The following is a 57,671-nucleotide window of genomic DNA, read 5'->3' on the forward strand; positions in this document are numbered from 1 at the left end:
AACCGGTTTATGAAGTGGGAAGAGCAGTTGGAGGTCGTGAGTGAGGAGACCGTAACGCTCGAAAGTGACAAGAAAGATGTGAAGTTGTCGGAAGACTTTTTCGATTATACCAAAGAGGTTCGGTTTGTGGACAACATCCTAACGATAGCTCGAAAAGTGGATTTTCATTTTCCAATATCCATCGAACAGGATGTATTGGAGAAGACCCTCAAACAAATAGAAAAACTAGATAATCAACCAATATTTTTAAGAAAATGAACTACTCTACCAAGCGTCATGGATGGGCCATTTTGGCATTGGCCATCGCAATCCTATTTACCTCTACGGGTTTTAGCCAAGAGATCAAGTTGGGAAAATACAGTCAAGAAGAGCTTGATATGATTTCCTGTAGTTTTGAACCTGAAGCTCCGGCCATAGTGCTGGGAGAGCAAGGTGTTAGCTATTTTTCGCGATCCCATTTGGTCACGGAGATCAAAAGAAGGATCAAGGTGTTTGATAGCGAAAAAGCCAAGGACCAGGCAGATATTACCATTCGCTACTATGTCGGCGAAGATGGTGACATGGAAAATATCAGTGGCCTGAAGGCTCAGGTAATGAATTATGTAAACGGTAAAGAGGAAACCACCAAGCTGTCAAAAAGTGATTTTTATGATTCCGATGCCGGTAACAACTACAAAGAAATCCGTTTTACTTTTCCAGAAGTAAAGGAGGGCTCTATTTTAGAATATGAGTACAAAGTGTACTCAAAATCCATCACCTTTATTGACGGTTGGAGTTTCCAAAATAATATTCCCACCGCCTTTTCCCGTTATAGAATCGACATTCCTGAACACCTTGACTACAGGTTTTTGGGACAGGGGGAAAACTTTGTTTTGGCCAATCAAAGCAAAGAAAGTAGGTATGGCGAAAATGAGTGGGTACTTACCAATCTCAGGTCTATAAAACCAGAGCCCTACATGAACAATTTTGTAGATTACCTGGATAAGATTGAGTTTCAACTGGCAGGTTATAAGGATTTTAGCAATAACGGACACTACGAATCCTATTTGGGATCATGGCAAAAGTTGGCAGACGAGCTTTTCAGTATTGACAATTTCAAGTCCTATTTTAGAAATAATGTAGCCAAAGACCTTCAAGAGATCGAGGTGGAAGGGGATAGTGATCTGGCCAAGGCTACCCATATTTACGAATATATAAAAGAGCATTATGGGCTGAATGATGAGAGGGGATTCGTGCCTAGCCAGTCTGCGAAGCGGCTTATGGATGGCAAAGTGGGTGGTCAGACGGATTTGAACTTGCTTTTTATGGCCATGTTACGGGCTCATGGAATCCAGGCGGATCCTTTGCTGATCAGTACCAAGGGCAATGGACGTTCGTATTTGGTGCAGTTTCCTTTTGTGACCCAGTTTAACAGACTGATCGTTCAGGTAATCATTGATGGTGAGCCTGTTTACGCTGATACTTCCGAGGAGCACATGCCCTTCGGTTATTTGCCGATGAACAGCCACGTGAAGGGTGGCTTTTTGGTGATGGAAAAAGACAGTGGCTTGATCAATGTGTCCCTGAACCATAAATCGGGACTGCAGCAGATGGTAGATGTCTCCTTTAAGGGAGATACGTTACACTATGACCATGCGGTGCGCTATTTGGATTATGATGCGGTGGATTTTCTGGAAGAAAATGAGGGCCTCGCTGTAGAGGATGTCGAAGCGTGGTTTGAGCTAGAGGAGAATAGTCAAGTGGATGATTTCAGCTTGGAAAAGAGCATGAATGAAACATTGAGGGTGGAGAGCAAATTTGATCTGTACAAGACCTTTGATTATTCCACAGAGATGCTGCTGGTCAATCCCATTGTGATTGCCCGGCACAGAGAAAATCCCTTTAAGGTGGATGAGCGGAATTTTCCAGTGGATTTTAATTACCTCATATCAGATAATTATATTGCTACTATCCATGTGCCGGAGGGTTACGTACTGGATGATTATCCAGAAAAATTGACCATATCCATGCCTGGCGGTTTGGCAAAATTCATGTACTTACCACAAGAGGATAAGGCCAACAAGCTGCTCCTTATCAATATGAAGTTTGATATCAACAGTGAAATCGTCCATGCCTCAGAATACCAAGAACTCAAGACATTTATGGAATTTTTGGTCAATAAACTCCAAGAACCAGTGGTGTTGAAGAAGGCGGCGCTTATATCAGAAGCAGAATAGTCATCGGCCGTCTCGCTCAGCGCGAGACGGCTATATTAGTTTGCAAGGCTTACTTTGATTGCTTTTCTTTTGATGCGTTGGTTTTGTGAAGCAGAAATGGCCTGTGGATACTTTTCCCTTTTTATGGCTACATATGAGAAGAAGTCTTTTACTTCTATAAGGCCTAAGTCTTCTTTATCCATAAAATCAAATTGGAGGAAGAATCCCACCAGGTCGATTTTATTGACTTTGTCCTTCTTGCCTTTGTTGATGTGCAAGGTGGCAAACTGCGGTTTTGGCGCTTGATTTTCCGGAGTGGGGATAAATTCTTCCGGGTCTTCTTGAAGATAGTTTGGGAGGTGGTCTTTTTCGGTCATCAATAAAATACAAGTGCCTGTCGCTTTCATCCTGGCTGTTCTCCCATTTCTGTGGAGGAAGGTTGTCTCTTGGGGAGGCAGCTGATAATGTACCACATAGTCCAGATCCGGAATATCTATCCCCCGAGCGGCGATATCGGTGGCGATCAGTACTTGGGCACTTCCGTTCCTGAATTTGGTCAGTTGGGATTCACGCTCGTCTTGTTCGAGTCCACCACGAAAGAGGGAAAAGATCACTTCGTGCTGGTCCAAAAATTCTCCGATACGGTCACAAGCGTCCCGGTGATTGGCAAAGACGATGACATTTTGTCCTTTTCCAAGGCTTTTGATAAGGGCGAGCAGTCCGTCCAGTTTTCCCTCTTTTGGCGTGACTATTTTTTGGACCTTGAGGGATGTGGAGGTGGTTTGCTGGGTTTTAAGGGTAAAGTGGTCGTCAAAATCCAAATAATATGGGAGTTCAATAGAGCTGGTAGCGGACACCAATACCTTGTGGGTAACTTGATACAACTGCCCAGTGATGTATTTCATTTGTCCGGTAAATCCCATTTCGAGGGATTTGTCAAACTCATCAAAAATAAGATGACGGATAGTGTCGGGAGAAAACGTTCCCCTTTCCAAGTGATCCTTGATCCTCCCGGGAGTGCCCACTAAAATGCTTGGTGGCACCGAAAAGTTTTTCCGCTCGATGCTGAACAAATGCCCGCCATAGCAGGCGTTTGTTTTGATGGGGAGCTTCATTTGCTTTAGGACACTTTCTATCTGGATGACGAGCTCCCTGGTGGGAGCTAGGATCATGGCTTGAATCCCGTCCTTTTCTTCGAGTTTTTCCAGCAAGCTGAGCAGGTAAGCCAAGGTTTTTCCACTGCCTGTAGGGGCGATGAGCATAAGGTTAGCGTGCTCCTTTGAAGCTTGTAGGGTGGCCTGCTGCATCTCGTTGAGTGATGAAATACCCAGGTTTTGGAGTATGTTTTGTGGATTTAGGTTGGAAAGTGTCATGCCTCAAAGGTAATTCAAGTATCTTTATAAATCAGAAATTATTTCGATTCTATGGAAAAACAACCCAATAACCCCATGCACGGGGTGAAGCTAGAACAAATCGTGACCGTGTTGGTCAAATATTATGGCTGGGACAATCTAGCAGACAGCGTGCCGATCAATTGCTTTATTTCCAATCCCAGCATCAAGAGCAGCCTGAAGTTTCTCCGCCGTACACCATGGGCGCGTGCCAAAGTGGAGGCATTGTATATGGATCTATTGAAAAAAAAGTAGTTGCTTTAGCTTCAATGGGCCAGTAAAAGCACCTCAAGCAAAAATGATGCTTCCAACATTATGTTGTCAGCTGAAGCTATCAAGATGGGGGATTAACGCTCCCATTTTTATTTAGCGTCTTCTTTTTATGACAAGACTATTCGTAGGATATTTTTCTTTTCGCATTGTAATTTGTGATTTTGCCCCTTCCATCACCGTGCTTTTTCTTCTTCGGTAAGACTGGCTTCAGGGTGCATTCCCAATGAGGTATATGACCTGAGTGGTATTTCTCATTTCTTTATGACCTCTATGATTTCCTCCAATTTGTGGTTTTGGCAGGTGATGGGAGCATCGGTGAAATCATCAAAGTTCAGGTGGTGCTTTCGGTCTTTGGTTTGGCCTTCAAGCCATCAGGTCACCAGTTGGAAGTGGACGTGCCAAGGGGGAAACCATGCCTCCTAAAGATTAAAAACTAATTACTGTAAAGATAGCCTAGCAGGTTTTCTCGGAAATTAATTTATCCATTAGCAAATAGGCTTCCGTGTTGATGTGGGCTTTTCTGCCTTGCGCTATCACAAAATCAATGAACGTAGCTTTTTCTGTTTGAGGGGCTTCTTCCTCCACGTCAAGTTGCAGGGAGGACTTGGCACTGTATGGGAAATTGGATAGCATATTAAGAGCTTCTTCTATATCACTTTCCTGCAACATGATGGTTTCGGTATTTGCTACGGCCTGAACTTCCAGCATAAGTTTTCGCAACCGCTTTAAAAGTTCGTCCCTTTTTGCCACTTCACCAAAAGTCACACCATAAGCGGTGGTGATGGCTGCCAAGGGAGATACAAAAAGGAATTTTTTCCAGAGGATTTTTTTTATGTCCGAGGTATAGTTCGTATCAATCCCGGCCTTCTGGAGAATGGTGGTGACCCATGGGAAGTGACCATTACCATCTTTCCCATAAATCACCTTGCCGGGGCCTCCTAAATGATGGATCACACCGGGTTTTTCAATGTTGGAAGCGATATAAATACAGCCTTCTAGAATGATGGGTGGGTTTTTAGGGAATTGGTGAAGGAGGGTTTCGGCAGCATCGATGCCGTTTTGGAGGGGGATGATTACAGTGTCGGGAGAAATGCAATCCTGAAATGCAGAGATCACTGATGGAAGCGAAAAGGCTTTCGTCGCAATGATCAACAGATCAAGGTAGCCTATTTTTTCGGGTTCATCGCTTGCTAAACTTGGTTTGGCCAAGATGTGCTGGTCATTTGTGCGTAGGCAAAGGCCATGAGCGGAGATTTCTTGCTTGGTAGCTCCTCTGCAGATAAAGATAATTTCAGTAGTAGGATCGCTTTGGTAGGCATGGGCCAGTTTGGCGCCAATAAATCCTCCGACTCCTCCGATTCCTAGGATACCGATTTTCATTTTTGGATGGGTTAAATGGGAAAATCATTCATGTTGAATATAAAGGAGGCTGCCACATAAACTTATCCAGTGCCATAAAGCAAAAAGCAACCAAATATCCATAATACTGCCTGAAAAGCACCAAGAGAATAGATTATGGAGCAGCTCCCTTGATAAATCAGTTTAAGTTTTCGTCATCAAAATCATCTTCATCAGGAGCCTCCATGTCAAACATGCTGCTGAAGAGGTCTTTGAACTGCATGCCAGTGTCTAGCAGTTTTTTGCTGAGCTGACTGTATTCTGCGAGACCATGGAGGGCAAACTCCATGTAAAATTCCTTTTCTTTTTCTGGCAGTTGTTTCACGAAGTCGGTAGTGACTTTTTCCAGTCCGGGCACTTCATGCAGGGATTTTTTGTATTCCTTGTCACTTTGGGATGCGAGAATATCGATGTGGTTGCCTTCGCCAAACCAAGAAAGTGGCAGGACATAGGGGTTGCCTTCTTTGTCTTTTTTCTTCTGCTCAGGAGTAGGGAAATGTTCTGCAAATAACGTTCTGATGGCTTTTCCGATGAGGTTATAGGCCACTAGTCCAGCGCCTTCCTGTTCTCCCTCATAGACCAACTCTACCTTTCCTGTAATGGCTGGGATGATACCGATCAGATCGGCTATTCGCGTGACAGTTTCGTTTTCATCATTAAGGTAGATTCTTCGCTCTGCGGCCGAGAGCAGGTTTTCGTATGCCGATATGGTAAGCCTTGCGGATACACCACTTTTTTCGTCCACATACTCACTTGTACGAGCTTCCACAGCCACTTGCTCGATCAGGTTTTTCATCAGTTCTGGTATATGGATTTTATCCATGGGTTTACCATTGAGTTTTGCTTCTTGCGCCGTGATCTTTTTCCCTGTTTCGATGTTTTTGGGATAGTGGGTAATGATTTGGGATTCGATACGGTCTTTCAGTGGCGTTACGATGCTTCCCCGATTGGTATAGTCTTCGGGATTGGCAGTGAAGACAAATTGGATATCCAAGGGCAATCTTAGTTTGAATCCCCGAATCTGGATATCGCCTTCTTGCAGGGTGTTAAACAGGGCCACTTGGATCCTGGCTTGTAGATCTGGTAGCTCGTTGATCACGAAGATAGACCGGTGGGAGCGTGGCACTAGCCCATAGTGGATGACCCGTTCATCGTTATAGGAGAGTTTCATCGTAGCGGCCTTGATCGGATCCACGTCACCGATAAGGTCGGCTACCGAGACATCGGGAGTGGCCAGTTTCTCGGTGTAGCGCTCATTTCTGTGCCACCAGCTGACAGGCGTGTCATCACCTTTTTCTTCAATTAGCTCCCTCGCAAAACTGGTTAGTGGCTGCAAGGGATCATCATTGAGTTCAGCACCATCTATGACGGGGACATATTCGTCCAAAAGTGCCGTCATTTGTCGTGCTATACGTGTTTTGGCCTGTCCACGGAGTCCCAGAAAGTTGATATTGTGCCGCGAAAGTATGGCCCGCTCGATGTCCGGGATGACGGTGTCTTCATAGCCCCAGATGCCCGCAAAGACATTTTCTTTGGCTTTGATCTTTAGGATCAGGTTTTGGCGAAGTTCTTCCTTGATGGATTTGGGCTGATAGCCACTGGCCTTTAGTTCGCCGAGTGTTTTTATCTTTAATAAATCTTTGCTCTTCAATTGCTGGTATGTCATGCTTAAAAACGTTTTGTTCTGTTTCTTCGGTAGTCTTCAAAAATGAGGTGCCCCAAACCTTTTAAATTACTGTAATAGGCGTTTCCGTTATTGGCTTTGGTAAACTCCTGTACAAATTCCTTCAGATAAGGATCGGAGGCGATCATAAAGGTAGTTACCGGGATTTTAATTTTTCGGCATTGTGCGGCAAGTTTCAGGGTTTCGTTCAGGATTTTGCTGTCAATGCCAAAGCTATTTTTGTAATATTTGATTCCCACTTTTAGGCATGTAGGCTTCCCGTCAGTAATCATAAAGATCTGCTTATTGGGGTTTTTTCGTCTCCTCAATAAATCCATGGCCAGCTGAAGTCCCGCTACAGTGTTGGTGTGATAGGGGCCTACTTGAAGATAGGGGAGGTCCTTTATTTCGATCTGCCAGGCATCATTGCCAAATACGATGACATCAAGGGTGTCTTTTGGATAGCGGCTCTTGATCAGTTCGGCGAGTGCCATGGCCACCTTTTTGGCCGGAGTAATACGGTCTTCGCCATAAAGGATCATGGAATGGGAAATATCGATCATCAGGACCGTGCTGGTCTGGGTACGGTATTCATTTTCAGTGACCTCGAGGTCATCTTCAGTAAGCAGAAAATCACCGCCAAACCCATGGTTGATTTGGGCATTGCGGAGGGAGTCGGTCAGGGCGATCTGTTCGAGGTTGTCCCCAAACTCAAACGGCCTGCGGTCACTTCCCTTTTGGTCCCCTTGACCAGTATGAGTCGTTTGGTGCTGGCCTCCTTTGCCTCTCTTAAGTTTACCGAAGATTTCTTCTAGGGCACTTTTACGGATTTGCTGTTCTGATTTGGTGGTGATCTTGATTTCACCTTTTTGATTTTCTTCTGTAAGGTAGCCTTTGTCCTTGAGGTCATCGATAAAGTCACCTATCCCATATTGGGGATTGGTCATGCCATAGCGATTGTCCAAGTTTGTCAACCAGCTCAATGCTTCTCCTACATCTCCGCCAGTCATGGTGACCAACTGAAGAAATACTTCCAATAAATTGTCGAAAGTACTTTTGTTAGGTGCCTTTTGAGGGGTGTATTTAGTAAATCTAAATCCTTTCATATAGCAGTGATAACAAGATAGCGTGGTGAGTAGTTTGGAGAACGCTTGATTTTTATAAAATTCTCAGAAAAACAGCTGTTGCAGATGGTAATAGAATACTCATTGGATGTGATGGTTGTCACGTTTAATTTACAAATAATTGTCCGAGAATGTAAAAGGGGTTTTAAAGAATTTGATCTTTGTTTAATTTGTAACTGTATTAATTTTTACCAAAAATGAACAAAAAGTATAAGATAATAGGTAAGGTTCAAGGGGTGTTTTTTAGAAAAAGTACTCAAGAGAAAGCACAGGAAATAGGGATAAAAGGCTGGGTCAAGAATGAATCCGACGGATCAGTGCTTACCGTTATACAAGGCAGTGAGGGCCAAGTAAAGCTGATGGAAAAGTGGCTAGAAAAGGGACCTCCAAGGGCTGAAGTCAAGGAGATTTTGCTGTTGAATGAAGGGTATGACCTTAGGCTAGAAGGTTTCGAAATAATACATTGATGAATTATAAGGGAAGGCGGAATTAAGCGATTTTAAGCTTCAGTTCTCCTTTCCTTTTCACGATTTTTAGTTTAAAAAACTCATTTACAAAACTTTTGCAGCGATTTTCAGAAAATTCAGCCCTGCTTTCAGTGTCGAAAAGCACGGTCATTCGAAGCATGGTTTTTACATAAGATTCATGCGTGCCCAACTCCCTAAGCCAGTTGGTAAACTGTGCGCTCCAGTCTTCCTTGTACTTTTCAAAGTGACTTCGCCCGTCAAACAAAAATTCAAGTTGGTTTGAACCATATTTAAAGCGATAAATTCCACTTAGCTGTTCATAAATGACCTTGATACGGTCAGTTGGGTAAGTATGGGTTTCTATAATTTGCTGGAAGGTATTATCTACCAGCCCAAGGGGATTGTAAAGTAGGGTGTATGATTTTTTCAGCTCGATCACCATGGTTTCCAGCAGCTCTTCTTCCAGTACAGATTGAGCTTGTCTGAGGATATAATTCTTATCTAATGGAAATAACTTTTGAATCATGATGAGGATTGCGCAATAATCCTGCAATTTACGCTTTTATCACCAAAATGGAAAGCGGGTGTCGAAGAATATTGATAGCGTTTGGTCTTCCGCAGGCCAAAAAAAAAGCCAGCCGAGCTATTTCAAAGGTCGACTGGCTTTTGGGCACTTGGATTGGCTTTACCGTGCAGAGCTACTGCTGATAGTTTGACCAAAGAAAATACTGTTGTAAAACAGTTTGTTCGTCCCAAACCAAAAGGCCCTGAAATTCGGGTTGTCAACAAAGCCAATGATTTTCCCTCTGCCTTTAGCGGAAATGCTGATCATGGCGGTGTTTTTCATTTGTTCTAGGTTAAACGGGTAAACATAGCCGCTTGCCAATGGATCATCGGTATAAATGAGAGGATTGGCATATGGGTTTTCGGAAGGAAGTAAAAACTGATTGCTGTTTCTAAATGTATAGAGCTCTTCATTTTCATATCCGTACCCCAGCGGGTGCGTAAGGTCTAGTTTGACATTGAAAATAGCCCCACCGGTGACTTTCGAGCCATAGTCATTGGATAGGTTAGCGTAGCTTTTCTGGATGGTACTGTCTTCCTCTGTTTTGTCTTTGAAGGAAAATTCACCCAGTTTGTGGTCATTTAGCCAATTTAGGGCGCGTCCTCTTGCGATAATCGTACCACCATCGCTTACCCATCGCTGCAAGGACTCCGTAGCGGTGTTGTTTAGGGAATGGTAACTGCCATTGGGCATTACGATCACATTGTATCGGTTAAGGTCAGCGCGGGAAACCATGTCCAGCGGCAGCAGGGTGATGGGGATTTCCAGTCGTTGATCCAGCAGGTGCCAGATTTCGCCAGCTTCGTAGCTGGATACCCCTCCGTCAACTAGCAATGCGATTTCCGGTTTTTCCAATACATCTATACTCGGAGATCCCATGTTGATACCACCAGTGTAGCCAGTATTGACAGCGTGGATGGTGATGCCGGTAGCTTTGGCCATTGCCTGAAGATCTTCAAAAAAGGCTTGGTCCGAGGCTCCGGAGCGGCCTTTGTCTATCAAGATAGTCCCTCTGCCAAATTGCAGTTCGCCACTCACTTCAAACGGTTCGTGGGTTACACGGAGGTTATAGCCTTTGTCCATTAAATGGTAAGCAGCCTTCGGGGCATAATATTCTCCCCATTCAAAAGCATAGCTATAAGCGCCTGCTGCTCCCGCTACATTGCCTTCGGGCAGCGTAAGGCCTTTTTTGACTTCCTCTACATTGGCGAGGTTTAGGATACGGCTGTTCACCGCCATAAATTGCATGTCAAAAGCCATAGGCAATGTCCAGGCAGAAACATCGTAAAATAGGCTGTCCTGAAATTCAGTTCGGGTTTCAAACATCCCCTTCACCAAGCGGTATTGAGGTTGGTTCAGCGGCACGATGTACGATTTATTTGCTTTAAAATCAACACCGTTTACGGTGATGTCTTCTTTTAAGCTGTAAAGTTTGATTTGGTGCTGGAGAATCATGTCGGCCAAATGGAAGGTCCTTCCATTGTCTTTTGCCACGCCAAAAATGTAGGCCTTGTTCGTGTCAGCGTCTGCATCAGACTTGGCGTCAATGTAAAAATCCCTCATGTAATTGTTTAGCTCTGTACGCATCGCCACGGCCGCTTCAAATGAAGAAAGTGAAGCGGTAAACTGGTTCCGAATGGTGAAGGCAAAGCTCAACGGGCCATTGACACTTTCTTGGAGGTGCCCACGGGAAGACGCCTGTTCAAACAGAATTCCGATTTGCCCTTGGACATCCGGGTAGGTGGAGCCTTTTCCATAATAAAAATCATCATAATTTTCTTGGGTGAAATACAGCGAGCCGATTTCGTCCAAGTATTTGGCATGGTACTGCGCGATTTTTTCTGTCAGCTCAAAGTTTTTCGTTGGCGTTAGCGGGTGGTTTCTGCTGGGAATACCTGGTTGGAAGAAAAAGGTGCTATTTGTGCCCATTTCATGAAAGTCCAATACCATGTTTGGTTTCCATTCCTGGATTTTGGTGATCCTGCTTCTGGACTCGGGATGCTGCACTGGCAGCCAGTCACGGTTTAGGTCAAACCAATAGTGATTGGTACGGCCACGAGGCCAAGCTTCGTTCAGTTCGCGATTGTAAGGGTCGCCGTTCATATGGATGCTACGGTTGCTGTTTACCCAGCTGGCAAAGCGGTTGATGCCATCAGGATTAATGCCGGGTTCCATGATGATGACGATATTTTTGAGGTCCTCCTCGACTTCATTGGCCGCGGCAAAATGATAGGCAGCTAAAAGGGAGGCATTTACGCCACTGGCCTCATTTCCATGGACAGAATAGCCCATATAGACCACGGCGGGCATGTTTTCAGTATCCACATCCCTGGATTCAGCTGGATTCCGGAGCTGGGAGCGTTGGAATTTTAATGCGTTGAGTTTGCTAAGGTTATCCGGGTGGCTGATGGTGAGCATCATGAGCGGCCGTTGTTCGTAGGTGCGGCCAGTGATTTCTAGTTTTACGCGATCGGAAGCTTCGGCCAGTGCTTTCATGTACATATGCACTTGGTCATAGCTCACATGCCACTCCCCGATATTGTAGCCTAGTACTGAGGCGGGAGTAGGAATGTCTTCATTGTATGAATAGCCGGGTTTAAGGAAGTATTCTAGCGGGACTTTCTCTTGGGAAAAGCCCTGAAATGCCGCCAGAAAGAGAATAAGGGATAATATTCTTTTCAACATCTTATTTCGTTTTACAGATTTTATTTATCATTATCCAAAGCTGCACAATATTTCTTAGGAAAATTAAGTAAATTAATTCCGAAGGTAAAATAAACTGATCGGATAGTATTTTTTATCCATCGAAAATCTAAAGACAATATGGGGAAGTTAGGAATCATCGGCACCATCGTTTACATTTTGACCATAATAGATGTGGTACGGAGCAAATTTCACACCGATACGGATAAGGTGATTTGGGTACTGATCGTAGTATTGCTTCCCCTGGTAGGGAGTGTTCTTTGGTTTTTGATAGGTAGGGGCAAGGCGGTTTTGTAGGTAAAGTGAAACCTTATTTTCTCACGGAAAAGGTCCGCCAAAGTGCCGTTATCACTTGTTCAGGTATATGCCACGGAGTTGGAATAGCAGTTTCATTTTTTGAAGAGGTCCTCTAGGGCGTGGGCCAGCGTAGCATATTTGAACTGATATCCACCGCTAATAATTTTGTCACATGAAATTTTATTGCCTCCGAGGATCATCCCGGCCATTTCTCCCAGCATTAGTTTAAGCAAAAAATCTGGAACGGGGATATTGATAAAGGGCTTTCCTTTTGCAGCGGCCGCCTTTTGGGTGAGCACGCGATTGGTGACCGGTTGGGGAGCCACGGCATTATAGCTTCCGCTAATATGGGAGGCTTCTAGGGCATACATGTACATTTGGACCAAGTCTTGAAGATGAATCCAGCTCATGTACTGGTTTCCGTTTCCTAAGGGGGCGGCGACGGGAGGCTGTAGCATTTGGGGCAAAGCACCACCATCTTTGGACAGTACCACGCCGGTACGAAGGGCTGCGGTCCTGATGCCGAGGCTTTCGAACGTAAAAATTGATTTTTCCCATTCATCTACCACCATCGAAAGGAAATCATCACCCTTACGGCTTTGCTCGTTGAGCCATTCTTCGCCATTGTCCAGACCGTAATAGTTCGCTCCGCTGGCCGAGATGAAAGCTTGTGGCTTGTTTTCCAAGAGCCTAACTTGGTCAAAAAGCAGTTTGGAGGATTGGGTCCGGCTTTCCAAAATCAGCTTTTTGCGAGCAGGTGTCCATCTTTTCTCAGCCACACCTGCACCTGCCAAGTGAATAATGGCGTCAGCCCATTTCAGGGATTTTGTGTCCAAGGATTGTTTTTTGATGTCCCAAGCAAAGCTTTTTTGTGGTTGCTTTTCGGGAGTACGGCTTAGCCAGGCTACCGCATAGCCGTTTGCTTCAAGGGTTTTGGTAAGTGCCTGTCCTATCAGGCCAGATCCTCCGGAAATCAATATGTTTTTCATCATGGCTTTTTATACAATAACTCGATCTTTCGGAATAAGTTAAGAAAAAGCCTATATTTGTCCTAGGTGATGGGGTACCACCTTTAACCGCCCTGATTTTTTTCAGTGCTGATGACTCCTGCTTCAACTTGTCTATTTAATTCCTATAAACTGCAATGTCTATGTTGGAGAGGGCGCGTGATTTGATTCATTTTAAGAGATTTGTATCCTCTGAATTTGTTCCCAGCTTACGCTATACTTTGAAATGGCTCTTTTTGGCCATTTTTATTGGGCTTTTGATAGGGACGGCTTCTGCATTCTTTTTATTTGGACTGGAATGGGCTACTCATTTCAGGGAAGCTCACCTGTATATGATAGCCTTACTTCCAGTGGGAGGTTTTATGATCGGTTGGGTGTATTATACCTATGGAGAATCCGTCGTAAGAGGCAATAATCAGCTTTTGGAGGAGTTTTATAACCCGTTGACCCCCATTCCGCTGCGGATGGCTCCTTTGGTGGTTTTTGGGACGATTGCTACACACCTTTTTGGTGGTTCAGCAGGACGAGAGGGTACAGCGGTGCAGATGGGGGGAGCCATTGCTGACCGGTTTACCAAGTGGTTCAAGCTTGGCGCGATTGATCGAAGGGCCATCATTACCCTTGGTGTGGCAGCAGGTTTTGCCTCGGTATTCGGAACACCACTGGCAGGGGCGATTTTTGCGCTTGAATGGTTGATCGTGGGAAGGGTTCGCTATGAAGCCATCCTGCCTGCGTTTCTCGGTGCATATGTTGCAGATTATGCCTGTGCAGATTATTGGCATGCCCATCATACGCCTTATGAAATCCCCTTTATTCCTGATTTGACCTTGGTAAATGTATTGTGGATCATTCCTGCAGGGATTTGCTTCGGCCTGGCGGCTCGGTTGTTTTCGAAGGCGACCCAGTTTTTTGGTGAGGCTTTTAGGAGTACGATCAAATACCCGCCACTGAGGCCGGTTTTAGGAGGAGCAATTGTAGCTGTGATGGTTTTTTTGATCGGAACGACGAAGTACATTGGCTTGGGGGTGCCGACTATTGTGGAGGCATTTGAAGCCCCATTGCCATGGTATGATTTTTTGGCAAAAACAGGCTTTACTTCGTTGACCCTTGGGGCAGGTTTTAAAGGTGGCGAAGTGACCCCGCTATTTTATATTGGAGCCACTTTGGGCAATATGCTCTCTGGAGCAATTCCACTGCCAATGGCGCTTTTGGCGGGGATGGGGTTTGTAGCGGTTTTCTCGGGTGCTACCAATACCCCCTTGTCATGTACGTTGATGGGCATCGAGCTTTTTGGTGCTGAATCAGGAGTGTACGTGGGGCTTGCCTGTGTCGTAGCGTACCTGTTCAGTGGACATTCTGGTATCTACGGTTCCCAAGTGATTGGCTCTCCTAAACACGTCTCACTGGACCGTAACAAAGGGAAGAGGCTAGGTAAATTGTAACCAATGTGAAGTATAGTTCCGTAAGAAGGGCAGATATAAATGCTCACTGACAACGGGATTTTTTGCTGTTCGGGATATGTTATCCCGAACCGGAATGATGGGGATTTGAAATCCCCCTATGCCCTGCCGTTGATTGCACTGAAACCGCATAAGTATATACCTCAGTTCGATTATAAAATCGTCACTGCGAGGCTTAGTGGGAGATTTGAGGGATGGAAGCCGTGGCAGTCTTAGTATTTGGGGATTGCCACACCCTTTTCCAGCCCACATCCTCCTGAAAAGGGTTCGCAATGACGGTTTTAATATTAAACCCGCATTATGCACTAGCCTATCTATTGCGACCTGAAACTACTTCAAAATCAGTCGCTTCGCCGCTGTTTTCGATTTCACCATAGCGATGCTATGATTCAATCTCCAAACAGCCTGATTTTCTTGTAGTTTCAGTTCTCATAACGATTCCTAATGCATAAAGCGGGTTAAAACAAGTCTAACTCAGGTTAATAAGGCTACTTTATTCACCATGCAATTGACGATTACTGATTACTAAATATTCCCTAAAGCGATCCCCTGTCAATAAAACTAAAGATATTGGGTACCACTTCCTGTTTGTGTTTCTTGATCATGTAGGCAGCAGACTCGCCCATTAGTTCAAAATCAGTGCTGATAACGGTGATATCGAATAGTTCTTTTAAAGGAGTGTCATTATAGGATACCACACCAATGTCCTTGCCTATTTCGTAGTGCATGTCCCGTGTTTGTTTCACCAAGCTCACCAAGTCATTTTCATCAATGACGATATAGGCATCTTTTTTCTGAAGCTCCATGTCCGGATAGATCTTGTCCAGAACTTCTGCATCAAAATGATGGGTATTGCAAAAGTTCAAAAAGCCCTGTTTGATTTCTTTAGGGTAAGGATAAATTGGGTTGTTTGGAAAGGCGAGAATGAGTTTGTCATATTTGCTTAACTGGTCTTTGGCTTCTTCCAGTGCCCTGTATATGTCCATTTTGAAATCCTGGTAAATGCAGGCAATATTATCTCCCATTTCCGGCAAATAGTTGTCCATGATCACCAGTCTGCCCTTGGGGATTTTCTTCAAGCAAGAGATGACCTCTTTATCGTAATTGGTGTGGGTGGCTTTTTGATCTTTAAAATGCGGCATGATGACAAAATTGTCATAAGCGCCCATGTTTTCTTCTAAAATATTGATCAACAGCTGCGGGTCACAGTGGTAAACCCTAAGGTCAACTTGGTTGTCTGAGCCCATGCTGTTTACAAAAGTGTTGTAAATCTCCAGCTTATAATTGCTCAGCTTATTTAGGATGAATAGGATCCTGCTGTTGGAGCTGTTTACTGCTTTGTTTACATAAAATCCCTTGGAGACCACGGAGGTGATGATCTTCTTTTCCCTTAATAGGTTATATGCCCTCACGACCGTATCCCTGCTGAGGTAATATTCTTCAGAAATGTCATTGATGGAAGGTAATTTTTCTCCTACTTTAAGATAGCCATTTTCGATGTTCTTGATAATGGAATCTACGATTTGTTGGTACTTGGGGATTCTGGACTTGCTGTCGATCTGTAAAAGAAGTCCTTCTGCTACTAATGTCATAACGCTATCGAGTTGGTTAATACTAAGGGTTTAATTGTTGCATATAGTTGGCCAATATTGGAGTGAAGACCAACAGTACAAACGGGCAATTAATCTTATGCTTAGGGTTAACAACTCTTTTCGCGAAACAATCGGAAAAGTTGACTGGAAAGCCAATCAGTAGAAGTGAATGATGAAGAATATGACATCATAGAACTTCATATGCAATATAACTATTGCTGTCTAAAGTGCACAATTTTTAAAAGATTTTTTACAGAAAAAATAGGCGGTTATTTTTATAAAAACTACGTTTAGGCAAAAATAGGCTGGGTGAAATCCTAGGTATTGGTGCTCGTTATAGAGCAGTTTACTTTGCTCCTGATGGCCATTCGGCAAGTCAGGTCCTCGTTGCCATGTGTTTTAGTATAACTCAGATTATGGCTGCTGATCAGTAGGACCGATCGTCACTCCTTTTTTATAAACAGGTCACGGATCCACCGATCGCTGAGTTCCAGCCAAGTGGCGGCGTTGCCGTGTTGCTCGAAATTGCCACTTCCGTATCCATGACCACCTTTTTGGAAAAGATGAAGTTCTACCGGGGTACCAAATTGATGGAGGGCTTTAGCATACCGGATTGAGTTTTCTGCCGGCACGGCGCCATCGTCCCATGAATGGACCAAAAAAGCAGGTGGTGTCTCGGCATCTACCTGTGTTTCGTTCGAAAAATATTTTTCCCATTCGGTTCCCAGTTTTTTGCCCAGGAGGTTGTGTCTGGAACCTTGGTGCGTGATGGTAGTGTCCATGCTGATGACTGGATAAACCAATATGCTGAAATCAGGTTTGGAACTGGCTTTTTTCCCTTCTTCGGGATGATTGTGGACAGAAACGGACGAGGCCAAGTGTCCACCCGCAGAAAAGCCAAGGACGCCTATTTTGTCGGTATCGTAGCCCCATTTGCCAGCTTTATCTCTCAAGAAACGAATGCCTGTTTCAGCATCCATTAAAGGGACTTCCCATGAAGCATTCACCAATTTTTCCTCTGGTAATCTATACTTTAGGACCGCTGCGGTATATCCACGCTCGCTGTACCAACGTGCGATCTGATGACCTTCATGCTGGATGGCAATGATTTTATATCCACCACCTGGGCAAATGAGGATGGCCTTGCCATTGGCTTCGTTTTTCTGGGGTCGATAAACCGTCAGCTGGGGGATGGCCACTTCAGTAATCCTTCCTCCGTTGCCGATACCGTCCTTCGCAACAAGCTTTTCAGTGTTTGGTGCTTCATTTGGGTATAGCGGATAGGTTTTTTGCTGGGCTATGGTCACCATAGGTGTAGCGAATAGTATTAGGGCAATCAGTGCCTCTTTGCAGAAAGACATGCTATTGGGCTTTATTGAAAATTTAAATTATACAAAATTAAAAAAAAAAGAGGCCTAAGATGAGGCCTCTTTGGATTTTTTGTTCATCCACATGGGCGCGGTGATGAACCAAAGGACTGTGCCGACAAACATCAGTGTCTTACATTGGTCGGAAGAAATAGTTCCTTGGAACACCAAAAAGGCAGGGATAAGGTTGAGGCCCAAGGCAATAAATGATATCAGTTTAATAAGCGTTTTCATGGTTGGTTTGGGTTAGGATACTGGGACTTCGCGTTTGGAAGAAGTACTGCTTAGGTCTGGTGCTGAGGTGTTTTTCTGGATGATTTTGCTGCTTGCGACGTACACGATTACGGCTACAAACCAGCCAGGCAATCCCAAGAAAAAGATTTCGACTCCTCCAAATAGATTGAGACCAAGACAGAAAATCAGTGTGATCAGCCAAGTGATGCCCACAGCAGGGTTGAAATTACGATTGGTCAATTCTGCGAAGTTGGATCTCATGCCCATTTTAGGCAATAGGAAAATGTCAATAAATATGACGGCACCGAGTGGCATCAACACCAGTCCATAGAGTGCGACAAAGTCCAGCAGTTGCATCATCAAGGCGGGGAAACATGCGGCTATCGTGGTAATCAATCCGACAAAGAGTGTGACTTTCCAGGTTTTCCAATTGGGGTTAATGGATTGGATGGCGAGTCCTGCACGGTAGAGGGTAGGATTGGCGGTCGTCCAGCCCGCGATGATCACACAGATCGCGCCTGCTATACCGACTGCTTCGTAGGCAATCGGGCCAGGGGCAAACACCAAGCTGCCGTCTGACTCCAGCAGGAAAAGTGAATACAAAATTCCGGAAGCTAGCCAAGCTACATAGTGTCCAAGGAAGACGCCTGTGGAAGTGGCGAAGCCTGCTGTCCACTTTTTGGCATATCTTAGGATGGACATGTCAGCCATTCCGATGTGCATGGCCATATTGCAAAACCAGGCGAAGAACATGATGTGCCAGAAGGTGAATTTGGTTTTGCCTTCCAAGGGCACTCCTGACCAAATGGTTTCTTGCGCGACTGGCCAGAAATCACTGATAGAATTGATCCCCATTCGCGGCAACACCGCTACTGCAGCTGCAACGAAGATCATGATCATCCAAGGGGCGGCAATATTGGCAAATTTCACCACTTGGTTAAAGCCAAACATGGCGATGACCGTGGTGATGGCACCGACCACAAACACTGTAAGCACAAACCCAAAACTAGTAGGTAATGTGTCGTCCAGCGCCGGCATGGCCAAGTCAAAAGGAATGCCCACTGCTGTGGCTGCGACGGTGATCATGGCGCCTGCCAAAAAACAGAAGGCAACGGCATTGACCAAGTTATAGATCATGGTGAAGCGGCTTCCAGCTATTTTCTCTAATTGGAAGTACAACGTGTGTCGGGTTTTGGTAGCTGCTTTGCCTGTGAAATAAGCCCAACTGAGTACCGCGAGGATATTTCCTACCAGCAACCCGCTTACTAAGTCGATTGCACTGGCCCCGTGGGCGACAAACAGTGGGCCGAGGACAAACTCGGTTCCTGCAGTATGTTCGCCAGCATAGGTGCCTACAAACGATTTCCAGCTTTTAAGCTTGCTCTTAGGAATAGCTTCCCTTTCATATTCGTTGACAGATTCTAATTTCTGTACGAGATTCTTTTTATCGGACATGTTGTTAAATCGTATTTTGGGTAGCTGTGAAATTAAAAAAATATAGGATGAAAGCTATCCTGTACTGTTATGACGGAATGATATGGTGATTTAGATGGAACCCCTGTCAATAAAATTAAAGACATTCTTCACCACCTCTTTTTTGCGTTTTTTGATCATGTACGCGGCTGTTTCCCCCATTACCTTAAAGTCAGTGGACATGACGGTAATGCCCAACAGTTCCTTTAAGGGAGTGTCGTTGTAGGAGATGACCCCTACGTCTTCGCCAAGCAAGTATTCTTCATCCCTGATTTGTCTCATGAGATTGACCAAGTCGTTTTCCTCAATAAGGATATATGCATCATTGGGGCTCAGTTCCATCTCTGGGTAGATGGTGTTGATGATTTCAAATTCCAGTCCGAATTCCACACAAAATTTCTTGAATCCCTGTTTGATTTCTTTGGGGTAGGGGTAGATGACATTGTCCGGATAAACCAAAATCAACGTGTCGTATTTTTGCAAGCGGGCTTGTCCTTCTTTCAGTGCTTTGTAAATGTCCATTTTAAAGTCCTGATAGATGGAGGCCACTTCATCCCCAAGGTCGGGCATGTAGTTGTCCATGACGATCAGCTTATCGGGAGAGATTTTGCGCAGCGCATCGATGACCTCTTGATTGTAGTTGTTGTGGTGTAAATCGCCATCCTTGAAGTGTGGCATGACGACATAGTAATCATAAGCTCCCGCATTTTCATTGAGCAGGTTCAGCAGGTTTTTGGGATCGCAATGATAGATGTGGAGATCTACCTGTGCGTCTGCTCCCAAGCTATTGACAAAGGAATTGTAGATGCGAAGTTTGTAGTTGGACAGTTTGTTCAGTAAGAAAAGCACCTTCACTTGGGATTGGGATACGTTTCTGGCGACATAATACCCCTTTCCTTTTACAGAAACGATAATTTTCTTTTTCTTAAGAAGATTATAGGCTTTTTCTACGGTGTCCCTCGACAGATAGTACTCTTCACTGATCTCATTGATAGAGGGGATTTTTTCGCCCACAGAAAGGCTGCCCTTTTCAATGTCCTCAATGATGGAATTGACGATTTGCTGGTATTTCGGAATCCTGGACTCCGAATCGATACGGATGGATGTTGGAGCTTCGATCATTTTGGGGGTTAGTCGTTTGCGCAATCGATTGTAATATAAATAGAACTTGCTATACCAAGCAAGTTCCAACAGTAATTTTATGTGGGTGGTAGGCGCTTTTTATCAGTACTTCAATATTTGTTGGTTTATAATATTATCTTTTCGTTGTTTAAACGCTTTTTTTAAGGAAATATAATTTGGATAGCCTCCTCTGTTAATTTAAGGGTTTTCTTGTAATTATGAAAGGCAACCGAAAGGTTCGAAATCGTTTGCTTTAAATATATATGGTTTGATTTAGCGATGTATAATACTATTTTGTACAATCGATTGCGCAAATTTGCAGAACGTCTATAAATGCGGAGTTTTGTGCCTTTTCGACAGCCTAAAAGGATCAAATGGAGCCAAGGTGTTAAATCCTTATGGTTTGGATAATATCTTGGATCAAGTGAAAAGTTGAGGATGGGTAATGGTTCGGATAGAATACTGATGGGGCGGATCCGCCACGGCGCGACAGGTTAATAAGATTTGCGGTGATTTTTTTCTTTTTTTATCGATAGTCTGCCCCTTGATCTTTCGGGGAAAAGCAGGAAAGCCCAATCCACCAAGGTGATCAGGTTTTCGTAGCCAAAGCCGATCAAAAAAGGGGGAAGACCTTTAACTAAACGGCATTGATTTCGGGTTAAAACCGGTGTGGGGAAAAAAATAGGCTGTCTCACCACTCATATTGACGTGTTACTTAGGGTAACATTTCTACTTATGATGAGACAGCCAGTGCTGTGATGGACAGTCTTTTATCGCTCAAAAAACCTCCAATTCCACCGGTCCTTCCAGCCCAGAAGGCATCACCTCCCAAGTGGAGGCGTCAAATGGCTTGTAATTGATGTTGACAAAATTGATTTCGTGGTAATTTCTCCACTCCAGCCCTTGCTGGTCCATGTAGCGGACACGGTTGGCCATCAGGTTGGCCACTTGGATCTTAATTTCATTTTTGCCGTCTTTCAGGTATTTTCCTACTTGAAGCTGGTATGGGATACTCCAGGCGTAGCCAGCTTCTTGGCCATTGATCCAGACTTTGGCACTTTCATATACTTTTCCGAGTTTTAGCAAGTAGTGCTTTCCTTCGGTTTTTTGGAGGTCAAATGTGGTGCTGTAAGTCGCCTGTCCCGAAAACTCATTGGCTTTTTTGTCACCATTGGCCGTCCAAGGTTGGATGGTTTCGAAGGCCTGGTCTTGGGGAAGATCCGGTCCTCCACCGTCAAAATGAAGCATCCATGGACCTTTCACAGGGACGGTTTGAGCAGCTTCTGCCCGGTATGTCCAGTGATCTGCCGAAGTGGTCTCCGCTGCCGAAGCTTGCAGCAAAAGGCTTTCACCGGATTCCAAACGTACTTTGACGACTGTTTTAGCTTCTTGGCGGTGGCTCTTTGCCAAGCCGCTTTCTCCTGTGAGCGGATTCATTAGGAATACAGAAGAAGCTGCTACATTTAGCGTGATTTCCTCATCGATGGTATTGGCAGTATGGTTAACCAAAAAGTAATACTTGTCATCCCCAACTGCCCGACGGATGAATTGCAGCCCGCTGTCCGTAAGGGATTCTCTTTCGATCGCTTCATTTTTCAGGGCATGCTGGAATTGAGCGTTCAGGACGATTTTTCCTTTGCCGATAGCCGCTTCTCCTTGATCATTAAATTGGAGTTGACTCCAGGTTTCGGCCAGCTGCTTTTCGCGTTTTTCCACTTCAAAGTGACCAGGCACATGTTCGGGAACTGCCTCAAAGATCACCGTGGCACCTTCATTGGCCAACTGGATGGCACCTTCCAAGGTTTTGACAGGGAAATACTCCATCTTGGGGATCAGTAAGGCTTTGGCCGGTGAGGCCTCCCCATGGGTAAGGATTTTTCCATCCTTAACGCTAGCTTCACGGATCAGTTTATCCGATGCAAAATCAAGTGAATAGCCCTGCTCCATCAGCTCGGTAGTCTGTGCATAGAAGGCAGTAGGGTGTAGCCAGTCATCGATATGGTGGACAGAAATCATCTTGAACATATTGCCCTCTTCAGCCCATACGTCATAGACAGGCCAGTACACGATCAGCTCATTGTCAGGCTTGCCGGCCTGTAGGACAGATTGGCAGCGGGCAATGTAGTCGTTGAAGCTTTTGAAATGTGGCCATAGGCTGTTTTGCTGCGTGAGGTTAAGGGAGGCGTAAAAAAGCCATCCCGGAAATTCAATGTCCTTGGGGGAATAGGTGACGCCGTGGTAAAAAACATGGTTGATGCCGGCAAGGAATGCTTGGTCCACCTCAGGTTTCATCTGGGAGAATGAAGACTTAAAGTGTTCGCCCAGCCACGTGAAGGTCTCACAGGATATCAATGGCTTTCCGGCCAAGTGACCTGCCGAGGATGCAAATTTCAGCATGATCGGATCAGGATCCACATTTCGGATATCGGCACTGTCCCTTCTGAGTCCCGGAATAGGGAAGTAGCTAGAGCCAAAGGTCTCGCACTCCGGGATGTCCACCGTGGCGTACAGGTCTATCAGATTGCCAGGAGAGCCGTGTGCTTGGTTTTTGGTTTTTTTGCCTTTACGGTGCGCCCATTCCGTCCAGTTTTCCGTAAAATGCTCCAAAAGTAGTTCGTGGAGCGTCTGGCGGTAATCCGATTTGATGCGGGCGGTTTCTTCGTTATTTTCCTCGCCAAGAAGCTGTGGCAAGTAAGCTTTTAGGTCATAGCCCCTTCGCTGCTGAAATTCGTCCAGGAACTTCTTCGTGAAGTTGGCCCCATACACCTCAAAGCTGTCATTGTAAAAGGCCCTTATTCCGGGGGTGTCCTCTCCGAAAGCTCTTGCGAATACATCCAAGTAGCTGTTGACCGCTTCTGTGGAAAAATGATCCAAGGTATAGCCTTGACCTCCTGGGGCAGCCCTTTTGACCTTTTGGCCTGTTTTTCCGTTATAGAGGGCCATGATTTTCCAGTTTCCCTCGGCTTCCCAGCTAAGTTGTCCTTGTGTGGAGACTTGGTCGGTGATTTCTTCTACCTGTCCATTGTCTCCGTAAGCCATGACGGCGATAAGCTCGGGGCTGAGTTCAGGGCGCTTTTTATCCTCCCAGGTCAGGTCTTGGGCGAAAGCCCCTTGTCCCATATAGTCAAATTCCTTTGTGACCAGTTTAGATGCGGCATGGTCGGCATCGACAAAGGGCCCGCCAAAAGGCCAGCCCGTTCCTTGGGTCAGGTCCACTTGCATGTCCAAGCTGTCTGCCACATCGATGGTGTACCTGAGCATGTCCAGCCACTCCTCAGACAAGAATTCCAGGTAGCGGTCTTCATACCCTTTTGCCCCGTAAATAGGGGCTATTTCTACGCCACCAAGGCCTGCGTCTGCATATTCGTACATCAGGTAGCTGAGGTTTTCTTTGTCCACGGCATTGCCCATCCACCACCATCGTGTCCAAGGTTTGGACTGGTTGGTGATTTCGGGCCAGGAATTCGGTGTTATCGATGGTTTATTGGCCGGTTGTTCAGAAGGGGGCTGACATGAAATGGCGAATAAGCCAACAGCTGGAAGGAAAGACTTTAGGGTAAGTTTCATAGGTTTTAAATGCTAATTGAAATAGTGGGCTTCCGTTTTCTTTTTGAACGGGAGCAGCCTTTACAAGGTGAAAACCTCTTTTAGCGGAATGCTTATGGGCGACTGGTCGGGATTGGTTTCCATGATATCGGCCATGTATGCCCACCATTTTTGTACGATTTCTGTAGTGCCCAAATCCTGGGAGGAACTGCCGCCTGCCACGGTTTGTACCGCAAATAGGGTGGAGGATTCCTGATCCAGGTATATACTGTAATCCTGCACACCATTTTCCTTTAGCAAGGTCACCAGTTCAGGCCATATTTCACGATGTCGTTTTTCGTATTCTGCCTCATGTCCAGGCAGTAGTTTCATCTTGAAGGCAATTTGTTTTGTCATTTTTTAAGCGGAATTATTGTCCTAGCTCCTAAGAAACATAATAATGCTGAAATAACTGTTATGATCTGACGGGTAAGCGGGGAAATCGTTTTAAACTATTCGTAAAGAGATGTCAGCCTGAGCGGAGTCGAAGCCTAGACGTTACACCCCGACGCTACTTGGAGGATGGACAGGTTCACTCGGTCTGACGCTTTTTGCCTGAATTAAATAACTCCGTGGGGTTAAAAGCAATTTCCCTGGACGGGTATGGGGTGTGATACAGGAATTCAAACGTTTGAAAAATGGATGACACGGGATACTACAGCACAAGAATCAAGGACTTTTCCACTACTTTAGGAGGAAAAGGAGCAATGCTTGTTTTCTTGATCGATCGACAAGTAAGCTCTCCAGTATGCTAAATGGTGGCTTTTATAGAAAAGCAGATGTAATGAAAGGATCGGAAACGGAATGTTTTCCGGTATGACAAACCCTAAAAAATAACCAATGAAAAGACAATTAACCCTTAAGAATCCATGGCAAAAGCGAGCGCTTTTGTTCATGTCCATGGCCTATGGTGCTGTTGCAAATGCAGAGGAAACCCCCTTTCCTTCAGGTCATTTAGCCCATAATGACGTAGAAATCACGATTAATAACTTGGAAAAGCAGATCTCAGGCACTGTGATCTCTAGCGAAGACAATCTACCGCTTCCTGGTGTAAGTATTCTACTTAAAGGTACTGGACGAGGAACTGTTACAGATATAGACGGTAAGTTTACCTTGGAAGTACCTGATGATGGAGCTGTGCTGACCTTTAGCTCCATTGGATTTGAGACACAAGAAGTAGCAGTGGGCAACCAGACTACCTTGAATGTAACCCTGCAAGTGGACATGCAGCAGCTGGGAGAAGTGGTAGTGGTAGGTTATGGTACCCAGAAAAAAGCCAATATCACGGGAGCTATTGCGCAGATGGAGCCAGAAAACCTAACCGAACGGCCCATTCAGCGGGTTGATCAGGCCTTGGTTGGCCAAATGGCCGGTGTCCGTGTGAAGCAGACTACCGGGGTTCCCGGTCAGGGATTTGATATCCAGATCCGGGGTGTGGGCTCCATTACGGCGAATAGTCAGCCCCTTTATGTGATCGATGGCTTCCCCTTGGAAGCTGCAGGTGGCAATCCCATGGACAATATCAGTCCCAATGACATCGAGTCCATCCAAGTGCTAAAAGATGCGGCAGCGGCTGCCATCTACGGATCCCGTGCCGCCAACGGTGTGGTCATGATCAATACTAAAAGCGGTAAATCCGGAAAAGCACAGATCAGTCTAAACTCTTATATAGGCTTTAACGAAACTGTCAAGAAGCTGGACGTCCTCAGTCCTACCGAGTGGATCGACCGGGCCACTGAGATGATCAATACCCAGTGGGAGCAGTCGGGTGAGGGCCGCAGCGCATCACAAAGCTTGGCAGAAAGGGAGGCCATCCTCGGCGGCTTTGACCGAAACTATATGTACGATGAGCGTTGGATGATGGAAGGCTATCCCGGACTAACACTGGTAGATTGGCAGGATCACCTTTTCCGAAAGGGATTGGTTCAGAATTACCAGCTCAATGCATCCGGTGGTAACGAGAGCGTGAAATATTTCATCTCTGGAGATTACCTCGACCAGGAGGGAATTGCCATTGGATTGGATTATAAACGCTATTCTGCCCGGGCCAATGTAGAAGTACAGGCAAATAACAAACTTAAATTTGGACTGAACCTGAATCCTTCCTATTCCACCTTAAATGATCCAGGTGTGGAAGGGAAGGACGCCATTACGCACACCACAGTGGGCATGGCACCAGTGGTGGAGGCTGATGCAGGACTTAATACAGGCGTGGGGGATACTCCGCTTTACACTTGGGCAAGTTCTCGCTTGAGCCCGATCGCTTACGCCAATGCAAGGCTAAATGAAACCACGATTTTCCGAAACTTGGCTACCGCCTACGGACAATACGATTTTATTGAAGGGCTCGCATTTAAGACCACGCTAAACGTGGACAATGTGGACCAGCAGAACAAAAATTATACGCCAGCTGCGGTGACCAGAAATAAGCAGACTACAGGAGGTTTTAATGGGTATCGGAAATTGACGTTTGTCAATGAGAATACGCTGACCTATAACAGGTCCTTTGATGAGGCGCATAACCTGAATGCGGTCATCGGGATGTCGTACAATTTCAATAAGCGAAATACCTATACCATGGGCGGTAACTTTGATGTAGAAGGCATCACCACCCTTAATGCCGCTGTGATCAATGCAGGCAGTACCAATACCACCGAAACACAGAGCACCTTGCTGTCTTATTTTGGACGGGTGCAATACGACTATAAAGGTAAATACCTGGTGTCGGCATCTGCCAGAAGGGACGGTTCTTCCCGTTTTGGTGATGAAACCAAATGGGGCTTTTTCCCTTCTGTGTCCTTGGGTTGGAGGCTTTCTGATGAGGAATTTATGAAAGATGTGTCCTTGATCAGCGACCTGAAATTAAGAGGGAGCTGGGGACTTTCCGGAAATAATGGCATCGGGGATTATTCCCATATTGCCACTTTGGATTTTGCCAATTACTCCTATGGAGGAGCCCTGAACAATGGCTTGATTCCCGGGAACTTTCCCAATCCCCAACTCGGCTGGGAAGAGTCTGAGATGATGAACGTGGGCTTGGACTTGGGCGTGCTCCAAAACAGGATATATGCTTCCTTTGATTACTATACCCGGAAGAATACCAACCTGCTATTGAATATTCCTGTGCCCTCTGCGACAGGATTCACTACCGCACTGACCAACATCGGCGAAGTGATGAACAAAGGCTGGGAGCTGGAACTGACTTCCCGAAATATCACGGGGCAATTCGAGTGGACAACCAATGTCAACCTCAGTCATAATAACAATGAGGTAAGGCAGTTGGGACCAAACAATACGCCAATTTTGGGCGGTAGCTTTGACATCAACCACCGCATTACCATGGTGGGCCAACAGATGAATACACTGTTTTTGGTACAGAATATTGGTATCCTGACCCAAGAGGAGATCGATAATGGAGCAGCTCTTTATGGCAATCAGGAAGAAGGCGATCCACAATATTTGGATGCCAACAACGATGGAGTGATAGACCCTGATGACAGGATTTTGTCAGGTAATCCTAATCCGGATTATATCTGGGGCATTACTAATAATTTTAGGTACAAGGGTTTTGACCTCAACATCCTTGTCCAAGGACAATGGGGAGGTTTGATCTATTCCACCTTTGGTCGTGCGATGGATCGTCCGGGCATGGGCTATGTGGAAAATACCCTTGGAAGGCACCGCAACAGGTGGAGATCTCCTGAAAACCCCGGAGATGGTGAGACCGGAAAGGCCGTTTCGAGCTTTGGTAGGATCAAAAATACCGACTGGCTGTACCCATCCGATTATTGGAGAATCCGAAACATTACACTGGGCTACGACCTGGGTAGGATCATTGCCAATGAAAAATTGCTTTCAGCAGCGAGGGTTTATGTGACTGCTGAGAACTTCTTTGGTGGGGATAAGTACACGGGTGGATTTAATCCCGAGGCAGTAAATAGTGATGGGGATGATTATGGTGCATTTCCGCTGTCCAAATCCATTGTATTTGGTGTCAACCTGAAGTTTTAACCCAAAATAACAAGAACAATGAAAAAGTTGAATAAACTATATATCACGCTGATCGGTCTGGCCACAGGAGCAATGGTGTCCTGTGAAAGTAAACTAGACCAGTCACCAATATCTTCTATCGGCTCCAATGCTTTTTATCAGAATGAATCAGATTTTCTGAAGGGGCTGACAGGCGCTTATAATGGGCTGAATTCCTATCCCATTAATCACTTCGAACTGAGTGAAGTGCGCTCGGACAATATCTATTCTCCAGGAACCGCAGGCGTCAGGGATTATAACCTGATCAATAATTTCAATACGAATTTGGCGACAGCGGGGATCATGAATTCCACATGGAATGGCCTGTACAATAATATCATGCGCGCCAATACCATTTTGGACAACCTGAGTGCAGATGTCCTGCCGGATGAGGCTATTCGGACACGGATCGAGGGAGAAGCGAAATTTTTGAGGGCGCTCTATTACTTTGATTTGATCAGGTTTTATGGCAGGGTGCCGCTTTTCGACCGGCCGGTGACCCCGCTGGAGGCATTGGAGATTCCACGCAGTCCTGTGGCGGATGTTTATGGACTGATCATATCAGATTTGGAATTTGCGATCAGCAATTTGCCTGATGAATTTACCAGTGCAGGCGATTTGGGACGTGCCACTTCACATGCTGCCAGAGGTTTGTTGGCACGGGTGTATATGACCCGTTCTGGTACGCAGTTACATCCTGATGGTCCAGTACTTGGCACCAATGAATGGAGTGAAGCCCTTGGCTTGCTAAATGAGATCATCGATAGTGGCCAGTTTGATTTAGTGGATAGCTATGCCAATATATTTGCTTACGACAACGAAAACAATGAGGAGATCATTTTTGATGTTCAGTTTTTGAGCGGCGGACTTGGTGTAGGTGGAGAGTATGTGCAGTACCACTACCCAGAAGCCTTTGCCCGTTCCAATGGGATCCCATTTGCAGGTGGCACCTTCCCGGATGCGCCCAAGACTGTGTCGGCCGATTTGATGGCTTCCTATGCGACGGATGACGTGAGAGACGACTTCTCGGTATGGGTAAATTATACAGATGCCAATGGCAATACCGTGCAGGACAGGTTTATCAAAAAATACCTGGACTTGGACAACCTGGGTGTGGACCGCTTTGATTTTGAGCTGAACTATCCTGTCATCCGCTATGCCGATATCCTGTTGATGAAAGCCGAAGCGCTGAGCAAAAGCGGCGGTTCGCAAGCAGAAATCGACGAGATCGTAAACGACATCCGGGAGCGGGCAGGTGTCAGCACCACCCTTTCGAATGTGACGTATGAGCAGATTATGGAAGAGCGAAGAAGGGAGTTTATTGGTGAGGGGCTAAGATGGCATGATTTGGTCCGCTCAGGAATGGCCATCGATGTGATGCTGGATTGGATCGCTACGGATGACTCCGGCAACAAGATTTCTACCGACATCACCTCAGACGACCTGATCTACGCCGTGCCGATCAACCAATTGGATGTGAAGGAAGGGCTGTATGAGCAGAATCCGGGTTATTAGAAGTACAAGGTATGAGGACAGTATTAAGATAGATAAAAGAGTCAAGAAGAAAGATAAAGGACAAATGAAGGCCATCCGCCAACGGCGGGTGGCTTTTCAATGAAACGAATAGCCTTAGCGTATTCAATAGGAACTGCATTCGTCAGCTTGACACATATTTTGGATTAAAATAAAACAGATATGAAACGAAGGGATTTTCTGGGATATACGGCCATGATGCCGGTGATGGGGCTTTTCCCGTCATCGTTGGAGCCATTGCTCCATAAGGACCCGGAATCTGCATTTGCCAGCCGGTTGGAGCCATTACATCGTTTATTGGAGACGGAAGGGTATTATGTTTGGGGGACTAGTCCCATCTATGATGCGGCGGGTAAGGTTCACGTGTTCTATTCACGCTGGAAGGCGGAGTACGGCATGGGAGGCTGGATTCATCAATCGGAGATTGCCCATGCAGTGGCTGATCGTCCGGAAGGGCCCTATACTTTTCAGGAAGTAGTAATTGCACCAAGGGGAGGTGAGCACTGGGACGCCACGACCTGCCATAATCCCCATATCAAGGAGGTGAATGGTAAATATTACCTTTTTTATATGGGCAACCATAATAAGCGGACCAATACCAAGCGGATTGGCTTGGCGATGGCAGATTCTCTGGATGGTCCATGGAGACGGCCGGACAAGCCACTTTTAGAAGCCGGAGAAGAAGGGGACTGGGATGATCATTGTACCACCAATCCGTCCTTTGTACAGCATCCCGATGGGCGGTGTTTTCTTTATTACAAATCTTGGAACACTTACGAATACGAGCATTATACTGATCCCAAAATCCGGGGCAATAGAAAATATGGACTGGCCATCGCTGATCAGCCAGAAGGGCCGTACCGTAAATACGAAGAAAACCCGATCATCAATTACGCCGATAAAGGCGATAACATCCAAGCGGAAGATGGTTTTGTCTGGTACGAGGATGGCAAGTTCAGGATGCTGATGCGGGACATGGGAATTTATAACCATCAGTATGGATTATACTTGGAGTCCGAAGACGGGATTCATTTCAGCGATCCGCCAGAGATTGCCTATTACGAAACCGATCATTATTTTAGCCAACCGCCAAAACCTGGTCATTTGTCAAAATATGGAAGGTTTGAACGGCCACAGATTCTCTTTAAAGACGACAAACCGGACTATCTATTTTTGGCCAGTCAGGGCGGTGAGTTCATGACATCTAGTACCTATCTCTTCAATATTAAAAACTAAACCATCATGGATCAGTTAAAAGCTGACAGAGCATTATTTACCTTAGTACTTATTGGCCTTTTGATTGGCAATTTCCATCAAGGGATGGGGCAGGAATATTGGCATGACATCCCCAGAAAGCTACGTTACTCACCGAGTGGGCAGGATTTTGAGATCGAAAATGGTGAGCGCAGGTTTAATCGTGCTCTGTACGGGTATCACTCCGACTTTCGTACAGAAGCGGGCGATCAGCCATTGTTTTCTTTTTACTTGCCCGGCATGGGAGGGCATTTTAGGATCGGTGTCCAAGTAGATGGACAATCCAAATGGCTCCATGAGGCCGAGCAGGTAAAATCTAGCTATAGGGCCGGCATGATGATGTATGCCATCACCGATCCACTCTGGGGCAATGCTACAGTCCGCGTCAACGTGATGCCCTTGCGTGCGCAAGAGGGTGCCATTTTTAGAACAGAAACGGAGGGATTGCCCGAAAGAGCTGAATTGATTTTTGTCTATGGTGGTGTGACGGGCAAGCGTTTCAGGAGAATGGGGGACCTTGGTGCAGATCCACCATCTGTATTTGACCTGACGGTCGAAAAGTGCCAAGGCAATGATATTGAAATCAATAGCCAAAATGAAATGGTATTGGCTTATGGTGAGGCCAAAGATGGGGCAGATCGCCCAAGGATGTTGGCCACCTTTCCCTCTAGGGCACAACTAAAACGTGCAGCACCGGAAAAGATGGTCAGTCCCGCGGCTTTATGGGGATCAACAGTGGTAGAAGCGCCAGTATTGGTGGGAAAGGTCCCCGCGGGAGATGGGGAGCATTATTTTGCCATTTACCGACCAGGGTTTCAGGAATTACCATATGAAGAATTATCGGCAGCTTATGCCCGAGCAGATGAGGCAAGAAGCCAATTGGCCAATCGCATCCAGGTAGCGACTCCTGATCCATACATCAATACCATTGGAGGAGCCTTGGGCATCGCCGCAGATGCGATTTATGATGAGCCTGCTTATGTGCACGGAGCCGTGGCATGGCGGATGCCCCTTCCGGGCTGGCGGGGAGCTTATGTGGCCGACTGGATGGGCTGGCATGATCGAGCCAAAACGCATTTTGACGGCTACTTGGCATCACAATATTTGGAGCCAATGGGAACCAGAAATGATCCGGATACTGCGAAGCATCTGGCCAGACAAGTGGAGAAAACAGGTAAATCTATCTTTAACAGCGGCTATATCAGTCGTCGTCCAGGGGAGCCATCTTCCCCACACCACTATGACATGAACCAAGTGTTTTTTGACCAGTTGATCCGTCATTTTGATTGGACAGGAGATGTGGACTACCTGAAAAAAGTGTGGCCTTCCATTGAGCGGCATTTGGCGTGGGAGAAGCGTAATTTTGATCCGGACGGTGATGGGCTTTACAATGCCTATGCCAGCATCTGGGCCAGCGATGCGCTTCAATATAATAGTGGAGGCGTGGCCCATGCATCGGCCTATAATTATTTTGCCCATAAAAAAGCGGCTGAGCTGGCATCGTTTATTGGCGAAGATGGAGGAAAGTATGAGGCCGAGGCAGACCGCATCCTTCAGGCAATGAACGGAATACTTTGGTTACCGGATGGCTGGTATGCCGAATACAAGGATTTTTTGGGACCAGAGAATGTACACCCTCAAGCAGGGGTGTGGTCTATTTATCATACCATTGACAGTGAGGTGCCCGATCCTTTTCAGGCCTGGCAGATGACCCGATACGTGGATACGCAAATTCCACATATTCCCTTGACAGCAGATGGCTTGGAAGCAGGGAAGTACCACACCCTTTCGACTACCAACTGGATGCCTTATACATGGTCGGTGAATAATGTGGCCTTGGCCGAAGTGTTGCACACGAGTTTGGCCTATTGGCAAGCAGGGAATTCCGATGAAGCGTTCAGGTTGTGGAAAAGTGCCCTGCTGGAAAGTATGTACCTGGGCGGAAGCCCCGGCAATTTTCAGCAGCTGTCCTTTTTAGATGCGATGAGAAGTGAGCTTTACCGCGATTTTGCGGATGCAGTAGGTATGGGGGCTCGGTCGCTCATCGAAGGGCTCTTTGGGATAAAACCCGACTTGATGAACGATCGGTTGGAGATCGCCCCAGGATTTCCTGCCAAATGGAAGTATGCCTCCATTAACACGCCGGATGTGGCCATCGACTTCAAGCAAAAGGGAGAGGTAGATACCTATGAGATCACCAATCGATTTGGGAAGGAGCTTTTATTGGAATTGGCCCTAAGGGCAAAAAGAGCAGGTGTCAAGGAGGTGAAAGTCAATGGTAAGCCGGTAGCGTGGAGGCTTCGGGAAAACCAGGTAGGGAGACCGATCATGGTGATCAAAGCGCCTTTGGGAGAAAAGAACCTTATCTCAGTAGTGTGGCAAGGAGGTGCTTTGGAGGCCGTACAAACCCCTAAGGAAGTGACCGTGGGCGAAAGCCTGAGCCTGGATGAAAATGAAGTGGAAGTACAGAAATTGAAGGATCCGGAGCAAGTGTTGGCGGCCAAGGAAATGGTAGAAGGTGAAGTAATGGTCAAGTTTGGCCATCAAACGGGTGACAAAACTTTCTTCGCTAAACTGAAGCAAGGGGAAATGACCTGGTGGGAGCCAATTGCCGTTAAGGTACTGCCAAGGCTGGAAATTACGCCGGTCGATAAGCAATCGCCTTCAGCGTTGGCCTTTTCGGTCACGAATCATCAAAAGGAAACCGTGCCCGTTTCCATTTTGGTGAACGGAAAGCCTTGGAAAGCAAACGTTAGCCTAGTTTCAAATAAGGCCCGGGAATTTACCATCGAAGCACTATCCCTGCTCCAAACAGGTACTAATTTGATAGAAGTGTATCACGGTGATGAGCTGGTGGCTCAGCAGGAGGTGATCAATTGGGAATTGGACGCTTCATCAAAAAGCCTTGAAACCGTGGAAATTTCTGCGGCTATGAATGATAAGGTGACTGCCATTTTCAGGAACAAATACCACAGTCCACGATCGCCATATCCCACTTTGCAAATTCCCGTTCAGGGAATGGGCGACTGGGCATCACATGGCGCTTATATGGATATCAATGATGCGGGGTTACGTAAACTGGCCGGAGAGCAGAATCAGTTTGTTTTGCCGCAGGGAATTCCTTTCAGCACTCCAGGAGATGCAGCTAAAAACAACATCCTGTTTGCCTCATTATGGGATAATTATCCGGAGCAGGCAAAGGTATCCCTATCCGGAAAGGCAAGCCACGCTTACCTCTTGATGGCGGGTTCTACTAATCACATGCAGAGCAGGATGGAAAATGGCCAAGTGATCGTGCACTATAAAGATGGTAGCGAAGACATCTTGTCACTGCGGAATCCCGAAAGCTGGTGGCCGATCGAGCAGGACTATTATATCGATGGCCATGCGTTTGATATTGCTGTTCCCAGGCCTATCCGGGTGCACTTGAAAACGGGTAAGATCAGCAGAAAAGCGCATGATGATTATGAGGCCATTGACCATTTTACCGAATATGCCATAGATGGCGGAGCGGCGACAGTGCTGGATTTGCCCTTAGATCCTGAAAAAGAATTGGCTTCGCTCGAAGTAAAAGCGACGACCATCGAAGTAGTAATCGGGTTGATGGCGGTTACCTTGGAAAGGGAGTGAAACATGAGATTTGATATATGAGATGTGAGTAGTGAGACGTGAGAAACCTCCCCGCCACGGCGGGGAGGTTACGTGGGGTTGTTATGAAGCAAAGAGAAACACAATATGATTTTAGTAAATGACTAGCGATTACAATAATTGATAATGAAAACTAATTATAATCCGGTCAACACTAATCAGGGAAGTACACTGTGCCCTCAGTACAATGACCGGGTTGTGCTGGGGCTCTGCCCCAGGACAGTCAAGCTTGGAGTAGGCGTGGGCGGCCTTCGACTACATAAAGGCATCCATCGCGGTAGGGATGAAAATGGGAAAATGCCGACCAGGTTCAGGACCTGACATCCAACCTTGAATCCTTTGAACCTTCCAACCTAATAACCTCAGTTCGATTATAAAACCGTCACTGCGAGGCTTAGAGGGAGATATGAGGGGTGGAAGCCGTGGCAGCTCGCCGCGGCGAGTTGCCACACCCTTTTCCAACCCACATCCTCCTTAAAAGGGTTCGCAACGCTTTTAATACTAAAATTAAGTCGAGCTCAGGTTAATAATTAACCAGTTGGTGCTGCAAAAGTAGGCCCAGCCTGGTCAGGGCAGTGGCTGTCTGCTCGTTCCAGTCGAGGCCAAAGCTTAGGCGGAGGCAGTTTTTGTATTGGTCGCGCAGGGTGAATATCCTCCCAGGAGCATATTTGATGCCCAAGTTTAATGCCGGCTCATACAGCTGTAAGGTATCTATCCTCGGATCCAACTCGATCCATAGGAGGAATCCCCCATTGGGAAAGGTGGTTTTGGTGTTTTCGGGAAAATATTCCTGGATGATCTGCAGGTATTTGAGCAGGTTATGGTGGAGTGCAATTCGTAATTGTCGGAGATGGTTGTCATAGCGGCCTTTGTCCATAAACCTTGCCACCACCTCATGAGAAAGTGAAGGGCTGGCGACCTGGTGGTAAAGCTTGGTTTTGAGTATGCTGTCCTTGTATTTTCCCGGCGCTATCCAGCCCACCCGATAGCCTGGGGCCAAGGTTTTGGACACCGAGCTGCACCAAAGGACGATGCCGTCACGGTCATGGCTTTTGCAGGGCAGCGGCCTTTCCGAACCAAAATACACGTCACTATACAAGTCTTCTTCTATCAGCGGCACTTGATGGTTGGTGCAGATTTTTACCAGTGCCCTTTTGCTTTGTGCCGACATGCAGTAACCTAAGGGATTGCTGAAATTGCTGACCAGGACAATGGCAGCAATTTGGTCATGTTTGATGGTGTTTTTGATTTCTTCCAAGTCCAGCCCATATTCCCCATGGGTAGGCATCTCCTGTACTTTTAGCCCCAGGCTTTTGGCCAGCTGTAAGGTCCCAAAATAAACAGGGCTTTCGGTGAGGATACAATCGCCTTTCTTGGTGATGGACATGAGGGCAATGGCCACAGCATTCATACAGCCGGTGGTAGTAACCAAGTCATCGGGAGAAAGTCCATTGCCCCACAGGGACGTGCGCTGGGCCACTTGCCGACGGAGGTAGGCATTGCCCGAAATGGATTCGTAATGGACGCAGGCATCAGGGAGTGCAAGCATGGTTTCACGTACCATTTTTTTCAGACGGGCAATGGGCAACATCTTAGCAGAAGGAACACCCACAGCGAAATTTATGTGCTGATCCTCCCGGTCACTTTGGCCATAGACTTGCTGGATCACTTCCTCGATATCTTCGCTGCCTTCCTTGTTGGTGGGATGGTATATGACGGGAGATGCTGCGGACTGTTTGGGGTGATAGGTGACAAAGTACCCACGCTTTGGCCGGGCTTCCACCAGTCCTTTTGCTTCCAGAAGGTACATGGCTTGGAGCACTGTGCTGATGCTCAGGCCGGTTTCACGATGCAATTTCCGTACGGAAGGAAGCCTATCCCCAAAACGGTACGTACCGTTTTTGATTTGCTTTTCCAGTTCGGTGGCGATTTTTTGGTATAGGTTCATATATGTGTGGTAGATATGAGACTTGAGATGTGAGAAATGAGACAATGCCGATAGCCATCCAAGGAAAGGGCCGTCCGACACACATCGAACATCGGTAATCGGTAATCGGACCTCCGACACCCAACATCTCCATCTGTTATGGTTGAAATTACAAAAACTGTAACTGTAATGGTTGGTTTTAGTTCTTAATTTTGGGGTAAATCAAAATAATAACCTGAAATCAAGCGGGTATGGAAATCAAAAAACAGCTAACATCTCAATGTTCCATCGAACAGTTTAATTTTAACCAATTTCAGTTTGGTGTGGAAGCCACCGATCACATGCTTGTGGCCAAGTACAGCGAAGGAGCGTGGCATTCGGCAGCTATTCAGCCCTATGAAAACCTGACCTTGTCTCCATTGGCCATGTGCCTGCACTATGGCCAGACAGTTTTTGAGGGACTCAAAGCTTACCGGCAAGTGGATGATGGTGTCAGTATATTCCGGTTGGACCGCCATCACGAGCGGATCAATCAATCCTTGCGTAGGATGGCCATGCCAGAAGTGCCCAAGGAGCTTTTTGAAAATGGAATCAAGGGATTGGTGGAGGTGGAGCAAGGTTGGATTAAGGAAGGTGAGGGAAATTCCCTTTATATCCGGCCTTTTGTCATTGCCACAGAAGAGCGATTGGGTGTAAGCATTTCCACAGATTATTTGTTTGTGGTAGTGTGTACCCCAATGGCAGCGTATTATGCAAGGCCGCTAAAGGTCAAAGTGGAAAGGTACTATACCCGTGCCACCTCAGGAGGTGTAGGAGCAGCCAAAAATGGCGGGAACTATGGCGCGGCCTATTACCCGGCAAAGCTGGCCCAGCAAGAGGGATTTGATCAGGTGATCTGGACGGACAGTCGTGACCATGAATATGTGGAAGAATCAGGGACGATGAATTTGATGTTTATCATTGGAGATAAGTTGTTGACACCACCGGCAGGAGAAACGATTTTGGCAGGAGTAACGCGGGACTCCTTATTGCAAATTGCGAGGGATATGGGCTGGCCAGTGGAAGAACGCCCGATCAGCTTGGTGGAGCTGCAGGAGGCTTTTGAAGCTGGGAAGAAAGTGGAGGCCTTTGGTGCCGGTACAGCTGCTGTGGTGGCTCCCTTTGCGCTCATCCATTTGGATGGAAATGATTACAAGCCCTACATTGCTGATGATGCCAAAATGTTTCAATTAAAAGCGCAGTTAACCGCTGTGCGATCAGGGAAAGTAAAAGATCCCTATGCGTGGAATACGGTTCTGGAAAAAGTCTTGACAAAGTAAGGGGGAGTCCGGAAACTTTTAAGCGTCCTGGTCCAAGTCGGGAGACTTGGACCTGAATGATTAGTCATGACGAAAAGTATGTAAGTCTCATGTGAAGTGTTTTTGGTGTTTTTAGCCTTAAATTAGTTTGTTTGATTCGGTAAAATTTATAATATTAGGTTAATTCATTTTTAAATTTTATCCTCTACCAAAATAACAGAATAAATGAAACTAGAAAAGGTTTTAGGAAACCTCAATTCATTTGAGAAAAATTCATTTTTAAAGATTGTAGATAATCTCATCTCTGGTAATCCTGCCAATATCAAAGAAGTTGAAAAAATTCTTTCTGACAACAGGAATGACTTAAAAAGCGCAGACAATACTATTATCGTAGAGGTATTTTCACTTTTAGAAAATGAATTTAAGGAATTTGTGAAATCCGAATTTATAAATACAAGTTCCCAATTGGATATTTTAATAGATATTATCTCAAGAGAAGGAAATGCTATAATCAAACAGGATTGGTTTTCTAGATTGTACGAGAATGAAATATCTATAATGAAAGGAAAAGTCAGGAGGTTTAAAAAAGATTTAGAAGAGGGAGTTGGAGATATATCATACTATAGAAAAAGAGATTATAAAATATATCAAGCATGTTTACATACTAGCTATCACAATGACGAAGAAAATAATTTAGAAAAGAAAATTACCACAGACGAACAATCTATCCTTCTAACTTTGTCAAATAATCTCGGGCTATCTCAAGAAGAGATAAAACTGATTAATTACCTGATATTGCCAATTCAAAAACTTGAAGTGGAATCGGTTATTAATGATTTAAAATCAATAGGTGTAATTTTTTATTCAAAAAAGTCCAATACTATATACGTTGCTGATGAGATTGCAAGGATTTTACGTAAAATAAGGGGGAAAGAAGTTTCAGCGAAATTTTATAGAAGGGTATTACTTTGCCTCAGGGAACCGCTTATTAACCTAATATGTAGGAGTCATGGAATTGATTGGAAAAAGCCATTGGATCAAAAAATTAAAAGTATAATTAGTGAGGGGATCTCGTTTAAAGGGATATTGTCAGAAGACATATTTAAAGAGGATACAACGTTAACCGAAAAAAAGAAATTTTTTAATGATCTGGTTGAGAAAAAGCTCAAAATTAGTTCCACAATTAGGGGGTCAGTTTTGGAAGAGAAAATACAGAACCTGATAAATTATTTTGAGGAGGTAGAGAGAGATGAGAAAGTTGGGATATCTATCGATGGATATGAAAAATTAGTATCTGATTTATCAACCTTATTACCTCAATTTGAAAGTCAAATAGCACACGAATATCAATTTCAAGATGGTACCCTTCTCACTAGCGAATTTTTGCTTGATTTTAACATTAAGCCTAGAGATATTCTAGAAATAATTAAGCAAGAGGACTTGTTGAAGTTTTGTGAGCATACTGGAGTAAAGACAAGAGGTGATGTTGTGTTGAACATTTTGGAGGCATATAAAGATTCTGATAATTTGTACTTGGAAAATTATGAAAATATTGGACTTAGAAACCTTAATTTATTAAAGGAAAATGGAATAGTTATTAAAGAGGCGGAAGTAGGGCTTAAGTTTGAAGAACTGACTAAAGTTATTTTTGAAAAATTAAGTTTTAGTGTCAATGAGGAATTAAGAAAAAAACTAAACACTAGCAAAGACAAAGCGGATATTATCCTAGATATGGGTAAGAATGAAATCATCATTGTAGAGTGTAAATCAGTTAAAGAGAGTGGGTATAATAAATTTAGTTCAGTATCAAGGCAATTAAAATCATATGCAAAGCAAGCAGAGTTGAATGGTTTTAAAGTGATCAAATCTTTATTGATAAGCCCAGATTTTTCAGATGAATTTATTAAAGAATGTGGCTTAGAATATGAGTTGAACCTATCATTAATAAAGGCATCATCTTTATTGAAAATTATGGAGGGTTATAAGGATTCAAAACATAAAAAATTTCCGCATAACTTACTAATGAGAGATGTTTTGATACTGGAGGATAGGGTGCTTAAGGCAATTGGTAAGTAAAAGGTTTATTCGATAGGCAAAGTCCGGAGACTTTTAAGCGTCCTGGTCCAAGTCGGGAGACTTGGACCAGGGGCTCAATCATACAATCTTCCAATCATACAATCTTCCAATCATACAATCTTCCAATCATACAATCTTCCAATCATACAATCTTCCAATCATACAATCTTCCAATCATACAATCTTCCAATCTTTCAATCTTCCACCAAATACTCCTTCAAGTCACAATCCTCCAGTCCTTGGATGCCCTTGACCACAGCTTTCGCATTGTATTTGGCACCGTCGAGGATGGTGTGGGTGTGGTCAGTGTCATTGAAGAAATGGGCTTTGACATAGTCCTCACCGAGTTCGTCATAGCCATCGGCGATGATGTTGTTCAGGTCGATAAAGCAAGCCTTTCTGGCTTCTGCGGCCTGTTTTGCCCATAAGCCATAGCTGTCATTGGCACGATTTACCTTGCCCTCTTTCCAGTTGTTTCTTGGGATCAGCGAACAGACGATCGGTGTGGCTCCGGCGGCTTTGGTGGCCGTGACCATCTGCTTGAGGTACTGGCCATAGCTATAGACTGTTTCATATTGCTCGGTGATGGGATTATAGATTTCTTCTGCTTCCGTGCCGGCACTTCTGATGGTGCCGCGTGCGCGGTGGCTATCGTCCAGCGGACTGCTATCATTATGGCCAAACTGCATGATGACATAGTCTCCCGGTTCGAGTTGTTCACGGACTTTTTCCCACAGGCCATACGTTTGGTAGGTCCGACTACTGGTCCCGCCCAGCGCATGATTTTGTACTTTTATCCTGTCCAGGTCAAAATAAGGAGCCATATAATCGCCCCAGCCCCAAAGTCCTCCAGCACCATCGCCTTGGCCATTTTTGACAGTAGAGTCACCGATAAGGTAGAGCGTGGGCTTGTCCTTGGAGAGATAGGCTTTTAGTTTGCAATCTTCCAGTGATTTGATGCCCTGCACTACAGACCAAGCATTGATGCGTGCACCTGCTTCATTGGTGTGGGTGTGGTCTTTCTCGAAGAGTGAAGGTACCACGTGGGGACCCCATTGGTCGTATTGGTCAGCCACGATGCTGTTAAGATCCACGAAATAGGCTCCGGTTTTGCGGGCGACTTCCTTGGCCCACTTTCCATAATCTTGGTTGGCACGCTCCACTTCGCCGTCTTGGAATTTATTTCTGGGGATCATCGAACAGATGATGGGAGTGGCTCCTTTTTCCTTGGCTTCGGTGACAAATTTTTTCAGGTACCAGCCATAGGTATGGACTGTTTCTTCGGTGCCGTCAGGCCACGTCAGCTCGACGGTTTCATCACCAGTGCCACGAAGTACTCCCCTGTAGCCAGCCCTTGTCGTATCAGGCTTGCTGCCTTCATTATGGCCAAATTGCATCATGACAAAATCCCCTGGCTTAAGGTCGTCCAGTACCCGCTGCCACCGACCTTCCTTGACAAAGGTCCGCGTGCTTCTGCCGGCCATGGCCTGATTGCTTACCTCCAGTTTGGTACTGTCAAAGAAATCGTCGATAAACGTTCCCCAGCCCCATTGCCCCGGTCCACCATCGCCACGGCTATTGCGAACAGTGCTGTCTCCGATGATGTAGAGGGTGTGTTTTTCCTCTTTGGGCGTAAAGGCCATCAGTAAGGTGATCAATGCGATGATCGCTGAAAGCCCATATTTTACGTTTTTCATGGTTATGATATCATTTGATTTGGGTTTGTACTATTGGCTGGTCGATGTAGCCAAAAGATAAATCTATATAATTGGAAACAAAATCCCGTGCTGTAGTATGTGGTTGGTTTGGGGAGGGGTTAGAAGTGAGTAGTGAGACTTGTGTCATGGGCATTGAGTTGTGAGGTACCGTACACAGGGTTGTGCTGGGGCTCTGCCCCAGCAATGGCAAGCTTTGAGTCTCTGACTCAATTAAGCTGTTCCAGATTTGTACCCCCCCAGTTATTACCCTATATAATAATGAAAACGAAATATTAATCCGGTCAATCCCATTCAAGGAAGCACAATCACGGATGCGCCGTTGACCTGCACATAGCCCATGACATGATCACTTTATGCCCAAGCCAAAGCAAAGGTTTGCATAGCCGTATCCCTACAGTACAGCACAGAAATTTTTTGGTAATGCTTAATTTTATATTTTTAAAGTCTGTCATTTAAGAAGACCCAAATTTTACCAATTAATTTATGAACGTCCTAAAATTACTCAAGCCAGGAATGATAGGGGCATTGGGCCTCGCGATTGCCTGCTCTCCTCAATCAGAAACAGACCAAGCCAGTACAGAAACCAAAGAAGTGCTTACGGATACCAACACGCCATTGCACCTTTTGCAGCCTGATTATCCTGTTCCGTATGGCTTTCCGGAAGAAAAAGAAGTGAAGGCCGTAATCGATCGGGTATATGAATACCTTGATTCGACTACTCCCACGGAAGTATTGACCGAGGAAGACGGTTCGGCGATTACTGATTTTAATAAAGTGGATGGGAAAAGTGTCCTAAAGCAAGGGGATTTCAGGCTATTGAGCTACGAATGGGGCGTGACCTATTCTTCCATGTTGCTGGCAGGGGAAGTAACAGGGGATGAGCGCTATACCGATTATACCAAAAAGCGAGTGAAGTTCATCGCTGACCTTTATCCGCATTTCCAAAAAGTGGATGGGAAGGATCATGCTTTGCATTCGGTGTTGTACCCGGGAGCCTTGGATGATGCCGGAGCGCTTTGTGCTTCCTTTATCAAAACCTCCATGACGGGAGTAGATACCGATGTGCGCCCCGTGGTGGACAATTTCATGAACTATATCATGAATAGTCAGTTCCGCTTGGAAGATGGAACTTTGGCCAGAAATCGGCCATTGAAAAACACCCTTTGGCTGGATGATCTTTATATGAGCGTTCCGGCGATTGTACAAATGGGGAAGCTGACAGGAGAGCAGAAATATTTTGACGAGGCAGTCCGTCAGATCAAACTCTTTTCTGGACGGATGTTCAATGAAGAAAAGGGACTTTACATGCACGGATGGGTGCAGGGCATGGAAGAGCATCCACAGTTTCACTGGGGACGTGCCAATGGCTGGGCGATCCTGACCAAAGTAGAGGTACTCAATGCCTTGCCGGAAGACCACCCGGGGAGGCCGTTTGTTTTGGACCTTCTGCAGAAACATATCAAGGGACTTGCAAAACTGCAGTCTGGATCGGGTTTTTGGCATCAATTGCTCGACAAGAATGATTCCTACCTGGAGACTTCGGCCACGGCGATTTATACTTATTGTATAGCTAAAGCGGTAAACGAAGGCTGGGTGGATGACCAAGCCTATGCCCCAATGACTTTATTGGCTTGGAATGCCGTTAGTACCAAGGTGAGTGACAAAGGTCAAGTGGAAGGTACCTGCGTGGGAACTGGAATGGGCTTTGACCCGGCATTTTATTACCACCGTCCGATTAATCCGTATGCCGCACATGGCTATGGCCCGGTGATAGCTGCCGGAGCAGAGATCATAAGGATGCTTCAAATGCATGACTTTGAGATCAATGATAGCTCAGTCCAATTGCTTGATGAGTCTTCCAAAGGCTAGTGTCACGACAACCCTTACATGACGGGTAAGGCATGCCTGCCGGCAATGGCAGGTTTGACTTGATACTATTGATATACGAACGTTACTATACTGTTGAGCCCCCCGAATTACGAGGGGCTTTTTTCATTTCAAAGTAAAATGATGGCGGATGTGGCTGGAGAACAAATGGCACGCTTATCAAATCCGCTACCAATTTTAAACATTCAAACGCCTAGGAGGTGGGATTTGTGCTTTATTTTTGACTTAAGATCAATCTAATAAACCCAATTTCCTATGTTCAAATCAATTTACATCCTATTATTATTGTTGTTTGCCTGTAATACCGGGGGCAATAGCCACCCCGCCCCCACTACCACCATAGTGGATAGCCTGAGTCCGCTGTCAGTGGAGGGGACTCAGCTGGTAGATAAACAAGGCGATCCTGTTGTACTCCGGGGAGTGAGTTTTGGTTGGCACAATTGGTGGCCGCGCTTTTATAATGCCGGTGCGGTAAAATGGCTCAAGGAGGATTGGAATGCCAATGTCGTCCGGGCAGCCATGGGAGTGGAGCCGGAAGGCGCCTATTTGGACAATTCCGATTGGTCCATCGAGAAAGTAGAAGCGGTGGTGGAGGCAGCCATCAAATCGGAAATGTATGTGATCATTGACTGGCACAGTCATCATATTCATTTGGAAGAGGCCAAGGATTTTTTTAAAAAAATGGCCACTAAATATGGAAGCTATCCAAATGTGATCTATGAAATTTACAATGAGCCCGAGTCAGATACATGGCAGGAAGTGAAGACATATAGTGAGGAAGTGATCAAGGTGATCAGGGAGAGTGATCCCGATAATTTGATTTTGGTGGGCTCTCCCCATTGGGATCAAGATGTACATTTGGCTGCTGATGATCCCGTTACTGGTTATGACAACTTGATGTACACACTTCACTTCTATGCGGCTACACATAAAGATTTTCTCCGAAAACGTGCCGATTATGCATTGGCGAAAGGCTTGCCATTATTTGTCTCCGAATGCGCTTCGATGGAAGCTTCCGGTGATGGAGAGATTGATCTGGAGTCATGGCAGGCCTGGTATGAGTGGATGGAAAGCAACCAAATCAGCTGGCTGGCATGGTCCATTTCTGACAAAGATGAAACTTGCTCCATGCTCCATCCTTCTGCATCATCTGCTGGAAAGTGGCAAGAAGGGGATTTGAAGAAGTGGGCCCAGCTGGTCAAGGCTTACTTGAAAAATGATGTGAAAAGCACAAAAACAAACTGAAAAAATATTAAGTGTAAATTTTACATTTTAAAAATTCATCTTTAAATTGCTGTTGATTTTAGAAATTTGGTTCATGAATATACGATGTACTTTTTTCAGCAAATCATTGAAATAAGCACTGTCAAACCTATTACATAAACCCCCGATTAAAGTAGCCTCCTAAACGGATTTCCGGGCAGGAGGTTTTTTTGTATCCGAATAGTCTTACGACAACGCTTAAACCCGGAATATGCATTAGCCTATCTGTTGCGACCTGATCCGCCGCGGCGGACAAAATCAGTTGCTTCGCTGCTGTTTTCGATTTCACCATCCGCCGCGGCGGATGATTCAATCTCCAAACAACCTGATTTTCTTGTAGTTTCAGCTCTCATAACGATTCCTAATGCATAAAGCGGGTTAAATGACGGGTAAGGCGGTAGTGTATTTTGGACGAAATCAAGGCAAAAAAGAAACGAGCGTAGCAAAGGAAGTCTTTTTGCAACTTAATAGATAGGTCAAAAGACAAACCGGATTATGCATAGGGTAGGTTTGAAATGACACTTGAACAAGACAGCTCTACTGCAGATGGCCATCGGATACATGAATTGATTAACAGACTTGATCACCTAGAGTGGGCGATTGCGAAAGTATGTAAGCTTAGGGTTACCTGCCGCAGCAATATGGCTTGATGGCCTCAAAGGCTAATAATTAAGAAGATTATAATGCGTTCATAAAAAGTTCCCGGTTTTTAGGTGTATGCAGGACACTTCATAACAGTTGGCTTAGCGCTGCATAATGGGATTTTTAGAAACTATATATGAAGTTTTGGGTTTACTGCCTAATGGTGAAATATGATTTTAGTTTTTATGTGATTTACTGATTTTATATTTTTTGTTGCGTTTTAAAGCCTATTTATTACCAGTATAGTACAGCACAAGGATATTTTTAGCCAAGGGTACATTCGTCTTCAGCTTGCCCATATCGGGCTAAGTAGTGATTTGAGATTCACATGCGCAGGAAGTGTCCGTTTTCTGCGGAGTTCGAAACGTTTTTAATCAAAAACATACAATGAAAAAAAAGCAAACCCCAAAAAACCGCATTGACCCCAAAAAGTGGGCGTTGATGGCAATGGCTTTAGGAGCTGTGGGAGTGAGTGGAGCGTGGTCGTCCCATGCCCTAGCTTCCAGTGCTTCAAGGAGCCTGGAGATGAGCGTTGATCAGATGGATAAGACCATCACGGGAACAGTGACCGCTGCGGCTACTGGAGAAACCCTTCCTGGTGTCAATATCCTGATCAAAGGTACTGGTTCTGGTACAGTGACAGACTTGGACGGTAAATTTACGTTAGAAGTCCCAAGCGATGAGACCGTGTTGGTGGTGAGCTCCATCGGGTATGTAAAACAAGAGATTACCGTGGGTTCACGTACATCGATCGACATCGCCATGGAGGAGGATCTCCAGCAATTGGGCGAAGTGGTCGTGGTGGGCTATGGTACCCAAAAGAAGAGTGACATTACCGGAGCCATCTCGCAGGTATCTTCAGAAGAATTAGAGGCGACTCCTATCCAAAATGCCCTCCAAGGGATCCAAGGTCGGGCTGCAGGTGTGGATATCGCTAGCAACGCCCGTCCTGGAGAAGTAGGATCGATCCGGATTCGTGGTAGCCGTTCCATTGCAGGTGGCAATGACCCCTTGTATGTATTGGATGGTGTGCCTTTGCAATCCGGGGGCATTGAAATGCTCAACCCCAATGATATAGAATCCATTGAGGTGCTTAAAGATGCCTCTGCATCGGCCATTTATGGTTCGCGTGCAGCGAACGGCGTAGTGCTGATTACGACCAAAAAAGGAAAAGACGGTCGTGCTCAAATCAACTTTGATGCTTCCACGATGGTGCAAAGCCTCAGGAATTTGGCAGATTATTATGATGCTGCAGGCTATGCCAATTACCGTAGGGATGCTGCGAGAGGCGCTGGTGCTTACAGCACCGCATACCCAAATCCCGAAGATGATTATGACTTTTTTGGAGCCGATGCCACAGCATGGAACAATATTGCCAATGGCTATGACTGGGTGGACAGGGAAAACCTGATTCCTGCCATGCGTCCAACTACTGCTGCTGAGCAGGAAATGTGGGGTGTTTCGGAAGTCCCTGCCTATGATCCTAGCAGACTGCAAACGACTGATTGGACTGATTATGTGGAGCAGACGGGAATTACCCAGAATTATAACCTTAGCTCAAACTGGGGTAATGAGAAAACCAAAGCATTTATCTCCGGAGGATACTTGGATCAGTCCGGCACCAATGTAGGCCAAGATTATAAGCGATACAATGCACTGGTAAACTTGGAAATCCAAGCAGTGGACTGGCTAAAGCTTGGCGGTTCTATTAACGCCAGTTACAGCATCCAGAATTATGGATATTCTGCCGGTGGGTCCCGTGGGAGCAGGACCATTTATGAAGCAGCATTGGGTCAGTTGCCATATGCCAAACCCTATGATGCCAATGGCAATTACATCTTTAACCCGGGAGGAGATCCAAATATCGTCAATCCGATCCAGGATGGTGAGTATGTGATCAATGAGCGAACCACTTTGCGGGCATTCGGTAGCTTCTTTGCGGAGGCAAAATTGGCCGAAGGCTTAAGGGTAAAAACCATCTTCGGGCCGGATATCAGAAACTACCGAAATGGACAATTCCAGGCGGCGCAGTCCAGTTTACGAGGAGGGGGATCCGCATCTTCCACCAATTACGCCAGACTGAGCCAGAGCCAAGCATTTTCTTGGACTTGGGAGAATCTGGTGTACTATGACAAGACTTTTGGCGACCATACCTTAAACGCCACCTTCTTGCAGAGTTCTTCTTACTGGAAGAGTGAAAATTCCGACATGACCGCCTCTGACCTGCCTTATGACAGTCAGTTGTGGTACAATTTAGGTTCTACAAACCGCGGATCATTGGATGGTTGGGGATCAGGATTTTCCCAATATACCTTGATGTCCTATATGGCCAGGTTCAATTATTCTTATAAAGACCGTTACCTGCTGACGTTAACAGGCCGTTCAGATGGAGCATCGGTACTCAGTGAAGGGAATAAATGGGATTTCTTCCCTTCGTTCTCCTTGGGTTGGAAGATCCATGATGAAGCATTTATGAGCGACGTCGATTGGGTGAACCAATTGAAATTGCGAATCGGTATGGGTACCGTAGGTAATCAGGCCGTAGCACCATACAATACCGCTGGTGGTTTGGTTCAGGTTCCTTATGTTTTTGGCAGCGATCCTGCCAATGGCTATGTGACCGGAAATCCAAAAGGTTCTTCTCAGGGAGCACTGCCAAACAGAAACCTTGGATGGGAAAAGACCAGACAATGGAACTTTGGATTGGATTTTGGGCTGTGGAGAGACCGCCTTTACGGTAGTATCGAATACTATAATGCTGATACATATGACCTGCTTTTGGACAAGACGCCAAACTCTGTAACGGGATACAGCAATATCACCGTCAATGCCGGTAAAACACGTAACAAAGGCGTGGAGCTGACACTATCCTCAGTCAATATCGACAAGAATGATTTTAGCTGGATTACGGATTTCACTTTTTCCAGTAACCGCACCGAAATCGTGGAGCTGGAAAATGGCGCAGTGGATGATGTAAACAACCAGTGGTTTATCGGCCGGCCCATCAGTGTTTTCTATGACTACAACAAAATCGGTATTTGGCAGCAAGCTGATGCTGATCTGCTCGCCCAGTACAGCGAAAATGGTTCTGATTACGAGCCCGGAGATATCCGCGTCCAGGATGTGAATGGCGATAACAGAATCGATCCTAACAATGACCGGGTAATTCTTGGTCAGACCGCACCAAAATGGACAGGTGGTATCACCAATACCTTTAATTATAAAAACTTCGAGTTGTCTGCCTTTGTCTATGCCCGATGGGGCAATTTGGTCCAAGGTGGTGCAGTGGATATGTCCGGTAGGTACGCTTCCAGAATCATCGACTACTGGACACCGACCAATCCTACCAACGCCTATCCGAGGGCCGATTACAATAACGGTGGCCAGCCGATACACTACAGTGCGATGAATTACCAAGATGGATCATTTGTAAAAGTCCGCTTTATCTCATTGGGCTATACCTTCCCACAGGACATTATTGGGAAATGGGGCATGAGCAACCTGAAGCTGTACACGCAGGTACAGAATCCATTCCTATATTCCAAAACGGATTTTCTGGATCCGGACAGCAGCTATCAAATCGGCGGTTCCAACCCAAGTGCATCAAGTCTTACGACAAGGAGTTTTGTATTTGGTCTGAACTTGACTTTCTAAACCCCTAAAACCTGAACATTATGAAAAAGAATATCTTAATCATAGCATTGGCAGCCGGTAGCCTTTTCTCTTGCCAGGATTTCCTGCAGGAGGAGATGGTCGCTACCCTGACCCAAGAGCGGTATAACTCTCCGGAAGGAATTGAGGAATTGGTGAACGGCGCCTATGAAGGCCTTCGCTTTCACCATAACTACGAATGGTCCTACGCCCTGACCAACTACGGCACGGATGAATTTACCAATGGTGGTGGTGTAAACCACGTGATGTACAACACATACACTGGATTGCTCAATCCAGCAGAGAGCATGGACCTAAGGCCTCTATGGGACAATATGTACGCACAGATCAACGTGTGTAATATCGGCATTCAAAATATCCCAGAGGTATTTTCCGATCCCAATTCGGCCACTACCCGTGATACCCGCTTGGGCGAAGTGTTGTTTCTAAGGGGCTTCAATTACCTGAAGCTGGTAGAGCAATTTGGAGCAGTACCGATGAAGCTGACCCCTACGGAAGGAGACGAGGCCAATTTTCCCCGTGCCACCGTGGCCGAAAATATGGCGCAGATCATCAGTGACCTGAGAAGGGCCGAGCAGCTATTGCCACCTACGGCTTCGCAGGTGGGGAGGATTACTCAATCTGCCGCCCAGCATTTCCTGGCCAAAGCCTATCTGTTCAGGGCCAGTGAGCGAAATGCCGACATTGCCCAAGCCAATGATTTGGACAGCGCGGCCTATTTTGCTGACGAGGTGATCAATAATTCCGGCAGGTCTTTGGCGCCAGATTATCAGGATATCTTCGAATATACTGCTGTAAATGGGCCAAACGAAAGCTTGTCAGAGATCATCCTTTCTTCCCAATTTGATAATAACCAAGCATTGTTGGGAAGGTATGGAAACCAGACGCACATGTACTTCCTGTCCATTTACCGTAACTTCCCCGGCATGACCAGGGATTTGGAGAATGGACGGGAGTTTGACCGGTTGAAGCCTACTGATTTTGCCTTGGACAATTTTGACCGAGTGAATGACTCCAGGTTTTACAAGAGCATCAAGACGGCTTACATAGCCTCTCAAAGCAGCGATAACATTCCTGAATGGTCAGCAGAAAATGCTCCAAGTCCTGACTTGGTAGGGCAGCCAAAATTTGCGGAGGGAGATACCGCAATCATTTATTTGGTGAATGAGGCCGACGATCAGCGTTTTACCGAGGATCATAAGGATACTTTTGCTCCTTTGATGCTGGTAAGGAATACACCTGATGGAACGGATTGGGGATTGAGCACCTATCCTTCCTTATCTAAATACCTCGACCCTTTCCGTACCAATTTCAACGATGCCAAAGGTACGCGGGACGGTATTCTGGCGAGACTTTCCGATACGTATTTGATCGCTGCAGAAGCCTATGGCCGCATGGAAAATTATGGCCAGGCCCTCCAGTATATCAATGAAGTGCGTGAAAGGGCCGCCTATCAGGAAGGTGAAGACAGGGGCAGGGTGTACCACCTTGCCGAGCAGGTGCCTTACGATGAGAATAGCAGCACTGCCGCTGATATGACAGTTACCGAGGCGGTATTTACCCCAGGTACTTCGGAAGCAGCCACAGAGATCTATCCTGAGGGTGTAGCCTCTAAGGCAGACATGTTTGTGCATTTTATCCTCAATGAGCGTGCGAGAGAACTTCTGGGGGAATTTCATCGGTGGGTGGACCTTTCCCGTACCGGTACTTTGCTGCAGCGTGCTCGGGCATTTAATCCAGAAGCAGCAGCCAATATTGCAGAACGGCATATTCTGAGACCTATTCCGCAAAGTTACTTGGATGCGCTCATCATCGATGGGCAGCCATTGACGGCAGCTGAAAAAGATGCCATACAAAACCCAGGATACTAAGCCACCATTCAATGCCGTTTAGTTAAGGGGATTTCCTTCTTTTCATATACCTAAAAACCTCAGTTCGATTATAAAATCGTCACTGCGAGGCTCAGAGGGAGATATGAGGGGTGGAAGCCGTGGCAGCTCGCCGCGGCGAGTTGCCACACCCTTTTCCAACCCACATCCTCCTTAAAAGGGTTCGCTATGACGCTTTTAATACAAAAATTAAGTCGAGCTCAGGTTAAAAGTCCTTTTTTTGATTGACTTTGACTGGGGAAGCCTGATCATCCTGGAAAACAGGCATACCAAGGGCCAGAATAAGAAAGCTAATTATAAGTATCCGCTTTCTTTAATAAGATTTATGCTCACATTATTGTGGAGATATATAAAGGCAAATCCATGATTTGATCCAATAAAGCCAACTCGTTACTAGGGTTGGCTTTATTATTTGATCTGTGGCGCAATGTTCAAGTCAATTGCTCATTTTTCTTGTTTGACCAAGGGATGTCTAAACATTAACCAACCAAAAAGAAGGGCAAAGATCACGTAGATGATGGTGGCAGCAATTAACAAAGAAGAGGAAGTTGTTTTTAAGATCACGGTTTTCAGGAGGGGCAGCCCGCCAATCATAAAGTGAGAGAAATTGGCCAAAACCAAAGGCCGGTTGTAAATACCACCTATGAGGCTGTTTTTTTGGGTCCAGTTCAGAATGGCAAATCCAATATACATGGCTCCCATCACTTGCGACAATAGCGTGGTGTGGGAGGCATTGTCAGGGACTATCTGCATGGTCAGTTCATGGGGGAAAAAGGTGAATCCTACGCCCATGGCCAGCATAAAAATAGCACTTCCGGTGGCGATAAATTTAGTCGTCATTTTTTCCTTTATTGAGTGGCGAGCCAAAAGATAATAAAACAGCGATAAGTTAAAAAATCCAAATTGAATTTGTCCATGATCTCCGGATATCAGTTTGAAATGATTGTTAGGTGTGAAGCTACTGAAAATGGAGAAGGGTTACCTTGTCCATGCTTAGATTACTGTTCAGCATGAATCAGAACACTTTTCAGGGGCTTTGATATTATCTTTGTTTAAGCATTAAGCGGACAGCTTGCTGTCTGTTTTTTTCCAAGCTAACGAATGTGTTAATACAAATGGGTTTATTTTAACGTTTGAAATAGGAGTGTTTTGAACGTTTGAAAGCCCCGGAATCTTCTCCGGGGTTTTTTGTTTTAGTTTTAATAATAAAAGCATATATGATGCATAAAGAAATCCCGGTATTCCTGTTGGCCATAATTTTGCTGGCCTCTTGCGATCAAAAGAAGGTAGATGTTCCAATCAACGAGGTGTCTGTTGAGGCTCCTTTTGAAATGCCCATGATCAAGGTTCCTGATTTTAGTGATATACAACGATTTGTAATCACGGATTTTGGTGCTGAGGAAGATGATCAGCAAGCGACTACACAAGCTATTGTGGCGGCCATTTCTGCTGCAGTCGAGGCGGGTGGTGGTCGTATAGTGATTCCCGCAGGAGAATGGCCAACTGGAAAGATCCACCTTAAAAGCAATATTAATCTACATCTTGAGGAGGGGGCTACACTATTGTTTTCCGAGGATCCAAAAGATTATCTTCCAGCTGTAAAGACTACATGGGAAGGAATGGAGTGTTTTAACTATTCTCCGCTAATCTATGCATTTGATTGTGAGAATATTGCCATTACAGGTAAAGGTGAATTGAAGGCGAAAATGAATACGTGGAAATTATGGTTTGCCAGGCCTAAAGCTCACATGGAAAGTCTCAAGAGGCTTTATAACTTGGCCGCAAAGGACGTGCCGGTAGAGGAGCGTGATTTTGTGAATGATTCCTCTAATTTTCGCCCTCAATTTATTCAGTTTAATCGCTGCGAAAAGGTATTGTTGGAGGGGGTGAAGATTACCAATAGCCCTTTTTGGGTAATTCATCCTTTTATGTCAAAAGATGTGGTCATCAGGGACGTACAAGTCTTTGCCCATGGCCATAACAATGATGGGGTAGATCCAGAAATGAGCCAAAATATGCTGATCGAAAACTGTGTTTTTGATCAAGGTGACGATGCTATTGCGGTAAAATCAGGTAGAAACCAAGATGCATGGAGGCTGAACATGCCCACTAAAAATATCGTCATTAGAAATAGCTTGGTGAAGAATGGTCATCAGTTATTGGCTATTGGAAGTGAGCTTTCTGGTGGAGTAGAAAATGTATATATGGAAAATTGTGAAGTCGAGGAGGGAGCCAAGCTCAACCACTTGCTATATGTTAAAACAAATGAAAGAAGGGGAGGCTATGTCCGTAATGTTCATATGAAGAATATCCAATGCGGGAAAATTGATAAAGGGGTATTAGGTATTGAGACTGATGTGCTTTATCAATGGAGAGACTTGGTACCAACTTATGAGCGGAGGTTGACCCCAATTGAGAATATTTATATGGAAAACGTCCGAGCTGCTGATGTGGCGTTTGTTTCTCGCATAAAAGCTGATCCTGAAAGTCCCGTAGAGGTAGTCCAATTAAAAAATATACAAGTCGAATCAGTTCGTGACCAAAAAGTCATCAATGAAAATGTCAACGGCTTCTCTATGAAAGATTAAAAACATTTAAGCAAGCTTTTCCTGAAAGAAGTCAATTGTTCGTTTCCAAGCCAATGTGGCCGCCTCGGCATCATACCTAGGGGTGGTGTCATTGTGGAACCCATGGTTGGCATCAGGATAGGTATAAGCTTGATATTCTTTTCCATTGGCTTTTAGAGCCGTTTCGTATGCGGGCCAGCCGGCATTGACCCGTGTGTCAAGTTCACCGAAATGTAGTAAAAGTGGAGCTTCGATCTGCGGTACCAGTTCCTCCGGCGGTTGGCTGCCATAAAAGGGGACTGCAGCCTTTAGATCAGGGACTTTTACGGCCATCATGTTTGATATCCATCCTCCAAAGCAAAACCCTACCACGCCGATTTTGCCACTGCATTTAGGATGTGCCTTCAGGTAGTCGAAGGCAGCAATGAAATCCTCCAGCATTTCATCACGGTCTCGTTTACGCTGCAATTCCCTGCCGTCATCATCATTGCCGGGATATCCTCCTAAGGGTGATAAGGCATCAGGAGCTATGCTGATAAAACCTGCTTTGGCAGCCCTTCTGCCCACATCGGCAATATACGGGTTCAGGCCCCTGTTTTCATGTACTACGACTATGCCCGGAAGTTTATCGTCTGCATCTGCCGGTTGGGAGAGCTGGCCGGAGATGTCGCCACCGCCTTTTGGGGATGAGTAGGTCACCGTTTCGGTTTTTAGCGAGGGATCATTTTGCTTGATTTGGATATTGTCCCGGTAATTGGGCATCAAAAAGCTGGTCAGTGCACTTAGGCTAATTCCTCCTACAGCGTAAGCAGAAAGTTTCTCAATAAATTCGCGGCGATCGAGCTTATTATGGGCATATGCATCATATAGGTCAAATACTTCCTGTTTGATGTCTTTCTTGCGCAGCTTTTTCATAAAGGCAAAAGAGGTTGGTTGAAACTTGGTGAAGTGATGTTGGATTTTAGTAGTCAATAAGTTACATAAAAAACTCGTGACAAATCATAAAGCGGCAGAAAATGTAAGGTGTTAAATGTATTGCAGTAGCATGCTACCAAAAAAAACACTCCTGGCAGGCCCTGTTCATTGCCCCAAAAACCATGTCCTGCCGCCTCAATTCTTATACGGCTTGCTCAGGTCAATGGAAAGTGACTTCTTGGCTCTTTTGGGATGGATATACTGCTTTAAGTCTCGGAGGGAAATTACTTGGTACTGGTTTTCTTTTAAGTATTTCAAGTATTTTTCAAAAAGGGGAATAGGTGTGTTTACCCATGGGTGTTCGAGGTCTGGCACACCATGAATCGTCAGGACGACAATTTTCCCATCTTTGGCCTGGCCAAGTGCCGCCATGATTTCTTTCTCGTTTTCCGAAGTGGTAGCCCAACTCGGAATCAGAAAGGGATGATCGCTCAGTGGGTCATAGGCCCTTTTCCCGCCTGCCCTGGCGAATTCATATCCCCTTTCTTCCAGCACCTCAAAACACGTTTCACTGATGTCATAGGCAGGGTATGCAAAGCTTTTAGGGCTGGGGATTTCCAGGGAATCACAAGTGTCTTCAATATAACCGAGCTGGGCGATAGTTTGGGACCTGTCCAATTTGTCCATATGGGCATGTGTGCGCGTATGGTTGGCCACTTCGAATCCCATTTTGTCCAGTGCGGCCATTTGTCTCCAATTCATGTATTTGGTACTGTCTGCAAAATTGGGAGGGAATTCGCATACAAAGAACGTCGCACCGAACCCATATTCTTGCAGCAAAGGAGCTACGACACTATAATGGCTGGCAGGGGCATCATCAAAAGTAAGGATGACCAACTTGTCCGGGATGGGCTGTTTCAGGTTTTGGCCTTGTGCATGTGCGCACAAGGATACTATCATTGCAAAAAGTAGTACGGTTTTATCTAATGATTGTGTCATGCTCTGATATGTTGAATTTTCTGACTACCGACCTTTTTATTGCAGCCTTGTTTTGATCCAGTCGAGGATGACCCTCCTGGTATGTTCAGATACCCAGTGCTCATTTATAGGGGTAATATAGGCCTCCTTTTCGGTGTTCAAGGAGTTATAGACGATATAGCTCGTCGTGGGTGGACAAGTGTTGTCGTTATAGCCCCATGTCATAAATACCGGCACATCGATCAGTTTGGCGAAATTGACCACATCATAGTATTCGAGGGTTTTGAGTTTTTGGGGCGTGTCCATTCCATCAACCTTTTTATACAGATGAGGATATCCACCTGCTCTTCCAGCCTTATAGCCGGCCATATCGCTGAGGGTAGGGTGGTTTGCGGCACAGGCGGTGATCCGGTCATCGAGCCCGGCAGTGACCAAGGCAAGCGCACCGCCTTGGCTGCCCCCCTGGGCAATGAGGTTTTTGCCATCCCATTCGGGCAAGGTGGTCAGGAAATCCAGCGCGCGTACACAGGACAGGTAAACTTTTTTCATGTAATAATTGTCCCTGTCATCCAAGCCATTGACCAAATAACTATTATTGTGCTGGCCAAAAGCATTACTTATTTCTTTGTATGTTTTGGCATCCAAGTCTGGACGGATACCATGGATTTCCATATCGAAACGAATGACTCCATTTTCTGCATAAAAAAGGTGCTTCAGTGGGTTCATTGGTTTGATGCCAGCCCCTGGCGGTGCAAAGACCACAGGGAATTGGCCGTCTTTTTTGGGGATGGTCAGGTATCCGTACACCTGTTGGCCTTTTTTATAGGCTTGGAGCTTTACCAAGTAGCAGTCCACTTTTTCATTGGAGTATTCCGGAACAAACACTTTCTCTACTTCCATTGGGGTCTGGGCAGCTTCCCGTTTGGCCTGCTCCCAAAAGGCTTCAAAATCAGCTGGAAAGGCCGTGTATGGCTTGAGTTTTTCCGGTTCAAAGCCTACTTTCACATGGTGTTTATACGGCTGGCCATGGAGTGTGGCCGTAAGCCAGCAATCCCGGAAGCCAGGAGCTGTAGCAGTGCCCAGTGAGATGATTCCTTTTCCTTGATCCAAGGTAATGGTTCCTTCTGAATCAGGCTCGAGCATTTCTGGGCCCACAGAATAATGAACCGTTACTTTATCTGCCGGTATCCCAAATTCAAAAAGTGATATGGCAACTTTTGCTTCTTCCCCGACTTGGTACAGCCAGTCGGTATGATCCGGTTCGGTGACCCAAAGTACATTGCTGCGGGACGGGTAATTCTGGGCGGTGACCGAAGAGGTAAGTACTATGAAAAAAAGTAATGAACAGTAGGCTTTCATGGGGTTTTGGTGTTTTGATCATGGAAATCAAAAAAGTCACCTTAAGTACGCCAAAGGTGACTTTTTGATTCAATGTTATGCCGTTTTAGCAGTCATTTTTCAAGTTTATAACAAGGAGTTAATCCACTAATTTATACATTTCCGTAGCGGCCAGTAGAAAACACCCTAAGCCATAATCTTCAAAATCCGGCTTACTGGTAAACGTGACCGGCTGTCCATCTTTGGGTTCTTTGCCCGTTCCTTGGAGATAGCCAAGGAATCCATTGTCATGGATGGCTTCAGAAGAAATGGCGTTCCACGCTTTTTTGATGGCGGGCATATATACTTCTTTTTCAAGCAAGCCATTGTTTACTCCCCATGCCATGCCATAAAGGAAAAGTGCGGTGCCAGAGGTTTCTTTGCCTTCAAAGTGTGTAGGGTCATGCAGGCTGACATTCCAGAAGCCATCTGTACGCTGTACGGGCAAGACGGCCTTTAGCATGCGCTGGAGCATTTGTACATATTCAAAGCGATGAGGATCATCGGCAGGCAAAAATTCCAAGGTCCTCACCATTGCTGCTACTACCCAGCCATTTCCACGGGACCAGTAGCAGTCGTTGCCGTTTGGCTCTTCATAGGGCGGACGGAAATCACTGTCCCTCCACCAGAGGTCATCGTGTGGATTGAACAGGCCTTGGGTCACTTTGGTGTCCATGTACATTTGGTACATGCGCTCAGAATACTTGGCGTCACCCGTAAGACTGGTCAGCTGGGCAAAAACCGGCATGGCCATCTGCAGGGCATCGATCCAGTCCCAGTCGTTGATCTTGTAGGTGTCCATCATGCCATCGATGGAAGCTTGAATATGCTCGATTCGCTCAGGCTTTTGGTCGATCTCATAGAGCATGATATAGGTTTGCCCTGCGCAGTGGTTGTCGGCATGGCGGGTTTGGGTGCCATTTCTCAGGTCCCAGCCGTGGGATTCTCCCCATTTTACGGCATAGTCGTAATATGCTTGATCATCTTTAAGCCCATAGAGTGCCATTAGCCCTTCATAGTAAACAGCCCTCGTCCAGAGGTTGCTGCTGCGTTCTTTATTGGTAATGACATTTTGGCCCGGA

Annotated in this window: 39 protein-coding genes and 1 riboswitch (2 of these 40 only partly in view); of the genes, 18 read left to right on the forward strand and 21 right to left on the reverse strand. The window is 45.7% G+C overall.

The window, feature by feature from the left end; all coding sequences use genetic code 11:
• Positions 1 to 258: the 3' end of a transglutaminase-like domain-containing protein gene (locus FDP09_RS07255; RefSeq protein ID WP_137402030.1), read on the forward strand. Its footprint begins 1,587 nt before the window's first position; only the last 258 of its 1,845 coding nucleotides appear in the window; its start codon lies beyond the left edge, outside the window; it ends in the stop codon at positions 256 to 258.
• Positions 255 to 2,216: a DUF3857 domain-containing protein gene (locus FDP09_RS07260; protein WP_137402031.1), complete on the forward strand. Its 1,962-nt coding sequence runs from the start codon at positions 255 to 257 to the stop codon at positions 2,214 to 2,216. Before FDP09_RS07255 ends, FDP09_RS07260 begins: the two co-directional genes overlap by 4 nt.
• Before the next feature lie 35 nt (positions 2,217 to 2,251).
• Here the strand turns inward: FDP09_RS07260 and FDP09_RS07265 are convergent, their stop codons facing one another.
• The gene (locus tag FDP09_RS07265; RefSeq protein WP_137402032.1) at positions 2,252 to 3,568 is read right to left on the reverse strand and encodes a DEAD/DEAH box helicase; all 1,317 of its coding nucleotides are present in this window, start codon (positions 3,566 to 3,568) and stop codon (positions 2,252 to 2,254) included.
• 51 nt (positions 3,569 to 3,619) lie between these two features.
• Between FDP09_RS07265 and FDP09_RS07270 the strand changes: the two genes are divergently transcribed.
• Positions 3,620 to 3,841 carry a VF530 family protein gene (locus FDP09_RS07270; protein ID WP_137402033.1) on the forward strand — a complete coding sequence of 74 codons (222 nt, stop codon included), beginning with the start codon at positions 3,620 to 3,622 and terminating at the stop codon, positions 3,839 to 3,841.
• A gap of 471 nt (positions 3,842 to 4,312) precedes the next feature.
• Here FDP09_RS07270 and FDP09_RS07275 read toward each other — a convergent pair whose 3' ends face one another.
• The 3 genes from FDP09_RS07275 to FDP09_RS07285 all read right to left on the reverse strand — a co-directional run bounded on the left by FDP09_RS07275 (position 4,313) and on the right by FDP09_RS07285 (position 8,026).
• Entirely contained in the window at positions 4,313 to 5,239 is a 927-nt protein-coding gene (locus FDP09_RS07275) for a ketopantoate reductase family protein (RefSeq protein WP_137402034.1), read from the reverse strand.
• 157 nt (positions 5,240 to 5,396) lie between these two features.
• Positions 5,397 to 6,923 carry a P-loop NTPase family protein gene (locus tag FDP09_RS07280; protein WP_137402035.1) on the reverse strand — a complete coding sequence of 509 codons (1,527 nt, stop codon included), beginning with the start codon at positions 6,921 to 6,923 and terminating at the stop codon, positions 5,397 to 5,399.
• A 2-nt stretch (positions 6,924 to 6,925) separates the two neighbouring features.
• Positions 6,926 to 8,026, reverse strand: coding sequence for a vWA domain-containing protein (locus tag FDP09_RS07285; RefSeq protein WP_137402036.1), 1,101 nt, complete (start codon positions 8,024 to 8,026; stop codon positions 6,926 to 6,928).
• A 215-nt stretch (positions 8,027 to 8,241) separates the two neighbouring features.
• Between FDP09_RS07285 and FDP09_RS07290 the strand changes: the two genes are divergently transcribed.
• The gene (locus tag FDP09_RS07290) at positions 8,242 to 8,511 is read left to right on the forward strand and encodes an acylphosphatase (protein ID WP_137402037.1); all 270 of its coding nucleotides are present in this window, start codon (positions 8,242 to 8,244) and stop codon (positions 8,509 to 8,511) included.
• Between the two features lie 22 nt (positions 8,512 to 8,533).
• Here FDP09_RS07290 and FDP09_RS07295 read toward each other — a convergent pair whose 3' ends face one another.
• Both FDP09_RS07295 and FDP09_RS07300 read right to left on the reverse strand, forming a co-directional pair.
• Entirely contained in the window at positions 8,534 to 9,037 is a 504-nt protein-coding gene (locus FDP09_RS07295) for a hypothetical protein (protein WP_137402038.1), read from the reverse strand.
• Between the two features lie 159 nt (positions 9,038 to 9,196).
• Positions 9,197 to 11,761 carry a M14 family metallopeptidase gene (locus FDP09_RS07300; RefSeq protein WP_137402039.1) on the reverse strand — a complete coding sequence of 855 codons (2,565 nt, stop codon included), beginning with the start codon at positions 11,759 to 11,761 and terminating at the stop codon, positions 9,197 to 9,199.
• Positions 11,762 to 11,899: 138 nt separating this feature from the next.
• On the opposite strand from FDP09_RS07300, the gene FDP09_RS07305 reads away from it, so the two are divergent.
• Positions 11,900 to 12,076: a PLDc N-terminal domain-containing protein gene (locus tag FDP09_RS07305; protein ID WP_137402040.1), complete on the forward strand. Its 177-nt coding sequence runs from the start codon at positions 11,900 to 11,902 to the stop codon at positions 12,074 to 12,076.
• 92 nt (positions 12,077 to 12,168) lie between these two features.
• On the opposite strand, the gene FDP09_RS07310 is transcribed toward FDP09_RS07305, so the two are convergent.
• The gene (locus FDP09_RS07310; RefSeq protein ID WP_137404960.1) at positions 12,169 to 13,065 is read right to left on the reverse strand and encodes a TIGR01777 family oxidoreductase; all 897 of its coding nucleotides are present in this window, start codon (positions 13,063 to 13,065) and stop codon (positions 12,169 to 12,171) included.
• Between the two features lie 56 nt (positions 13,066 to 13,121).
• A riboswitch (Fluoride riboswitch) is annotated at positions 13,122 to 13,193 on the forward strand.
• Positions 13,194 to 13,226: 33 nt separating this feature from the next.
• On the opposite strand from FDP09_RS07310, the gene FDP09_RS07315 reads away from it, so the two are divergent.
• Positions 13,227 to 14,525, forward strand: a complete 1,299-nt coding sequence (locus tag FDP09_RS07315) for a voltage-gated chloride channel family protein (RefSeq protein WP_137402041.1) — start codon at positions 13,227 to 13,229, stop codon at positions 14,523 to 14,525.
• Positions 14,526 to 15,079: 554 nt separating this feature from the next.
• Here the strand turns inward: FDP09_RS07315 and FDP09_RS07320 are convergent.
• The 7 genes from FDP09_RS07320 to rhaM all read right to left on the reverse strand — a co-directional run bounded on the left by FDP09_RS07320 (position 15,080) and on the right by rhaM (position 24,273).
• On the reverse strand, positions 15,080 to 16,135 hold the full coding sequence (locus tag FDP09_RS07320) for a GntR family transcriptional regulator (RefSeq protein ID WP_137402042.1): 1,056 nt from the start codon (positions 16,133 to 16,135) through the stop codon (positions 15,080 to 15,082).
• A 443-nt stretch (positions 16,136 to 16,578) separates the two neighbouring features.
• Complete coding sequence (locus FDP09_RS07325) at positions 16,579 to 17,496, reverse strand: alpha/beta hydrolase (protein WP_137402043.1); 918 nt, start codon at positions 17,494 to 17,496, stop codon at positions 16,579 to 16,581.
• Positions 17,497 to 17,550: 54 nt separating this feature from the next.
• On the reverse strand, positions 17,551 to 17,736 hold the full coding sequence (locus FDP09_RS07330) for a hypothetical protein (RefSeq protein ID WP_137402044.1): 186 nt from the start codon (positions 17,734 to 17,736) through the stop codon (positions 17,551 to 17,553).
• Between the two features lie 12 nt (positions 17,737 to 17,748).
• Complete coding sequence (locus FDP09_RS07335) at positions 17,749 to 19,191, reverse strand: purine-cytosine permease family protein (protein ID WP_137402045.1); 1,443 nt, start codon at positions 19,189 to 19,191, stop codon at positions 17,749 to 17,751.
• A 90-nt stretch (positions 19,192 to 19,281) separates the two neighbouring features.
• On the reverse strand, positions 19,282 to 20,331 hold the full coding sequence (locus tag FDP09_RS07340; protein ID WP_137402046.1) for a GntR family transcriptional regulator: 1,050 nt from the start codon (positions 20,329 to 20,331) through the stop codon (positions 19,282 to 19,284).
• A 777-nt stretch (positions 20,332 to 21,108) separates the two neighbouring features.
• Entirely contained in the window at positions 21,109 to 23,898 is a 2,790-nt protein-coding gene (locus FDP09_RS07345; protein WP_137402047.1) for a glycosyl hydrolase, read from the reverse strand.
• A gap of 60 nt (positions 23,899 to 23,958) precedes the next feature.
• Positions 23,959 to 24,273, reverse strand: a complete 315-nt coding sequence (gene rhaM, locus FDP09_RS07350; protein WP_137402048.1) for an L-rhamnose mutarotase — start codon at positions 24,271 to 24,273, stop codon at positions 23,959 to 23,961.
• Between the two features lie 483 nt (positions 24,274 to 24,756).
• Between rhaM and FDP09_RS07355 the strand changes: the two genes are divergently transcribed.
• The 5 genes from FDP09_RS07355 (at position 24,757) to FDP09_RS07375 (ending at position 34,701) form a co-directional block, all read left to right on the forward strand.
• A complete protein-coding gene (locus FDP09_RS07355) occupies positions 24,757 to 27,927 on the forward strand; it encodes a SusC/RagA family TonB-linked outer membrane protein (protein ID WP_137402049.1) in 3,171 nt (1,056 codons plus the stop codon).
• 18 nt (positions 27,928 to 27,945) lie between these two features.
• On the forward strand, positions 27,946 to 29,460 hold the full coding sequence (locus tag FDP09_RS07360; RefSeq protein ID WP_137402050.1) for a RagB/SusD family nutrient uptake outer membrane protein: 1,515 nt from the start codon (positions 27,946 to 27,948) through the stop codon (positions 29,458 to 29,460).
• Positions 29,461 to 29,640: 180 nt separating this feature from the next.
• Positions 29,641 to 30,714, forward strand: coding sequence for a glycoside hydrolase family protein (locus FDP09_RS07365; RefSeq protein WP_137402051.1), 1,074 nt, complete (start codon positions 29,641 to 29,643; stop codon positions 30,712 to 30,714).
• A gap of 6 nt (positions 30,715 to 30,720) precedes the next feature.
• Positions 30,721 to 34,362 (forward strand): DUF4450 domain-containing protein, encoded by a 3,642-nt coding sequence (locus FDP09_RS07370; RefSeq protein WP_137402052.1) that lies wholly within the window; start codon positions 30,721 to 30,723, stop codon positions 34,360 to 34,362.
• A 144-nt stretch (positions 34,363 to 34,506) separates the two neighbouring features.
• Positions 34,507 to 34,701 carry a hypothetical protein gene (locus FDP09_RS07375; protein WP_137402053.1) on the forward strand — a complete coding sequence of 65 codons (195 nt, stop codon included), beginning with the start codon at positions 34,507 to 34,509 and terminating at the stop codon, positions 34,699 to 34,701.
• A 202-nt stretch (positions 34,702 to 34,903) separates the two neighbouring features.
• On the opposite strand, the gene FDP09_RS07380 is transcribed toward FDP09_RS07375, so the two are convergent.
• On the reverse strand, positions 34,904 to 36,328 hold the full coding sequence (locus tag FDP09_RS07380; RefSeq protein WP_137402054.1) for an aminotransferase-like domain-containing protein: 1,425 nt from the start codon (positions 36,326 to 36,328) through the stop codon (positions 34,904 to 34,906).
• 230 nt (positions 36,329 to 36,558) lie between these two features.
• Between FDP09_RS07380 and FDP09_RS07385 the strand changes: the two genes are divergently transcribed.
• A complete protein-coding gene (locus FDP09_RS07385; RefSeq protein ID WP_137402055.1) occupies positions 36,559 to 37,626 on the forward strand; it encodes a branched-chain amino acid aminotransferase in 1,068 nt (355 codons plus the stop codon).
• A gap of 204 nt (positions 37,627 to 37,830) precedes the next feature.
• A complete protein-coding gene (locus tag FDP09_RS07390) occupies positions 37,831 to 39,681 on the forward strand; it encodes a hypothetical protein (RefSeq protein ID WP_137402056.1) in 1,851 nt (616 codons plus the stop codon).
• A gap of 194 nt (positions 39,682 to 39,875) precedes the next feature.
• On the opposite strand, the gene FDP09_RS07395 is transcribed toward FDP09_RS07390, so the two are convergent.
• Complete coding sequence (locus tag FDP09_RS07395) at positions 39,876 to 41,378, reverse strand: rhamnogalacturonan acetylesterase (RefSeq protein WP_137402057.1); 1,503 nt, start codon at positions 41,376 to 41,378, stop codon at positions 39,876 to 39,878.
• Positions 41,379 to 41,882: 504 nt separating this feature from the next.
• Here FDP09_RS07395 and FDP09_RS07400 point away from each other — a divergent pair.
• The 4 genes from FDP09_RS07400 (at position 41,883) to FDP09_RS07415 (ending at position 50,734) form a co-directional block, all read left to right on the forward strand.
• The gene (locus tag FDP09_RS07400; RefSeq protein WP_229683303.1) at positions 41,883 to 43,268 is read left to right on the forward strand and encodes a glycoside hydrolase family 88/105 protein; all 1,386 of its coding nucleotides are present in this window, start codon (positions 41,883 to 41,885) and stop codon (positions 43,266 to 43,268) included.
• A gap of 273 nt (positions 43,269 to 43,541) precedes the next feature.
• A complete protein-coding gene (locus tag FDP09_RS07405) occupies positions 43,542 to 44,531 on the forward strand; it encodes a glycoside hydrolase family 5 protein (RefSeq protein ID WP_137402058.1) in 990 nt (329 codons plus the stop codon).
• Between the two features lie 1,047 nt (positions 44,532 to 45,578).
• Positions 45,579 to 48,845: a SusC/RagA family TonB-linked outer membrane protein gene (locus FDP09_RS07410; protein WP_137402059.1), complete on the forward strand. Its 3,267-nt coding sequence runs from the start codon at positions 45,579 to 45,581 to the stop codon at positions 48,843 to 48,845.
• Between the two features lie 20 nt (positions 48,846 to 48,865).
• On the forward strand, positions 48,866 to 50,734 hold the full coding sequence (locus FDP09_RS07415) for a RagB/SusD family nutrient uptake outer membrane protein (protein ID WP_137402060.1): 1,869 nt from the start codon (positions 48,866 to 48,868) through the stop codon (positions 50,732 to 50,734).
• Positions 50,735 to 51,196: 462 nt separating this feature from the next.
• Here FDP09_RS07415 and FDP09_RS07420 read toward each other — a convergent pair whose 3' ends face one another.
• A complete protein-coding gene (locus tag FDP09_RS07420; protein ID WP_137402061.1) occupies positions 51,197 to 51,592 on the reverse strand; it encodes a hypothetical protein in 396 nt (131 codons plus the stop codon).
• A 377-nt stretch (positions 51,593 to 51,969) separates the two neighbouring features.
• On the opposite strand from FDP09_RS07420, the gene FDP09_RS07425 reads away from it, so the two are divergent.
• Positions 51,970 to 53,340 (forward strand): glycoside hydrolase family 28 protein, encoded by a 1,371-nt coding sequence (locus FDP09_RS07425; RefSeq protein WP_229683304.1) that lies wholly within the window; start codon positions 51,970 to 51,972, stop codon positions 53,338 to 53,340.
• Between the two features lie 6 nt (positions 53,341 to 53,346).
• On the opposite strand, the gene FDP09_RS07430 is transcribed toward FDP09_RS07425, so the two are convergent.
• The 4 genes from FDP09_RS07430 to FDP09_RS07445 form a co-directional block, all read right to left on the reverse strand.
• On the reverse strand, positions 53,347 to 54,234 hold the full coding sequence (locus tag FDP09_RS07430) for a dienelactone hydrolase family protein (protein ID WP_137402062.1): 888 nt from the start codon (positions 54,232 to 54,234) through the stop codon (positions 53,347 to 53,349).
• A 195-nt stretch (positions 54,235 to 54,429) separates the two neighbouring features.
• The gene (locus FDP09_RS07435) at positions 54,430 to 55,233 is read right to left on the reverse strand and encodes a polysaccharide deacetylase family protein (RefSeq protein ID WP_137402063.1); all 804 of its coding nucleotides are present in this window, start codon (positions 55,231 to 55,233) and stop codon (positions 54,430 to 54,432) included.
• A 36-nt stretch (positions 55,234 to 55,269) separates the two neighbouring features.
• Positions 55,270 to 56,571, reverse strand: a complete 1,302-nt coding sequence (locus FDP09_RS07440; protein WP_137402064.1) for an acetylxylan esterase — start codon at positions 56,569 to 56,571, stop codon at positions 55,270 to 55,272.
• Between the two features lie 118 nt (positions 56,572 to 56,689).
• On the reverse strand, positions 56,690 to 57,671 hold the 3' portion of the coding sequence (locus FDP09_RS07445; RefSeq protein WP_229683305.1) for a glycoside hydrolase family 88/105 protein. The gene runs 119 nt beyond the window's last position; the window shows 982 of its 1,101 coding nt (coding positions 120-1,101); its start codon lies beyond the right edge, outside the window; the stop codon is at positions 56,690 to 56,692.

Origin of the sequence: Echinicola rosea, from assembly GCF_005281475.1 — a bacterium.
GTDB lineage: Bacteria > Bacteroidota > Bacteroidia > Cytophagales > Cyclobacteriaceae > Echinicola > Echinicola rosea.

Excerpts from the sequence above, each read along its gene's own strand:
- FDP09_RS07260 (WP_137402031.1), top strand. The coding sequence starts at position 255 with ATGAACTACTCTACCAAGCGTCATGGATGGGCCATTTTGGCATTGGCC.
- FDP09_RS07265 (WP_137402032.1), bottom strand. The coding sequence starts at position 3,568 with ATGACACTTTCCAACCTAAATCCACAAAACATACTCCAAAACCTGGGT.
- FDP09_RS07270 (WP_137402033.1), top strand. The coding sequence starts at position 3,620 with ATGGAAAAACAACCCAATAACCCCATGCACGGGGTGAAGCTAGAACAA.
- FDP09_RS07275 (WP_137402034.1), bottom strand. The coding sequence starts at position 5,239 with ATGAAAATCGGTATCCTAGGAATCGGAGGAGTCGGAGGATTTATTGGC.
- FDP09_RS07280 (WP_137402035.1), bottom strand. The coding sequence starts at position 6,923 with ATGACATACCAGCAATTGAAGAGCAAAGATTTATTAAAGATAAAAACA.
- FDP09_RS07285 (WP_137402036.1), bottom strand. The coding sequence starts at position 8,026 with ATGAAAGGATTTAGATTTACTAAATACACCCCTCAAAAGGCACCTAAC.
- FDP09_RS07290 (WP_137402037.1), top strand. The coding sequence starts at position 8,242 with ATGAACAAAAAGTATAAGATAATAGGTAAGGTTCAAGGGGTGTTTTTT.
- FDP09_RS07295 (WP_137402038.1), bottom strand. The coding sequence starts at position 9,037 with ATGATTCAAAAGTTATTTCCATTAGATAAGAATTATATCCTCAGACAA.
- FDP09_RS07300 (WP_137402039.1), bottom strand. The coding sequence starts at position 11,761 with ATGTTGAAAAGAATATTATCCCTTATTCTCTTTCTGGCGGCATTTCAG.
- FDP09_RS07305 (WP_137402040.1), top strand. The coding sequence starts at position 11,900 with ATGGGGAAGTTAGGAATCATCGGCACCATCGTTTACATTTTGACCATA.
- FDP09_RS07310 (WP_137404960.1), bottom strand. The coding sequence starts at position 13,065 with ATGAAAAACATATTGATTTCCGGAGGATCTGGCCTGATAGGACAGGCA.
- FDP09_RS07315 (WP_137402041.1), top strand. The coding sequence starts at position 13,227 with ATGTTGGAGAGGGCGCGTGATTTGATTCATTTTAAGAGATTTGTATCC.
- FDP09_RS07320 (WP_137402042.1), bottom strand. The coding sequence starts at position 16,135 with ATGACATTAGTAGCAGAAGGACTTCTTTTACAGATCGACAGCAAGTCC.
- FDP09_RS07325 (WP_137402043.1), bottom strand. The coding sequence starts at position 17,496 with ATGTCTTTCTGCAAAGAGGCACTGATTGCCCTAATACTATTCGCTACA.
- FDP09_RS07330 (WP_137402044.1), bottom strand. The coding sequence starts at position 17,736 with ATGAAAACGCTTATTAAACTGATATCATTTATTGCCTTGGGCCTCAAC.
- FDP09_RS07335 (WP_137402045.1), bottom strand. The coding sequence starts at position 19,191 with ATGTCCGATAAAAAGAATCTCGTACAGAAATTAGAATCTGTCAACGAA.
- FDP09_RS07340 (WP_137402046.1), bottom strand. The coding sequence starts at position 20,331 with ATGATCGAAGCTCCAACATCCATCCGTATCGATTCGGAGTCCAGGATT.
- FDP09_RS07345 (WP_137402047.1), bottom strand. The coding sequence starts at position 23,898 with ATGAAACTTACCCTAAAGTCTTTCCTTCCAGCTGTTGGCTTATTCGCC.
- rhaM (WP_137402048.1), bottom strand. The coding sequence starts at position 24,273 with ATGACAAAACAAATTGCCTTCAAGATGAAACTACTGCCTGGACATGAG.
- FDP09_RS07355 (WP_137402049.1), top strand. The coding sequence starts at position 24,757 with ATGAAAAGACAATTAACCCTTAAGAATCCATGGCAAAAGCGAGCGCTT.
- FDP09_RS07360 (WP_137402050.1), top strand. The coding sequence starts at position 27,946 with ATGAAAAAGTTGAATAAACTATATATCACGCTGATCGGTCTGGCCACA.
- FDP09_RS07365 (WP_137402051.1), top strand. The coding sequence starts at position 29,641 with ATGAAACGAAGGGATTTTCTGGGATATACGGCCATGATGCCGGTGATG.
- FDP09_RS07370 (WP_137402052.1), top strand. The coding sequence starts at position 30,721 with ATGGATCAGTTAAAAGCTGACAGAGCATTATTTACCTTAGTACTTATT.
- FDP09_RS07375 (WP_137402053.1), top strand. The coding sequence starts at position 34,507 with ATGAAAACTAATTATAATCCGGTCAACACTAATCAGGGAAGTACACTG.
- FDP09_RS07380 (WP_137402054.1), bottom strand. The coding sequence starts at position 36,328 with ATGAACCTATACCAAAAAATCGCCACCGAACTGGAAAAGCAAATCAAA.
- FDP09_RS07385 (WP_137402055.1), top strand. The coding sequence starts at position 36,559 with ATGGAAATCAAAAAACAGCTAACATCTCAATGTTCCATCGAACAGTTT.
- FDP09_RS07390 (WP_137402056.1), top strand. The coding sequence starts at position 37,831 with ATGAAACTAGAAAAGGTTTTAGGAAACCTCAATTCATTTGAGAAAAAT.
- FDP09_RS07395 (WP_137402057.1), bottom strand. The coding sequence starts at position 41,378 with ATGAAAAACGTAAAATATGGGCTTTCAGCGATCATCGCATTGATCACC.
- FDP09_RS07400 (WP_229683303.1), top strand. The coding sequence starts at position 41,883 with ATGAACGTCCTAAAATTACTCAAGCCAGGAATGATAGGGGCATTGGGC.
- FDP09_RS07405 (WP_137402058.1), top strand. The coding sequence starts at position 43,542 with ATGTTCAAATCAATTTACATCCTATTATTATTGTTGTTTGCCTGTAAT.
- FDP09_RS07410 (WP_137402059.1), top strand. The coding sequence starts at position 45,579 with ATGAAAAAAAAGCAAACCCCAAAAAACCGCATTGACCCCAAAAAGTGG.
- FDP09_RS07415 (WP_137402060.1), top strand. The coding sequence starts at position 48,866 with ATGAAAAAGAATATCTTAATCATAGCATTGGCAGCCGGTAGCCTTTTC.
- FDP09_RS07420 (WP_137402061.1), bottom strand. The coding sequence starts at position 51,592 with ATGACGACTAAATTTATCGCCACCGGAAGTGCTATTTTTATGCTGGCC.
- FDP09_RS07425 (WP_229683304.1), top strand. The coding sequence starts at position 51,970 with ATGATGCATAAAGAAATCCCGGTATTCCTGTTGGCCATAATTTTGCTG.
- FDP09_RS07430 (WP_137402062.1), bottom strand. The coding sequence starts at position 54,234 with ATGAAAAAGCTGCGCAAGAAAGACATCAAACAGGAAGTATTTGACCTA.
- FDP09_RS07435 (WP_137402063.1), bottom strand. The coding sequence starts at position 55,233 with ATGACACAATCATTAGATAAAACCGTACTACTTTTTGCAATGATAGTA.
- FDP09_RS07440 (WP_137402064.1), bottom strand. The coding sequence starts at position 56,571 with ATGAAAGCCTACTGTTCATTACTTTTTTTCATAGTACTTACCTCTTCG.